Source organism: Pseudomonas sp. ZL2 (assembly GCF_054788455.1).
The window spans coordinates 57672-115342 of the sequence record NZ_JBGOGX010000049.1 but is presented as its reverse complement, the minus strand read 5'-3'; the positions used below and the strand labels follow the sequence as shown (position 1 = coordinate 115342).

50 protein-coding genes and 1 pseudogene (1 of these 51 only partly in view) are annotated in these 57671 nt (G+C 59.9%); 31 read left to right on the top strand and 20 right to left on the bottom strand.

The genetic code is table 11. The annotated features are described in order from the left end of the window. Positions 1-15: 15 nt before the first annotated feature. Positions 16-912 carry a GlxA family transcriptional regulator gene (locus ABM562_RS22970; protein WP_233674232.1) on the top strand — a complete coding sequence of 299 codons (897 nt, stop codon included), beginning with the start codon at positions 16-18 and terminating at the stop codon, positions 910-912. Positions 913-1038: 126 nt separating this feature from the next. Here the strand turns inward: ABM562_RS22970 and zapE are convergent, their stop codons facing one another. The 3 genes from zapE to ABM562_RS22955 form a co-directional block, all read right to left on the bottom strand. Next, entirely contained in the window at positions 1039-2133 is a 1095-nt protein-coding gene (zapE, locus tag ABM562_RS22965; RefSeq protein ID WP_115085415.1) for a cell division protein ZapE, read from the bottom strand. Positions 2134-2215: 82 nt separating this feature from the next. Next, entirely contained in the window at positions 2216-3565 is a 1350-nt protein-coding gene (locus ABM562_RS22960; protein ID WP_134061426.1) for a tryptophan--tRNA ligase, read from the bottom strand. A gap of 24 nt (positions 3566-3589) precedes the next feature. Further along, positions 3590-4222: an alpha/beta hydrolase gene (locus tag ABM562_RS22955; RefSeq protein ID WP_115085413.1), complete on the bottom strand. Its 633-nt coding sequence runs from the start codon at positions 4220-4222 to the stop codon at positions 3590-3592. Between the two features lie 138 nt (positions 4223-4360). On the opposite strand from ABM562_RS22955, the gene ABM562_RS22950 reads away from it, so the two are divergent. Beyond that, positions 4361-4795 (top strand): Z-ring associated ZapG family protein, encoded by a 435-nt coding sequence (locus ABM562_RS22950; protein WP_115085412.1) that lies wholly within the window; start codon positions 4361-4363, stop codon positions 4793-4795. A gap of 154 nt (positions 4796-4949) precedes the next feature. Here the strand turns inward: ABM562_RS22950 and mdeB are convergent, their stop codons facing one another. Both mdeB and ABM562_RS22940 read right to left on the bottom strand, forming a co-directional pair. Continuing rightward, entirely contained in the window at positions 4950-7646 is a 2697-nt protein-coding gene (gene mdeB / locus ABM562_RS22945) for an alpha-ketoglutarate dehydrogenase (RefSeq protein WP_460423436.1), read from the bottom strand. Between the two features lie 37 nt (positions 7647-7683). Continuing rightward, positions 7684-8880, bottom strand: coding sequence for a methionine gamma-lyase (locus ABM562_RS22940; RefSeq protein WP_460423435.1), 1197 nt, complete (start codon positions 8878-8880; stop codon positions 7684-7686). A gap of 128 nt (positions 8881-9008) precedes the next feature. Here ABM562_RS22940 and ABM562_RS22935 point away from each other — a divergent pair, with 128 nt between their 5' ends. Next, positions 9009-9488, top strand: a complete 480-nt coding sequence (locus ABM562_RS22935) for an Lrp/AsnC family transcriptional regulator (RefSeq protein ID WP_134061423.1) — start codon at positions 9009-9011, stop codon at positions 9486-9488. Positions 9489-9588: 100 nt separating this feature from the next. Here ABM562_RS22935 and cysN read toward each other — a convergent pair whose 3' ends face one another. The 4 genes from cysN to ABM562_RS22915 form a co-directional block, all read right to left on the bottom strand. Next, positions 9589-11490, bottom strand: a complete 1902-nt coding sequence (gene cysN / locus ABM562_RS22930) for a sulfate adenylyltransferase subunit CysN (protein ID WP_115085408.1) — start codon at positions 11488-11490, stop codon at positions 9589-9591. 53 nt (positions 11491-11543) lie between these two features. Continuing rightward, positions 11544-11885 carry a four helix bundle protein gene (locus ABM562_RS22925; RefSeq protein WP_010220745.1) on the bottom strand — a complete coding sequence of 114 codons (342 nt, stop codon included), beginning with the start codon at positions 11883-11885 and terminating at the stop codon, positions 11544-11546. A gap of 101 nt (positions 11886-11986) precedes the next feature. Next, positions 11987-12904, bottom strand: a complete 918-nt coding sequence (cysD, locus tag ABM562_RS22920; RefSeq protein WP_038998836.1) for a sulfate adenylyltransferase subunit CysD — start codon at positions 12902-12904, stop codon at positions 11987-11989. 136 nt (positions 12905-13040) lie between these two features. Continuing rightward, positions 13041-13799 carry a Nif3-like dinuclear metal center hexameric protein gene (locus ABM562_RS22915; RefSeq protein WP_115085407.1) on the bottom strand — a complete coding sequence of 253 codons (759 nt, stop codon included), beginning with the start codon at positions 13797-13799 and terminating at the stop codon, positions 13041-13043. A gap of 229 nt (positions 13800-14028) precedes the next feature. Between ABM562_RS22915 and algW the strand changes: the two genes are divergently transcribed. Further along, entirely contained in the window at positions 14029-15186 is a 1158-nt protein-coding gene (gene algW / locus ABM562_RS22910; protein WP_100782540.1) for a Do family serine endopeptidase AlgW, read from the top strand. A 116-nt stretch (positions 15187-15302) separates the two neighbouring features. Here the strand turns inward: algW and ABM562_RS22905 are convergent, their stop codons facing one another. From ABM562_RS22905 to ABM562_RS22890, 4 genes are all read right to left on the bottom strand, one after another. Next, positions 15303-16067: an amino acid ABC transporter ATP-binding protein gene (locus tag ABM562_RS22905; protein ID WP_010220739.1), complete on the bottom strand. Its 765-nt coding sequence runs from the start codon at positions 16065-16067 to the stop codon at positions 15303-15305. A 10-nt stretch (positions 16068-16077) separates the two neighbouring features. Further along, positions 16078-17175, bottom strand: a complete 1098-nt coding sequence (locus ABM562_RS22900) for an amino acid ABC transporter permease (protein WP_115085405.1) — start codon at positions 17173-17175, stop codon at positions 16078-16080. A gap of 10 nt (positions 17176-17185) precedes the next feature. Next, positions 17186-18364, bottom strand: a complete 1179-nt coding sequence (locus ABM562_RS22895) for an amino acid ABC transporter permease (protein ID WP_115085404.1) — start codon at positions 18362-18364, stop codon at positions 17186-17188. A 67-nt stretch (positions 18365-18431) separates the two neighbouring features. Further along, on the bottom strand, positions 18432-19460 hold the full coding sequence (locus tag ABM562_RS22890) for an amino acid ABC transporter substrate-binding protein (RefSeq protein WP_115085403.1): 1029 nt from the start codon (positions 19458-19460) through the stop codon (positions 18432-18434). A gap of 335 nt (positions 19461-19795) precedes the next feature. On the opposite strand from ABM562_RS22890, the gene ABM562_RS22885 reads away from it, so the two are divergent. The 5 genes from ABM562_RS22885 (at position 19796) to ABM562_RS22865 (ending at position 24932) form a co-directional block, all read left to right on the top strand. Then, positions 19796-20452 (top strand): alpha/beta hydrolase, encoded by a 657-nt coding sequence (locus ABM562_RS22885; RefSeq protein WP_460423429.1) that lies wholly within the window; start codon positions 19796-19798, stop codon positions 20450-20452. A 102-nt stretch (positions 20453-20554) separates the two neighbouring features. Next, entirely contained in the window at positions 20555-21994 is a 1440-nt protein-coding gene (gene rhlB, locus ABM562_RS22880; RefSeq protein ID WP_415842520.1) for an ATP-dependent RNA helicase RhlB, read from the top strand. A 145-nt stretch (positions 21995-22139) separates the two neighbouring features. After that, positions 22140-23090, top strand: a complete 951-nt coding sequence (locus tag ABM562_RS22875) for an ornithine cyclodeaminase family protein (protein ID WP_115085400.1) — start codon at positions 22140-22142, stop codon at positions 23088-23090. 10 nt (positions 23091-23100) lie between these two features. Then, positions 23101-24231, top strand: a complete 1131-nt coding sequence (locus ABM562_RS22870) for an NAD(P)/FAD-dependent oxidoreductase (RefSeq protein ID WP_258578352.1) — start codon at positions 23101-23103, stop codon at positions 24229-24231. 74 nt (positions 24232-24305) lie between these two features. Beyond that, complete coding sequence (locus tag ABM562_RS22865; RefSeq protein WP_038998828.1) at positions 24306-24932, top strand: helix-turn-helix transcriptional regulator; 627 nt, start codon at positions 24306-24308, stop codon at positions 24930-24932. Between the two features lie 29 nt (positions 24933-24961). Here the strand turns inward: ABM562_RS22865 and ABM562_RS22860 are convergent, their stop codons facing one another. The 4 genes from ABM562_RS22860 to moaC form a co-directional block, all read right to left on the bottom strand. After that, positions 24962-25738: an ABC transporter substrate-binding protein gene (locus ABM562_RS22860; RefSeq protein ID WP_115085398.1), complete on the bottom strand. Its 777-nt coding sequence runs from the start codon at positions 25736-25738 to the stop codon at positions 24962-24964. Between the two features lie 227 nt (positions 25739-25965). Further along, positions 25966-26412: a molybdopterin synthase catalytic subunit MoaE gene (gene moaE, locus ABM562_RS22855; protein WP_115085397.1), complete on the bottom strand. Its 447-nt coding sequence runs from the start codon at positions 26410-26412 to the stop codon at positions 25966-25968. A gap of 2 nt (positions 26413-26414) precedes the next feature. Then, positions 26415-26660, bottom strand: a complete 246-nt coding sequence (moaD, locus tag ABM562_RS22850; protein WP_038998825.1) for a molybdopterin converting factor subunit 1 — start codon at positions 26658-26660, stop codon at positions 26415-26417. After that, the gene (moaC, locus tag ABM562_RS22845; protein WP_010220726.1) at positions 26657-27133 is read right to left on the bottom strand and encodes a cyclic pyranopterin monophosphate synthase MoaC; all 477 of its coding nucleotides are present in this window, start codon (positions 27131-27133) and stop codon (positions 26657-26659) included. Before moaC ends, moaD begins: the two co-directional genes overlap by 4 nt. Positions 27134-27630: 497 nt before the next feature. Here moaC and ABM562_RS22840 point away from each other — a divergent pair, with 497 nt between their 5' ends. Genes ABM562_RS22840 through ABM562_RS22825 form a run of 4 tightly spaced genes read left to right on the top strand, consistent with a single transcriptional unit; the run spans position 27631 to position 33310 of the window. Beyond that, the gene (locus ABM562_RS22840; protein WP_460423425.1) at positions 27631-28719 is read left to right on the top strand and encodes a SagB/ThcOx family dehydrogenase; all 1089 of its coding nucleotides are present in this window, start codon (positions 27631-27633) and stop codon (positions 28717-28719) included. 14 nt (positions 28720-28733) lie between these two features. Continuing rightward, a complete protein-coding gene (locus ABM562_RS22835; RefSeq protein ID WP_460423423.1) occupies positions 28734-30539 on the top strand; it encodes a methyltransferase domain-containing protein in 1806 nt (601 codons plus the stop codon). Beyond that, positions 30526-32079 carry a carbamoyltransferase C-terminal domain-containing protein gene (locus tag ABM562_RS22830; RefSeq protein ID WP_460423421.1) on the top strand — a complete coding sequence of 518 codons (1554 nt, stop codon included), beginning with the start codon at positions 30526-30528 and terminating at the stop codon, positions 32077-32079. The genes ABM562_RS22835 and ABM562_RS22830 overlap by 14 nt, the downstream gene beginning before the upstream one ends. A gap of 1 nt (position 32080) precedes the next feature. Next, positions 32081-33310 (top strand): MFS transporter, encoded by a 1230-nt coding sequence (locus ABM562_RS22825; protein ID WP_460423419.1) that lies wholly within the window; start codon positions 32081-32083, stop codon positions 33308-33310. 41 nt (positions 33311-33351) lie between these two features. On the opposite strand, the gene ABM562_RS22820 is transcribed toward ABM562_RS22825, so the two are convergent. After that, on the bottom strand, positions 33352-34746 hold the full coding sequence (locus ABM562_RS22820) for a PhoH family protein (RefSeq protein ID WP_038998824.1): 1395 nt from the start codon (positions 34744-34746) through the stop codon (positions 33352-33354). 340 nt (positions 34747-35086) lie between these two features. Then, positions 35087-36214 carry a polysaccharide deacetylase family protein gene (locus ABM562_RS22815; RefSeq protein ID WP_460423417.1) on the bottom strand — a complete coding sequence of 376 codons (1128 nt, stop codon included), beginning with the start codon at positions 36212-36214 and terminating at the stop codon, positions 35087-35089. Positions 36215-36348: 134 nt separating this feature from the next. Between ABM562_RS22815 and yaaA the strand changes: the two genes are divergently transcribed. The 3 genes from yaaA (at position 36349) to ABM562_RS22800 (ending at position 38584) form a co-directional block, all read left to right on the top strand. After that, positions 36349-37128 carry a peroxide stress protein YaaA gene (gene yaaA, locus ABM562_RS22810; protein WP_134061412.1) on the top strand — a complete coding sequence of 260 codons (780 nt, stop codon included), beginning with the start codon at positions 36349-36351 and terminating at the stop codon, positions 37126-37128. Positions 37129-37385: 257 nt separating this feature from the next. Then, the gene (locus tag ABM562_RS22805; protein ID WP_460423415.1) at positions 37386-37691 is read left to right on the top strand and encodes an NUDIX hydrolase; all 306 of its coding nucleotides are present in this window, start codon (positions 37386-37388) and stop codon (positions 37689-37691) included. Between the two features lie 326 nt (positions 37692-38017). Next, positions 38018-38584, top strand: a complete 567-nt coding sequence (locus tag ABM562_RS22800; protein WP_460423413.1) for a GSCFA domain-containing protein — start codon at positions 38018-38020, stop codon at positions 38582-38584. A 9-nt stretch (positions 38585-38593) separates the two neighbouring features. Here the strand turns inward: ABM562_RS22800 and ABM562_RS22795 are convergent. Beyond that, positions 38594-39342, bottom strand: a pseudogene (locus ABM562_RS22795) (IS5 family transposase); the annotation flags it as partial. A gap of 859 nt (positions 39343-40201) precedes the next feature. Here ABM562_RS22795 and ABM562_RS22790 point away from each other — a divergent pair. From ABM562_RS22790 to ABM562_RS22720, 15 genes are all read left to right on the top strand, one after another. Then, positions 40202-41518 (top strand): nucleotide sugar dehydrogenase, encoded by a 1317-nt coding sequence (locus ABM562_RS22790; RefSeq protein WP_233674218.1) that lies wholly within the window; start codon positions 40202-40204, stop codon positions 41516-41518. 63 nt (positions 41519-41581) lie between these two features. After that, the gene (gene alg8 / locus ABM562_RS22785) at positions 41582-43072 is read left to right on the top strand and encodes a mannuronan synthase (RefSeq protein WP_460423411.1); all 1491 of its coding nucleotides are present in this window, start codon (positions 41582-41584) and stop codon (positions 43070-43072) included. Positions 43073-43109: 37 nt separating this feature from the next. Beyond that, positions 43110-44276, top strand: a complete 1167-nt coding sequence (locus ABM562_RS22780) for an alginate biosynthesis protein Alg44 (protein ID WP_134061405.1) — start codon at positions 43110-43112, stop codon at positions 44274-44276. A gap of 7 nt (positions 44277-44283) precedes the next feature. Further along, positions 44284-45810: an alginate biosynthesis TPR repeat lipoprotein AlgK gene (algK, locus tag ABM562_RS22775; RefSeq protein WP_460423409.1), complete on the top strand. Its 1527-nt coding sequence runs from the start codon at positions 44284-44286 to the stop codon at positions 45808-45810. Then, positions 45807-47288 carry an alginate export family protein gene (locus ABM562_RS22770; RefSeq protein WP_115085392.1) on the top strand — a complete coding sequence of 494 codons (1482 nt, stop codon included), beginning with the start codon at positions 45807-45809 and terminating at the stop codon, positions 47286-47288. Before algK ends, ABM562_RS22770 begins: the two co-directional genes overlap by 4 nt. Positions 47289-47306: 18 nt before the next feature. Then, complete coding sequence (gene algG, locus ABM562_RS22765; protein WP_115085391.1) at positions 47307-48872, top strand: mannuronan 5-epimerase AlgG; 1566 nt, start codon at positions 47307-47309, stop codon at positions 48870-48872. A gap of 13 nt (positions 48873-48885) precedes the next feature. After that, positions 48886-50295, top strand: coding sequence for an alginate O-acetyltransferase (locus tag ABM562_RS22760; RefSeq protein WP_115085390.1), 1410 nt, complete (start codon positions 48886-48888; stop codon positions 50293-50295). A gap of 7 nt (positions 50296-50302) precedes the next feature. Beyond that, the gene (locus ABM562_RS22755) at positions 50303-51427 is read left to right on the top strand and encodes a mannuronate-specific alginate lyase (protein WP_460423407.1); all 1125 of its coding nucleotides are present in this window, start codon (positions 50303-50305) and stop codon (positions 51425-51427) included. A gap of 196 nt (positions 51428-51623) precedes the next feature. Next, complete coding sequence (locus ABM562_RS22750; RefSeq protein ID WP_460423405.1) at positions 51624-53081, top strand: MBOAT family O-acyltransferase; 1458 nt, start codon at positions 51624-51626, stop codon at positions 53079-53081. 11 nt (positions 53082-53092) lie between these two features. Next, on the top strand, positions 53093-54250 hold the full coding sequence (locus tag ABM562_RS22745; protein WP_460423403.1) for an alginate O-acetyltransferase: 1158 nt from the start codon (positions 53093-53095) through the stop codon (positions 54248-54250). Between the two features lie 13 nt (positions 54251-54263). After that, a complete protein-coding gene (locus tag ABM562_RS22740; RefSeq protein WP_233674215.1) occupies positions 54264-54920 on the top strand; it encodes an alginate O-acetyltransferase AlgF in 657 nt (218 codons plus the stop codon). Positions 54921-54953: 33 nt separating this feature from the next. Then, positions 54954-56405: a mannose-1-phosphate guanylyltransferase/mannose-6-phosphate isomerase gene (locus ABM562_RS22735; RefSeq protein WP_134061403.1), complete on the top strand. Its 1452-nt coding sequence runs from the start codon at positions 54954-54956 to the stop codon at positions 56403-56405. 106 nt (positions 56406-56511) lie between these two features. Beyond that, positions 56512-56976 (top strand): multidrug transporter, encoded by a 465-nt coding sequence (locus tag ABM562_RS22730; protein WP_115085384.1) that lies wholly within the window; start codon positions 56512-56514, stop codon positions 56974-56976. A gap of 85 nt (positions 56977-57061) precedes the next feature. Continuing rightward, positions 57062-57412 carry a thioredoxin domain-containing protein gene (locus tag ABM562_RS22725; RefSeq protein ID WP_233674214.1) on the top strand — a complete coding sequence of 117 codons (351 nt, stop codon included), beginning with the start codon at positions 57062-57064 and terminating at the stop codon, positions 57410-57412. Positions 57413-57445: 33 nt separating this feature from the next. Next, on the top strand, positions 57446-57671 hold the 5' portion of the coding sequence (locus tag ABM562_RS22720) for an SDR family oxidoreductase (protein WP_460423400.1). It continues 599 nt past the right edge of the window; only the first 226 of its 825 coding nucleotides appear in the window; the start codon lies at positions 57446-57448; the stop codon falls past the right edge of the window.

Sequence of the window (57671 nt, the reverse complement as noted above, 5' to 3'; positions counted from 1 at the left end):
AAGGATTTCTTCCACCTGGCCAGCCTGCGCTACGGCAAGCAGTTGGGCCTGGGCCTGCAACCGATGTTCGAAACCCGCCTGGTGAGCCCTGACGGCCAGCCTGTGCGTAGTTTCAGCGATGTGATGCTGCCGGTCGACAGCGGCCTGGAACAGGCCGACATCATCATCCTGCCGGCCTTCTGGGACGACTTCGGTGCCCTCTGCCAGCGCTACCCGCAAGTACTGCCCTGGCTACGTGAGCAGCACGCCCGCGGCGCCGTGCTCTGTGGCGAAGCCAGCGGCGTGTTCTGGCTGGCCGAGGCCGGGCTGCTCGATGGCAAGGAGGCGACCACCTACTGGCGTTTCTTCAACCAGTTCGAAGAGCGCTTCCCCAAGGTCAGCCTCAACCAGGACAAGCACCTGACCGACGCCGACAACCTCTACTGCGCCGGCGGCACTACTTCTGCCTGCGACCTGTACATCTACCTGATCGAGCGATTCTGCGGCGCCAACGTGGCGCAAGCGGTGGCCCGCGACATCCTCTACGAAGTGCAGCGCAACTACACCCCGGGGCGCATGGGCTTTGGCGGGCAGAAACTGCACCAGGACCTGATCATCCTGCAGATCCAGCACTGGCTCGAAGAGCATTTCGCCGACAAGTTCCGCTTCGAGGACGTGGCCCGCAACCACGGCATGAGCATCCGCAACTTCATGCGTCGCTTCCAGAGCGCCACCGGCGACAAGCCGCTGCACTACCTGCAACGGCTGCGGATCGAAACGGCCAAGGGCTTGCTGTCGGGCACGCGCAAGAGCATCAAGACCATCAGCTATGAAGTTGGCTATGACGATGCGAGTTTCTTTGCCCGGTTGTTCAGGCAGCACACGGAGTTGTCGCCGAATCAGTATCGGCAGCAGTTTATGCAGGAGGCCTGAAAGGCCTCCTCAGCTTCAAGCCTCAAGCTTCAAGCGGCAAGCGGCAAGCAAGAGCAGGATCAAGAGCAGCGCGCGGTCGGCTCTTGATCCTGCTTGCAGCTTGAAGCTTGAAACTTGCAGCTGCTTTTAAGGCTTATGCGCCCGCGACAGGAATTCGTGGGACTGCATTTCCAGCAAGCGGCTCAGGGTCCGCTGGAATTCGAAGGTCAGGCGACCACCGGTGTACAGGTCCTTGAGCTCAACCTCGGCCGAGATGATCAGCTTGACGTTGCGGTCATAGAATTCGTCGACCATGTTGATGAAGCGCCGGGCGATGTCATCGGTCGCCACGCTCATCTGCTCGACGTCGCTCAGCAGCACGGCATGGAAGATCTTGCCCAGTTCGATGTAGTCGTTCTGGCTGCGCGGGCCGTCGCACAGTTCGCGGAATTCGAACCAGGCCACGTCGTCACAGGTGCGCAGGGCACGGATCTCGCGGTTCTCGATCACCAGTACATCGTTCTCGACCGCCTGGGTGCATTCCGGCGTCAGCGCGCGGAAGCTCTTGCGCAGGCTTTCGTGGGCCGCTTCGTCGAGCGGGAAGTGGAACAGCTCGGCCTGCTCCAGGTGGCGCAAGCGGTAGTCGACGCCGCTGTCGACGTTGACGATCTCGGTGTTCTGCTTGATCAGGGCAATCGCCGGCAGGAAGCGCGCACGCTGCAGGCCGTCCTTGTACAAGCCGTCCGGGACGATGTTGGAGGTGGCCACCAGGGTCACGCCGTTCTTGAACAGCTCCTCCATCAGGGTGCCGAGGATCATCGCGTCGGTAATGTCGGAGACGAAGAATTCGTCGAAACAGATCACCCGGGCCTCATCGGAAAAACGCTTGGCGATGATGGTCAGCGGGTTCTTCTCGCCCTTGAGGGTTTTCATTTCCTCGTGGACGCGCTTCATGAAGCGGTGGAAGTGCGTACGCACCTTCTGCTTGAACGGCAGCGCCTCGAAGAAGGTATCGACCAGGTAGGTCTTGCCGCGGCCTACCCCACCCCAGAAGTACAAGCCCTTGACCGGTGCCTGGTCCTTCTTGCCGAACAATTTGCCGAACACGCCCGGCTTGTTGTTCTGCGCCGCGATCAGATCGTCGTACAGGCGCTGCAGATGACGCACTGCAGTTTCCTGCGCCGCGTCATGGAAGAATTCGGGACGTTTCAGATCTGCTTGATATCGTTCTAGGGGCGTCATAATTCGTTAGCAAGGTAACAAAAACGGGCCGTCACTGTAGCGACGGCCCGGGATAATGGCAATCAGACTTGCGATAAGCCGTTCAGTCCTGCTGGGGCACCAGGGCCGCGCGCAGGGTTTCGATCGCGCTGTCGCGGGCAGCGGCATCGGCGAACTGCGGGCCGTCGCCGACGCACTCGCCTTCCAGCCACAGGCTGAAGCCCAGGCCTTCGTGGCGCACGTCGAGCTCGCCGCCCTGTTGCAGTTGCTTGCTCACCGCACCCGCAGTCTTGCCATCGGCGAAGTTGCGCGACAGCAGCAGTTGCTCGCCATCGGCAGCCAGCAGACGGAAGCGGAAACTGCCGTCGTCTTCGCGGAAGCTGACAAAGCGCGCGGTCTTGGCGGCCTTCTTCTTGACCTGGGCAGTGGCCTGCTCGATGTTGCGGAATGAGCGCAGGCCCACCGCTTCGCGCAGTTGCTCAAGGAACGGCGTGGCCACCTTGCGGGCTTTCTGCGCACCGGCCAGGAGGATGTCCTCAAGGTCGGCCGGGCGACTGATCAGTTGGTGATAACGTTCGCGCGGCTCGCTCAGCTGACCGTCGAGCAGCTGGAACAGACGCTGCTTGGCTTCGCCCCAGCCCAGGCCCTGGAGCAGTTCGCTGCGGAACTCGTCGGCTTGCGAAGCCGTGGCGAAGGCCTGGAACAGGGTGAACAGGTGCGAGTTGTCCGGGTCCTTGGCTTCGCCCGGGGCGCGGGAGTCGGTGACGATGCGCGAGATGGCATCCTTCATGTCCTTGGCACTGGTGAACAACGGGATGGTGTTGTCATAGCTCTTGGACATCTTGCGTCCGTCCAGGCCCGGAAGGGTGGCGACGCTTTCTTCGATCAGCGCCTCGGGCATGGCGAAGAACTCCTTGCCCTGGCCGAACAGGTGGTTGAAGCGCTGGCCGATATCACGGGCCATCTCCACGTGCTGGATCTGGTCGCGACCGACCGGCACCTTGTTGGCGTTGAACATCAGGATGTCGGCGGCCATCAGCACCGGGTAGCTGTACAGGCCCATGCTGATACCGGCATCCGGGTCTTCACCGCTTTCGACGTTCTTGTCTACCGAAGCCTTGTAGGCGTGCGCGCGGTTGAGCAGGCCCTTGGCCGCGACGCAGGTCAGCAGCCAGGTCAGCTCGGGGATTTCCGGGATGTCGGACTGGCGATAGAAGGTCACTCGCTCCGGGTCCAGGCCACCGGCCAGCCAGGTCGCGGCGATTTCCAGGCGCGAGCGCTGGATGCGCTGCGGGTCATCGCACTTGATCAGGGCGTGGTAGTCGGCCAGAAAATAGAACGAGTCGACACCCGGTTCACGGCTGGCGAGGATCGCCGGGCGGATGGCACCGGCATAGTTGCCCAGGTGAGGCGTGCCCGTGGTGGTGATACCGGTAAGGATGCGCGTAGTCATGGGTAATCGCTTATCAGGCTTGTATCAGTTCGAAAGGCGCGGCAGCACCAGTTCCTTGAGGTCGGTGAGCTTGCCATGGAAAAAGTGTCCGCATTCTGCCACTTTCAGCAGCTCATGGGGGCGTGGCAGTGCGTCGGACCAATCGTAGACGATCTGCGGATCGATCACTTCGTCGGTTTCCGGCTGGATCACGCTGAGTTCGCCCTGCTGCGCCAAGGGGTTATCGCCCAGGCGCATCACCGCCGGGGCGACCATGAACAGGTGCTTGAGGGCAACGCCCTGGGCTTCCAGGCGACCACCGAGGCTGGCTGCGACGAAGCCGCCGAAGGAGAAGCCCATCAGGGTCAGTGGCAGCTCAGGGTGCTGTTCCCGCAGCCAGCTCACCGCCGCCTCGGCGTCGTCCACCTCGCCGCTGCCCATGTCATGGCTGCCGGCACTCTGGCCAACGCCGCGGTAGTTGAAACGCAGGGTAATGTAGCCGGCATCGCGGGCGGTGCGCTGCAGCATCGACACCACCTTGTTCATCATGGTGCCACCTTGCACCGGGTTGGGGTGGCACAGCAGCACAACGCCGCGGGCGTCGGCGACATCGAGGTACAAGGCTTCCAGTTGGCCGACCGGGCCATCGATGAATACGGGGGTTTCGCGGATAAGCAAGGATAAACTCCGTGACCTCGGAAAGGGTCGACTCGTCTAGCTGAATGATTCTGTCTGAGATATTTGCGATGGTTCGCGGTATACAGCGCAGGTCCGAGCCGTTAACGTAAAGCAAAGCCGTTTATAGAGGAAGGACTCGTGGAACTCTCGCTCTTAGTTTGGTTGTTGCCGACCCTGGCCCTCGTCGTGGGTGTCGTCGTTGGTTTCCTGGTCGCCCGCCTGTTGCCTAATGCTGCACCGAGCAGCACCCAGCGTCAGCTGGATGATATCCAGGAACGTTTCGACAGCTACCAGAATGAGGTGGTTACTCACTTCAACAGTACGGCTGCGCTGGTCAAGAAACTGACCCAAAGTTACCAGGACGTCCAGGATCACCTGGCCGAAGGCGCCAACCGCCTGGCCCTGGACGAACTCACCCGTCAGCGCCTGCTGGCCGCCCTGCACTCCGAAGCCGTGCAGCCTGCGCGTGATCGCCTGACCCCGCCGAAGGACACCGAGGTGCCGCGCGACTACGCACCGAAAGCGCCCAACTCGCCGGGCATGCTCGATGAGCATTACGGGCTCAAGCGCTGAGCAAAATAAAAGGCCCCTGTGAGGGGCCTTTTTTATAAGCGTCGCCTGCGTTGCGAGCGCTATGCGCTCGATCGCTGGCAAGGCCAGCTCCCACAGGGTCACTTGTGGGAGCCGGCCTTGCCGGCGATGGGCTACGCTGTAGCCCCTGCCAGCCTCAGCAATACCAAGGCGCCTCCCCCTCCCGATAGCCGTACCTCTCCCGCGCCGCATCCAGCACCCGCCGCTCCACCCCACCCTGGCGCACCAGGCTGTGCAAGCTCGCCAGCACGATACTGAAGCGATCGACCTCGAAGAAGCGCCGCAACTGCTGGCGGGTGTCACTACGGCCAAAACCGTCAGTCCCAAGCGTCACATAAGGCGCCTGTACATATTCAGCAATCAATTGCGGCCAGGCACGCACATAGTCGGTTGCGGCAATCACCGGCGCATCACCGTCCAGGCAGCGCTGCACATGACTGACATCACCACTGCCCTGGCCCAGCCGGCTGGCGCGATCAACATCCCGTGCCTCCCGCGCCAGCTCGCTGAAGCTGGTGACACTGAACACTTCACTGGCAATTTGCCATTCGCTGGCCAGCAACTCACTGGCGGCAATGACCTCCCGCAGGATCGCCCCGGAGCCCAGCAGGCGCACCTGCCCCCGGGCATCCGCCACCTGCTGTTCGACATAACGGTACATGCCGCGCAAGACCTCTTCATGCACCTGCGCTGGCAGGGACGGCTGTGGATAGTTTTCGTTCATCACCGCAACGTAGTGAAACTCGTCGCGCTGTTCGGTGAGCATGCGCCGCGCCGCGTACTCGAGGATCACCGCCAGCTCACCGGCAAAGCAGGGTTCCCAGGCGCGGCAGTTGGGCACCATCGAGGCCATTACCAGGCTAGAGCCGTCCTGGTGCTGCAACCCCTCACCCCCCAGCGTGGTACGCCCGGCCGTTGCCCCCAGCAGCAGGCCACGGGCACGCTGGTCGGCGGCGGCCCAGATCAGGTCTCCGACGCGCTGGAAGCCGAACATCGAGTAATAGATGTACACCGGCAGCATCGGCTCGCCATGCACGGCGTAAGACGTTGCCGCTGCCACCCAGGAAGAAATCGCCCCGGCCTCGGTGATACCTTCCTCCAGCAGTTGGCCATCACGCGCTTCCTTGTAGGACAGCAGCGAACCTGCGTCTTCCGGCTCGTAGCACTGCCCTTGAGGCGAGTAGATTCCGATCTGGCGGAACAGACTGGCCATGCCGAAGGTGCGCGCCTCGTCGGCCACTATCGGCACCACCCGCGGCCCCAACTGCGGCGCCTTGAGCCAGGCGCTGAGCATGCGCACGGCGGCCATGGTGGTGGACATTTCCTTGCCCTCGGCCTGCAGGGCGAAGCCGCCCATGGTCTCCAGGGCGGGCACCGGCACCGGGCGCACGTCACTGCGCCGGGCAGGCAGCGGGCCACCCAGGGCGGAGCGACGCTCGCGCAGGTAACGCATTTCCGCGCTGCCTTCGGCCGGCCGATAGAACTGCAACTGCTCGACCTGCGCATCCGACAGCGGCAAATGAAAACGATCACGGAACGCCAGCAAGGCCTGCACGTCGAGTTTCTTGGCCTGGTGCGCGGTCATCCGCGACTCACCGGCGGCACTCATGCCGTAGCCTTTCTTGGTCTTGGCCAGAATGACCGTCGGCCGGCCCTTGCAGGCCTTGGCGGCGGTGAAGGCGGCATACAGCTTGCGAAAGTCGTGGCCACCGCGCTTGAGCGCGTTGATCTCGGCCGAACTCATGTGCTCGACCAGTTTCTGCAAGGCCGGCTGCTGATTGAAAAAGTGCTCGAGGTTGTAGGCGCCATCCTTGGCCCCGAGGTTCTGGAACTGCCCGTCGGGTGTTGCCGCCAACTGACGCAACAGTACGTGCTCGGTGTCACGGGCGAACAGTGCATCCCACTCCGAACCCCAGAGCACCTTGATCACGTTCCAGCCAGCGCCACTGAACAGCGCTTCCAGTTCCTGGATGATCTGGCCGTTGCCACGCACCGGGCCGTCCAGGCGCTGCAAGTTGCAGTTGACCACGAACGTCAGGTTATCCAGTTGCTCGCGGGCGGCCAGGGTCAGGCCGGCAATGGACTCCGGCTCGTCCATCTCGCCATCGCCGAACACGCCCCAAACATGCCGGGCGCTGGTGTCGAGCAACTGGCGGTTATGCAGATAACGCATGAACCGCGCCTGGTAGATGGCGTTGATCGGCCCGATGCCCATGGAGCCGGTAGGGAACTGCCAGAAGTCGGGCATCAGCCATGGGTGTGGATAAGAACACAGGCCGTTGCCTGCCACTTCCTGGCGGTAGCTGGCCAGTTGCTCTTCGCTCAGGCGGCCTTCGAGAAAGGCCCGGGCATAAATGCCCGGTGCCGAATGCGGCTGGAAAAACACCAGGTCAGCCGTGCGCTGTTCAGTGCCCGCTTCGCCGCGAAAGAAATGCTGGAAGCCGACTTCGAAGATCTCCGCTGCCGAAGCGTAACTGGCGATATGCCCCCCCAGGTCGCCATAGGCGTGGTTGGCCCGCATTACCATGGCCAGGGCATTCCAGCGCAGGATGCTGGTGATGCGTTCATCGAGTTCGAGGTCGCCCGGGTAGACGCCCTGCTGCTCCACCGACAAGGTGTTGCGATAGGCCGAAAAGGCCTGGGCGCCGCGTTCCAGGCCCAGCTCACGAGCGTGGGCTTCCAGCTGTTCGAGCAAAAACCGCGCACGCTCCGGGCCGCAGTGCAGCAGGGTCGAATCCAGCGCCTCCAGCCACTCGGCGGTTTCCCCCGGGTCGCTGTCCAACTGTGGATCACCCAGGCGCCGCGGCACACCTTCGCCAGGCACAAGGTTCATCATTGCCACCATTGCATTGACCTCGTCCGTGAAGGGTTCAGGCGCAGGCCTTGAGCGCCTGTTGGATATCCGCCAGCAGGTCGTCGATGTCCTCAAGGCCCACCGACAGCCTTACCAGCCCCTCGGAAATGCCGTACTGGGCAAGCTCCTCTGGGGTATAGCTGGAATGGGTCATGCTTGCCGGGTGCTGAGCCAGGGACTCGGCGTCACCGAGGCTGACGGCACGGCTGAACAATTGCAGGGCGTTCATGAAACGCCGACCGGCAGTGACGCCACCTTTGAGTTCGAAAGCGATCATGCCGCCGGGCAAGCGCATCTGCCGCTGTGCCAGTTCGTACTGGGCAAAACCGGGCAAGCCGGGGTAACTGATCAGTTCAACTTCTGGCTGTTGCTCCAGGTATTCAGCGATGGTTTGAGCATTACTGCAATGGCGTTCCATACGCAGGGTCAAGGTTTTCATCCCGCGCATCAGCAAGGCGGCGTCATGGGGCGACAGCACTGCGCCGGTCATGTCCTTCAAGCCTTCCAGACGAATCCGATCAACCAGCGCCTTGCGTCCCACCACCAGACCGGCGGTGATATCGCCATGGCCGCTGAGGTACTTGGTCGCCGAATGCACCACCAGGTCGGCCCCCAGTTCCAACGGCCGCTGCAGGTACGGGGTGCAATAGGTATTGTCGACCACGACGCTGATATCGTGCTGGCGCGCAAGCTTGGCCACCGCGGCGATATCGGTCATGTGCATGTTGGGGTTGGCCGGGGTTTCGAAGTAGATCACCCGGGTCCTATCGCTGATCGCAGCGGCCACCGCCTGCAGATCGCTCATGTCGACATGCCGGACCTTGACCCCGAACTCGCCGATGCCATGGTGCAAAAAGGCGAAGGTGCAGCCGTACAGGGTCCGCCCCACCAATACTTCATCACCGGGACGCAGCAACGTCCAAAGGGTGGCAGTGATCGCGCCCATCCCCGAGGCCAGCGCCAGCCCCGCCTCCCCGCCCTCCAGCGAAGCCATGCGTTGCTCCAGCAGGGCCAGGGTCGGGTTGGAAATGCGGCTATAGAAGTGCCCGGCCTCTTCCCCGGCGAAGCAGGCAGCACCATATTCGACCGTGGGGAAAGCAAAGGTGGCCGTCTGATAGATCGGCGGTACCAGGGCACCATTGTGGTCCAGCGGGTTGTAACCGTGGTGAATGGCGCGGGTGGCAAAACCTGATTTGTTGTTGGTGCCGCTCATGGCAAACAGCCTCTAGTGGTTTGTTATAAGCTTATGCCACTGAGGTGCTGATTTTTTTCCAAATGTAGCCACCCCTTCGGATGGTTATTGACATAAAAACAACGATTTCAGACCACGGAGGGTAAAACATGCCTACGACCATTGATCGCACCGACCGCGCATTGCTCGCGGCCCTGCAGGACAACGCACGGTTGACTGTTTCCGAACTGGCCGACCAGGTCTCGCTGACCACCTCGCCGTGCTGGCGGCGAGTCAAGTTGCTGGAAGAGTCCGGCTACATCACCGGCTACCAGGCCATCCTCTCACCCAAGGCCCTGGGCTTTGGCGTGACTGCTTTCGTCAGCATCATGATGGACTCGCACACCAAGGAAATGGCCCGCGCCTTCGAGCAGCGGCTGATGGAAATCCCCGAAATCGTCGCCTGCCACAACATCTCCGGGCGCTATGACTTCCTGCTGGAAATCCTTGCGCGGGACCTGGAGTCATTCGGTGAGTTTGCGCGGGAAGTGCTGCAGACCTTGCCGGGGGTGAAGGAGATTTACTCAAGCTTCTCGTTCAAGGCGGTGAAGGAGAAACGGGTGATTCCGGTGTCGGAAAAACACATCTAAGTTCGAGCCGTCATATGCGCGGGACAAGCCCGCTCCCACCCTGTCGGCACGCAACAAAAAACCCCACCGGGGTGGGGTTTCCTGTTCAGCGCGCTAACGCTTAGATCGCGCCACGCTTGCGCAGCAGATCCAGCACCTGCTTGACGCCGTCTTCCAAACTGACGTTCTGGGTGTCGATCACCAGATCCGCATCCAGCGGTACGTCATACGGGAAGCTTTCGCCCGGGATGTTGTCGCCGCCGGCGGCATACAGGCCCTGCGGGTCGCGCTCGCGGCAAGCCAGAGGCGAAGCCTGGACGTAGACGGTGAGCAAGCGTTCCTTGCCGATCAGCGCCTTGGCCTGTTCGCGGCCTTCGGCATCCGGGGCGACGAAGGCGGCCAGGGTCAGCAGGCCGGCCTCGTTGAACTGACGCGCGACATGTGCGGCGCGGCGCCAGTTCTCGGTACGCCCGGCGCGGTCCTGCGGCAGGCCCTTGTTCAGGTCGTGACGCAGGTTCTGGCCATCGAGCACGTACACCGCACGGCCCATGTCGAACAGCTTGCGCTCCACGGCGTAGGCCAGGGTGCTCTTGCCCGCGCCCGAGAGGCCGCTGAACAGCACGGTGGCTGGCTGCTGGCCAAAGCGCAGGGCACGCTCCGCAGTGTCCACGTGGGCCAGCTTGCCGTGCTGGCCGACGGTGCCATGAGGCACAACCGGTGGCGCGATGATCATGCCGGCGCCAACGGTGCCGTTGGTCAGGCGGTCGATGACAATGAAGGCACCGGTGGTGCGGTTGCTGTCATAGCCGTCCAGCGCGATCGGGGCGTCGAGGCTGACCTTGACCTTGCCGATCTCGTTGAGCTGCAGGGCACTGGCAGCGCCCTGCTCCAGGGTATTCACATCGACCTTGTGGGCGATGCTGGCAATCGAGCCCGGCACGTAGCTGGTGGCGCGTTTGATGTCGTATTTCTTGCCCGGCAGCATCGGCTCTTCAGCCATCCACACCAGCATGGCGTCGAACTGGTCGGTCACTGGCGGAACGTTGTCGGCGTGCACCAGCAGGTCGCCGCGGGAGATGTCGATCTCGTCTTCCATGGTCAGGGTCACGGCCTGGCCGGGGCCGGCGTTTTCCAGCTCACCCTCGAAGGTGACGATGGACTTGACCCGGCTGCTCTTGCCCGACGGCAGCACGACGATTTCATCGCCCTTGTGCACCACGCCGCTGGCCAGGGTGCCGGCAAAGCCACGGAAGTTCAGGTTCGGGCGGTTGACGTACTGCACCGGGAAGCGTAGGTCGGTGAAGTTGCGGTCGGCCGCGACTTCGACGGTTTCGAGGATTTCCATCAGCGCCGGCCCCGTGTACCACGGCGAACGCTCGCTGCGGTTGACCACGTTGTCGCCCTTGAGCGCCGACATCGGCACGAAGTGCAGGCTGCTCGGGTTCATGTTGATGGCTTCGGCGAACTTCAGGTAGTCGGCCTTGATGCTCTCGAACACGCCCTCGTCGAAGCCTTTGAGGTCCATCTTGTTGACCGCGACGACGATGTGCTTGATGCCCAGCAACGAGGCAATGTAGCTGTGCCGGCGGGTCTGGGTCTGCACGCCGTAGCGGGCATCGACGAGGATGATCGCCAGGTCGCAGGTCGACGCACCGGTGGCCATGTTGCGGGTGTATTGCTCGTGGCCCGGGGTGTCGGCAATGATGAACTTGCGCTTGGCGGTAGAGAAGTAGCGGTAGGCCACATCGATGGTGATGCCCTGCTCGCGCTCGGCCTGCAGGCCGTCGACCAGCAGCGCCAGGTCGATGTCGTCACCGGTGGTGCCGACTTTCTTCGAATCGCGGGTGATGGCTTCCAGATGATCTTCGTAGATCATCTTCGAGTCGTGCAGCAGGCGCCCGATCAGGGTGCTCTTGCCGTCATCGACGTTACCGCAGGTAAGGAAGCGCAGCAGCTCTTTACGTTCGTGCTGGGCCAGGTAAGCGAGGATGTCCTCGCTGATCAGATCAGATTGGTGGCTCATTACATTCAAGCTCCAAGCTGTAAGCTTCAAGCGGCAAGCTTGTCGGCATACAACTAGTCAGAAATTTTGTTGATCAACCCGCTCAGCATTCTTGAAAGCTCACGAGTCTCTGTAATCCACTCATTCGACAAAGGCTTTGGCAGATAGCCTACCTCTCCCCCGATGATGATCTGCGTACGCAACTCACCGCAGGAAGCCTTGGCAATACACAGATAACGAACCTTTTCTTTTGCCGTTCTCCGTTCCATGCCTTCAGCGATATTCGACGGGATGGAAAGTGCCGCCCGCGTGATCTGATCCTTGAATCCAAGATCCCGGCACACCCTCTGCTGCCTGTAAATCGCTACCGTCAAATCTTTGCTTCTCTGCCAAACAGCAAGCTTCTCAAAGTCCATTGTGAGCACTCTCACGCGCCCACAATGGGGCGGCAGCCGACAAAATCCAGAAGCTACGCATCTTGCTTCTAACTTGCAGCTTGCCGCTTGTAACTTGAAGCTTAGAAGTACCCTTGCCGTTTTTTGTCTTCCATTGAGCCGGCGCCATCGTGGTCGATGACCCGGCCCTGGCGCTCGGAAGTGCGCGTCAGGAGCATTTCCTGAATGATGTCGGTGAGGCTTTCGGCCTCCGACTCCACCGCGCCCGTCAACGGGTAGCAGCCAAGGGTACGGAAACGCACCTTCTTCTTGACGATACGGGCCTTTTCTTCCTCCGAGAGGTGCTCGAGGATGCGCGCATCGTCGATCATGATCAGGGTACCGTTCTTCTCGATCACTTCGCGTTCGGCTGCGAAGTACAGCGGCACGATCGGGATGCCTTCGAGGTAGATGTACTGCCAGATGTCCAGCTCGGTCCAGTTCGACAGCGGGAACACGCGAATCGATTCGCCCTTGTTGACCTTGCCGTTGTACACGTTCCACAGCTCGGGGCGCTGGTTCTTCGGGTCCCAGCGGTGCTTGCTGTCACGGAACGAATAGACGCGCTCCTTGGCCCGCGACTTCTCTTCATCGCGGCGCGCGCCACCGAAGGCAGCATCGAAGCCGTACTTGTCGAGCGCCTGCTTGAGGCCCTCGGTCTTCATGATGTCGGTGTGCTTGGCACTGCCGTGGGTGAACGGGTTGATGCCCTGGGCGACGCCGTCCGGGTTGACGTGAGTGATCAGCTCCAGGCCCATTTCCTCGACCATCTTGTCGCGGAAGCTGTACATCTCCTGGAATTTCCACTGGGTGTCGACGTGCATCACCGGAAATGGCAGCTTGCCCGGGAAGAAGGCCTTGCGCGCCAGGTGCAGCATCACGGCCGAGTCCTTGCCAATCGAGTACAGCATCACCGGGTTATCGAACTCGGCGGCCACCTCACGAATGATGTGGATGCTTTCCGCCTCCAACTGTTTCAAATGCGTCAGTTTGTCGACCATGGTTACTCACGGAAATACGATCTTATGGACGGCCAGCGGGCCGTGTTCGAGCGAGCCACTTTATCACAGCACCCGATTCTATTTAGGCGGCCAACTAGAACGAAACAGTATAAGAATATGCCCTGCCGTTTTAGCTTCAGATCGGGTTCGGGCAGTCGATGAACAGGTGCTCCAGGGCAAAGCGCCGGGCCAGGTAATCGCCCAGCGCCTGCACGCCGTAACGCTCGGTGGCATGGTGGCCGGCGGCGATGAAACTGATGCCGTTCTCGCGGGCGCTGTGGAAGGTCTGCTCGGAGGCTTCGCCACTCAGGTACAGGTCGACTCCGGCGGCAATCGCCTGGTCGATGTAGCCCTGGCCGCCGCCGGTGCACCAGCCGACCCGGCGGATGATCTGCTCGCCTTCGATCAGCAGCGGCTCGCGGCCCATCACGTCCTGCACCTTGCGGGCAAAATCCCGTGCCGACATCGGTTCGGCCAGCGACCCGACCAGGCCGACGACCCGCGGGTTCTCGGGGTCCAGCGGGCCTTCGACGGTGATGTCGAGCTGCCGCGCCAGCTGCACGTTGTTGCCCACTTCCGGGTGCAGGTCCAGCGGCAGGTGGTAGGACAGCAGGCTCAGGTCGTTCTTCAGCAGGGTTTTCAGCCGGCGCTGCTTCATGCCGGTGATGCACGGGTTCTCGCCCTTCCAGAAGTAGCCGTGGTGCACCAGCACCAGGTCGGCATCGGCCTCGACCGCGGCGTCGAGCAATGCCTGGCTGGCAGTGACGCCGCTGACGATGCGGGTCACCTGCGGACGGCCCTCGACCTGCAGGCCGTTGGGGCAGTAGTCCTGGATTTTCGCGCTGCCGAGGTAGCGTTCGGCTTCCTCGACCAGGGTACTCAGGGCAACAGCCATGGAAAGACTCCTCAATTTCGCAGTTCAGCGCGGCCCAAGGCCCCGTATAATGACCGCCATTATGGGCCGTCGCCGGGTTTGGGGAAACCGACGGCAGTTGCCTGGGGGCCGGCATTGTTGGCTTTCGTGACGATTTAGCAGTTCCTGCCCGAGCCCGGGCACAGTATGATCGCGCGCGTTCACGCTCCCAGCTGTCATCGGCCCTCTGCCAACTCCCAGGATTCCTTCAATGTTCAAGGCTTTGCGTTACTTTGGCTGGCCGCTGCTGGTCGGCGTGCTGATCGCCCTGTTGGTCATCCAGCGCTTTCCGCAATGGGTCGGCCTGCCCAGCCAGGACGTCAACCTGCAACAGGCGCCGCAGACCACGCGGATCATGCAGGGGCCGGTGTCCTACGCCGACGCCGTGAGCATCGCCGCCCCGGCGGTGGCCAACCTGTACACCACCAAAGTGGTCAACAAGACCGCCCACCCACTGTTCGAAGACCCGCAGTTCCGCCGCTTCTTCGGTGACAACCTGCCCAAGCAGCGCCGTTGGGAATCGAGCCTGGGTTCGGCAGTGATCATGAGCCCGGAAGGCTACCTGCTGACCAACAACCACGTGACCTCCGGTGCCGACCAGATCGTGGTGGCGCTCAAGGACGGCCGCGAAACCCTGGCTCGGGTGATCGGCAGCGACCCGGAAACCGACCTCGCGGTACTGAAGATCGACCTGAAGAACCTGCCGTCGATCACCATCGGCCGCTCCGACAACATCCATATCGGCGACGTCGCCCTGGCCATCGGCAACCCCTTCGGTGTCGGCCAGACCGTGACCATGGGCATCATCAGCGCCACCGGGCGCAACCAGCTGGGCCTGAACAACTACGAAGACTTCATCCAGACCGACGCCGCGATCAACCCGGGCAACTCCGGTGGCGCGCTGGTCGATGCCAACGGCAACCTTACCGGCATCAACACGGCAATCTTCTCCAAGTCCGGCGGTTCGCAAGGCATCGGCTTTGCCATCCCGACCAAACTGGCGCTGGAGGTAATGAAGTCGATCATCGAGCACGGCCAGGTGATCCGTGGCTGGCTGGGTATCGAGGTGCAGCCGCTGAGCCAGGAACTGGCAGAGTCGTTCGGCATGCAGGGGCGCCCGGGGATCGTCGTGGCGGGGATTTTCCGTGATGGCCCGGCGCAGAAAGCCGGCCTGGAGCTGGGTGACGTGATCCTGAGCATCAACGGCGAGCCGGCTGGCGATGGCCGTCGCTCGATGAACCAGGTGGCGCGGATCAAGCCTAACGACAAGGTGGCGATCCAGGTCATGCGCAACGGCAAGGAGCTCAAGCTGACCGCCGAGATTGGCTTGCGTCCACCGCCGGCACTTGCTGCCAAAGAAGAAAACTGACCTTCTACCAAGAAGCGGGGCTGTTTCACAGCCCATCGCCGGCAAGGCCGGCTCCCACCGCCGAACCTGTGGGAGCCGGCCTTGCCGGCGATGGGCTGCAAAGCAGCCCCAAAGGGTCAGTGCAGAATCTGGCTCAAGAACAACTTGGTCCGCTCATTCTGCGGCCGGTCGAAGAAGTCGTCCGGTGCTGCCTGCTCGACAATCTCACCCTTGTCCATGAAGATCACCCGGTTCGCCACGGTGCGGGCAAAGCCCATCTCGTGGGTCACGCAGAGCATGGTCATGCCGTCTTCCGCCAGGCCAACCATGGTATCGAGCACTTCCTTGACCATCTCCGGGTCCAGCGCCGAAGTCGGTTCGTCGAACAGCATGATCTTCGGCTTCATGCACAGCGCCCGGGCAATCGCGACCCGTTGCTGCTGACCACCGGAAAGCTGCCCCGGAAACTTGTTGGCCTGCTCCGGAATACGCACCCGCTCAAGATAGTGCATGGCGATTTCCTCGGCCTTGCGCTTGGGCATCTTGCGCACCCACATTGGCGCCAGGGTGCAGTTCTGCAGGATGGTCAGGTGCGGGAACAGGTTGAAATGCTGGAACACCATGCCGACTTCGCGGCGGATCGCTTCGATCTGCTTGAGGTCGTTGGTCAGTTCCACGCCATCGACGACGATGCGCCCCTGCTGGTGCTCTTCCAGGCGGTTGAGGCAACGGATGGTGGTCGACTTGCCCGAGCCCGACGGCCCGCACAGCACGATACGCTCGCCCTGACGGACATTCAGGTTGATGTCCTTGAGCACGTGGAACTGGCCGTACCACTTGTTCACGCCCTGCATCTGAATAATGCCTTCAGGGCTCACAGGCTGTTTGATCGCTTCACTCATGGGAACACTCCTAACGCTTGTGGCCTGTGTCCAGCTTGTGCTCCAGATGCATGGAGTAGCGGGACATACCGAAACAGAAAATCCAGAAAACCAGGGCGGCGAATACATAGCCCTCGGTCGCCATGCCCAGCCAGGTCGGGTCGGCAGCGGCCTGCTTGACGCTGTTGAGCAGGTCGAAGAGGCCGATGATGATCACCAGGCTCGTGTCCTTGAACAGGGCAATGAAGGTGTTGACGATGCCGGGGATCACCAGCTTCAGGGCTTGCGGCAGAATCACCAGGCCCATCGAACGCCAGTAGCCCAGGCCCATGGCCGCAGCAGCTTCGTACTGGCCCTTGGGAATGGCCTGCAAGCCGCCGCGCACCACCTCGGCGATGTACGCCGACTGGAACAGGATCACCCCGATCATGGCCCGCAGCAGCTTGTCGAAGCTCATGCCTTCGGGCAGGAACAACGGCAGCATCACCGAGGACATGAACAGCACGGTAATCAGCGGCACGCCGCGCCAGAACTCGATGAAGGTCACGCAAACCACCTTCACCGCCGGCATGTTCGAACGCCGCCCCAGCGCCAGCAAGATCCCCAGCGGCAAGGCACCGACGATGCCCACGGTGGCGATCACCAGGGTCAGCATCAACCCGCCCCACTGGTTGGTCGGTACCGTGGCCAGGCCCAGGTAGCCGCCGTGCAGCAGGGTGTAGGCGACGATCGGGTACAGCACCAGAAAGCCCAGGCCGTAAACCGCCTTGCGCGGGAAGCGCGAGATGAACAACGGCGCAGCGCCGATGACCGCTAGCCAGACAGTCAGATCGACACGCCAGCGCAGCTCGCTCGGGTAGTAGCCGTACATGAACTGACCGAAGCGCTGCTGGATGAACACCCAGCAGGCGCCCTCCTTGGTGCAGTCGGCGCGGGTAGTGCCGACCCAGTTGGCGTCGAAGATCGACCACTGCAGCAACGGCGGTACGATCAGCCACACCAGGTACACGGCCAACAGCGTCAGCAGGGTGTTGAGCCAGCTGGAGAACAGGTTGGCGCGCATCCAGGCCATCACGCCGACGGCTTTGACCGGTGGCGGCATATCAGGTTTGAAAACATGGGTACTCATGCGCTTGTCCTCACCGCTCGATCAGCGCAATGCGCTTGTTGTACCAGTTCATCAGCAGGGAAATGCTGATGCTGATGGCCAGATAGACGCTCATGGTGATGGCGATCACCTCGATGGCCTGACCGGTCTGGTTGAGCACGGTACCGGCGAACAGCGAGACCATTTCCGGGTAGCCGATACCGGCCGCCAGCGACGAGTTCTTCGCCAGGTTCAGGTACTGGCTGGTCAGCGGCGGGATGATCACCCGCAGGGCCTGGGGAATGATCACCTTGCGCAGCGTCGGCCCTTCGCGCAGGCCCAGGGAACGGGCCGCTTCGGTCTGGCCGTAGCTCACCGAACGGATGCCCGAACGCACGATCTCGGCGATAAAGGCTGCGGTGTAGATGGTCAGCGCCAGGGTCAGGGCCAGCAGTTCCGGGATCAGCACCCAGCCGCCGACGAAGTTGAAGCCCTTGAGCTGCGGCATTTCCCAGTGCACCGGCGCGCCGAACAGCAGCACGCACAGCGCCGGAATACCGAAGAACAGGAACAGGCCGACCCAGAATTTGTGGAACGGCTCGCCGGTGGCCTCAAAGCGCCGGTTGGCCAGGCGCACCATCACCACAATGGCAATGATGGCCAGCCCCACGGCGACGACGAATGGCCAGAATCCTTCGGCCATGGAAGCACCGGGCATGTTCAGGCCCCGGTTGCTGATAAAGAAGGTGTCGTTGAGATTGATGCTACCCCGCGGTCCCGGCAGGGTCAGGAACACCGCGAAGTACCAGAACAGGATCTGCAGCAGCGGTGGAATGTTACGGAAAGTCTCGACATACACCGTGGCCAGCTTGCTGATCATCCAGTTCGGTGACAGTCGCGCCACACCGATGATGAAGCCCAGCAGGGTCGCGAGGATGATGCCGATGAAGGTTACCAGCAGGGTGTTGAGCAGGCCGATGACGAAGACCCGCGCATAACTGTCCTGTTCGGTATAGGGAATCAGGTGCTGGGCGATGCCAAAGCCGGCACTGCGTTCAAGGAAGTCGAAGCCCGAAGTGATCCCGCGGTGTTGCAGGTTGGTCTGGGTATTGTGAAACAGGTACCAGCCCAGACCGACCACCGCGACCACGGTGAGGATCTGGAACAGCCACGCACGCACACGTGGATCGCTCAGGGATAGTCCCTTGGGTGCGCCGATATTATTTTGCATGTAATGCCCCGAAAGGAAGGGAACCGAACAGCCTGCGGCGGCCGAATGCCGCCGCAGGCTGCAAGCGTCAGCGCACCGGTGGCGCGTACTGGATGCCGCCGTTGTTCCACAGGGCGTTCAGACCGCGGTCGATTTGCAGTGGGGTTTCCTTGCCCAGGTTTTTCTCGAAGACTTCACCGTAGTTGCCGACCTGCTTGACGATCTGTACTACCCAGTCCTTCGGCAGTTTCAGGTCTTTGCCGTACTCGCCATCGGCGCCGAGCATACGGGCCACGTCAGGGTTCTTGGTGGCCTTGGCTTCGGCTTCGACGTTTTTCGAGCTGATGCCCATCTCTTCGGCGTTGAGCATGGCGAACAGGGTCCACTTGACGATACTGAACCACTCTTCATCGCCTTTGCGCACTACCGGGCCCAGCGGCTCCTTGGAGATGGTCTCTGGCAGTACCACGTAGTCAGCCGGGGCGGCCAGCTTGGAGCGCTGTGCGTAGAGCTGCGACTTGTCGGAGGTCAGCACGTCGCAACGGCCGGATTCCAGCGACTTGGCGCTCTCGTCGGAAGTGTCGAAGGTGATCGGGGTGTACTTCAGGCCATTGGCGCGGAAGTAGTCGGAGACGTTGAGCTCGGTGGTGGTACCGGCCTGGATGCAGATGGTTGCCCCGTCCAGTTCCTTGGCGCTGGAAACACCCAGCTTCTTGTTGACCAGGAAACCGATGCCGTCGTAGTAGGTAACACCGGCGAACACCAGGCCCATGCCGGCGTCGCGGGAGCTGGTCCAGGTGGTGTTGCGCGACAGCACGTCGACTTCACCGGACTGCAGCGCAGTGAAGCGCTCCTTGGCGTTGAGCTGGCTGAACTTGACCTTCTTGGCGTCGCCGAACACTGCAGCAGCCACCGCGCGGCAGACGTCAGCGTCGATACCGACGATGTTGCCCTTGGCATCCGGAACCGAGAAGCCCGGCAAACCGTCACTGACACCACATTGAACGAATCCCTTCTTCTGTACTGCGTCCAGGGTCGCACCTGCCTGTGCGAAACCGCTGATACTCAACGCGGTAGCAGCGGTAACCACTGCCAGTGTGGATTTCAACATCTTCATTCAAACCTCCAGTTTTGCTCTTGTTGTGTGAGCCGGGATTGCACCGCACCCTTATGAGGCGCATCCGACCCGTGTTGGCTTGTTTTTGGGTCAATTGGCGCAATGCGCTGTTCTGTGACAGCCTTGGGGACCGCTAACGGGTGTTACCGTCCAAAACGTGTAACCTCGCATCAGGAGTTTCATAGCAAAGCGCGTACCACACTGAGGGGCTAAAGCGTTTCAGTTCACGTCAAGAGGGAAACTTGCAGCGTTGCGACAGGTTTTTCCCGGATTTACCCGACGCGCCTTCATTTCATGCACGCAAACAAGAGCGCGCGCACACTTTCGGAGCAGTCATGACCCACCCGCTGATTCTCGAACCACAAAAAAACGCTGATGCCTGTGTGATCTGGTTGCACGGCCTGGGGGCCGATCGTTACGACTTCATGCCGGTCGCCGAGGCCTTGCAGGAAGTGCTGCTGACCACCCGCTTCGTCATGCCCCAGGCGCCCACCCGGCCAGTGACCATCAACGGCGGCTATGCAATGCCCAGCTGGTATGACATCAAGGCCATGAGCCCGGCGCGGGCCATTGATGAAGAGCAGCTGCAGGAATCGGCCGAGCAGGTGATCGAACTGATCAAGGCCGAACAGGCAAAAGGCGTGGCCCTGTCGCGCATCATCCTCGCCGGCTTCTCCCAGGGCGGCGCGGTGGTACTGCACACGGCCTATATAAAGTGGCAAGAAGCCCTGGGCGGTGTACTGGCGCTTTCGACCTATGCCCCGACCTTCGCCCAGGAACGCGAACTGAGCGCCTGTCAGCAAAGGACCCCGGCCCTGTGCCTGCACGGTGTACACGACCCGGTAGTGCTACCGGCCATGGGGCGCAGCGCCTACGAACACCTGAAGAACTGGGGCGTCAGCGCCAAGTGGGCCGAATACCCGATGGAGCACGAAGTGCTGCAGGAAGAAATTCGCGATATCGCCGTCTGGCTGGCCGAACGCCTGCGCTAAAAGAAGCGTTCCCTGTAGTTGTCAGTGCAATCCACTACGCCGCGCCCGATTCTTGCATTACACTGCCCGGCGTACATTCCTTAACCAATTGATGAGATGACCGTGCTCAAAGCACTCAAGAAGATGTTCGGCAAGAGCGAGGTTGAGCAACTCGCCACCGAAACCGCTGCCCCCGTGATGCAGCCGCCCGCAGCACTCCAGGCCCCTGCCCCGTCGGCTCCGCTCAAGACCGAGGCCGCAGCCCCTGCACCGGCCCCGGCCCGCGCCGAGAAACCGGCCGAGGCCAAGCCGCGCCGTGAGCGCAAGCCAAAACCCGCAGCCTCCACCTGGAAGCTGGAAGACTTCGCCGTCGAGCCGCAGGAAGGCAAGACCCGTTTCCATGACTTCAAGCTCTCGCCCGAGCTGATGCATGCGATCCACGACCTCGGCTTCCCTTACTGCACGCCGATCCAGGCCCAGGTCCTGGGCTACACCCTGCGCGGCAAAGACGCCATCGGCCGGGCCCAGACCGGTACCGGCAAGACCGCGGCCTTCCTGATCTCGATCATCACCCAGCTGCAGCAGACCCCGCCGCCGAAAGAGCGCTACATGGGCGAACCACGGGCACTGATCATCGCCCCGACCCGCGAGCTGGTGGTACAGATCGCCAAGGACGCCGCGGCGCTGACCAAATACACCGGCCTCAACGTCATGACCTTCGTCGGCGGCATGGACTTCGACAAGCAGCTCAAGGCCCTCGAAGCCCGCCACTGCGACATCCTGGTGGCCACCCCGGGCCGCTTGCTGGACTTCAACCAGCGCGGCGAAGCACACCTGGACATGGTCGAGGTGCTGGTACTGGACGAGGCCGACCGCATGCTCGACATGGGCTTCATCCCCCAGGTGCGGCAGATCATCCGCCAGACCCCACCCAAGAGCGAACGCCAGACCCTGCTGTTCTCGGCAACCTTCACCGAAGACGTGATGAACCTGGCCAAGCAGTGGACCACCGACCCTGCCATCGTCGAGATCGAGCCGGAGAACGTTGCCAGCGAAACCGTCGAGCAGCACGTCTATGCCGTGGCCGGCAGCGACAAGTACAAGCTGCTGTACAACCTGGTGACCGAGAACAAGTGGGAACGGGTGATGGTCTTTGCCAACCGCAAGGACGAAGTACGGCGCATCGAAGAACGCCTGGTGCGCGACGGTGTCAACGCCGCCCAGCTGTCGGGCGACGTACCGCAGCACAAGCGCATCAAGACCCTCGAGAGCTTCCGCGAAGGGCGCATCACCGTGCTGGTGGCCACCGACGTGGCTGGCCGCGGGATCCACATCGACGGTATCAGCCATGTGATCAACTTCACCCTGCCGGAAGACCCGGACGACTACGTGCACCGCATCGGCCGTACCGGTCGTGCCGGCACCAGCGGCGTGTCGATCAGCTTTGCCGGTGAAGATGACTCCTACCAGCTGCCGGCCATCGAGGAGCTGCTGGGACGCAAGATCAGCTGCGAGATGCCGCCGACCGAGCTGCTCAAGCCGGTACCGCGCAAGCATCACTGATTGCGTTGAGCCTATCGCGGGGCACGCCCGCTCCTACCCCATCCGGTAGGAGCGGGCGTGCCCCGCGATGCTTTTTACACCGCCCTATATTGCCCAAATAAACTAAAAGTCCATAATAGACAAAATAGTTCATTTGGAGCTTCGCATGTCTGCGCCTCTCGTCATCGATCAACAGCACGCTCGCCAACTGCTCGCCCAGGTGGATGTCCCGCAGATCCTGCGCAACCTGTTCCGTGACCTGGCGGCCGGGCAGGCAGTGCAACCGCCCCAGCAACTGGTGGAGTTCCCGGCCGGCAAGGGCGACTTCATCAACTACGGCGGCGTACTGGCCGAAGAGCGCGTGTACGGCGTCAAGACCTCGCCCTACATCGTCCGCGAACAGGGTCCGCTGGTCACCGCCTGGACCCTGCTGATGTCCATGGACAGCGGCCAACCGCTGATGCTCTGCGATGCCGGCGAATTGACCAGCGCCCGCACCGCCGCCACCACCGCCGTGGCCGTCGATGCCCTGGCCGCAACTGACGCCCGGCGCCTGACCCTGATCGGCAGCGGCCCGATCGCCCGCGCGCACCTGCATTACGCCCGCGGCCTGCGCGAGTGGCAGGACATCCGCCTGTATTCGCCAAGCCTGGGCGAACAGACGGCCGAGCAGCGCCAGGCCCTGACCGATCTCGATCCACGCCTGGTGCTGAGTGAGAGCCTGGAGCAGGCAGTGATGGATGCCGACGTGATCCTGCTGTGCACCTCCTCGGCCAGCCCGGTGCTCGACCCGCGCCAGCTGAGCAAGCCTGCGCTGATCACCTCGATCAGCACCAACGCCGTGCGCGCTCATGAAGTGCCGCCAGCGACCCTGAACGAGATGGACGTCTACTGCGACTACCGGGTAACCACCCCAGGCAGCGCCGGTGAGATGCGCATCGCCGCCGAGCAACATGGCTGGCAAGCCGAAGCGATCGTCGGCGACCTGGCGCAATTGATCAGTGGTACCGCGAAAAAACCGGACTACCAGCGCCATGCCTTCTTCCGCTCCATCGGCCTGGGCCTGGAAGACATCGCCCTGGCCAACGCCCTGTACCGCCTGCAACGCGCCGACTGAGGAAACCTCCATGCAACACGCTGATTTCATCATCATCGGCGCCGGTATTGCCGGTGCCTCCACAGGTTACTGGCTGGCCGGCCACGGGCGGGTGCTGCTGCTTGAGCGCGAGTCGCAGCCGGGTTACCACTCCACCGGCCGCTCGGCCGCGCTGTACACCGCAGCCTATGGCACACCGCAGGTCCGCGCGCTGACCCTGGCCAGCCGTGAGTTTTTCGACCATCCGCCTGCGGGCTTCGCCGAGCACCCGTTGCTCAGCCCTCGCGGGGAAATGACCGTCGACCTCAACGGCGACCCTGAAGAGCTGCAGCGCCAGTACCAGAACGCCAAGGCCTGCGTGCCTGAAGTCGAGCTGCTCAGCGCCGAGCAGGCCTGCGCGCGCCTGCCAGTGTTGCGCCGCGACAAGGTTCATGGCGCCCTGTACGACCCGAGCGCCAGTGACATCGACACCGACGCCCTGCACCAGGGCTACCTGCGTGGTATTCGCCGTCAGCAAGGTGAAGTGCACAGCGACTGCGAAGTGCAGCAACTGAGCCGCGATGCCGACGGCCTCTGGCAGGTGCAGACCAGCCGTGGCACCTTCAGCGCCCCTGTGCTGATCAATGCCGCCGGTGCCTGGGCCGACAAGCTTGGGGAACTGGCCGGTGCCCAGCCGCTGGGCTTGCAGCCAAAGCGTCGCGCGGCGTTCATCTTCGCCGGCCCCGAAGGCATCGACAGCCATGCCTGGCCAATGCTGGTGAGCCTCGATGAGTCGTTCTACATGAAGCCCGACGCCGGCATGCTGCTCGGTTCACCGGCCAATGCCGACCCGGTCGAGCCTCATGACGTGCAGGCCGAAGAGCTGGACATCGCCATGGGCATCTACCAGATCGAAGAAGCCACCACCCTGAGCATTCGTCGCCCGACCCGCACCTGGGCCGGGTTGCGCAGCTTCGTTGCCGACGGCGACCTGGTCGCCGGATTCGATCCGCAGGTTCCCGGCCTGTTCTGGGTCGCCGCGCAAGGTGGCTATGGTATCCAGACCTCGCCGGCCATGGGCCAGGCCAGCGCGGCCCTGGTGCGTGGCGAGGACTTGCCCGAAGCACTCAAGGGCTTTGGCTTGAACGCCGCAATGCTGTCGCCGCACCGCCTGCAAGGGTGACGCCCGGCCGCGATTGCGGCACACTCCCAGCGCCCTTTTGCCAAGGGCGCTGACACCGCCTGGAGCCTGCCCGAATGCCCACACCCCGCCCCGATCCAGCCCTGCACAACTACCGGGCCATCGCCGACGCCATCGCCACCCTGTTCTTCCCCCACGCCGAAGTGGTGCTGCACGATTTGCGCAGCCAGAAGATCGACTACATCGCCAACAACCTGTCCAAGCGCGAGGTAGGCGACGATGCGGCCCTGGAGGACATGTTCGAGGAAGGTACCGACGAAACCAATATCGGCCCGTACGAAAAGCTCAACTGGGACGGCCAGAAGATCCGCTCGCTGAGCACCGTGCTGCGCGACCCGGCCGGCAAGCCGCTGGCGGTGCTGTGCATCAACCTGAACATTTCCCTGTTCGAGAACGCCAAGGCGGCGCTCGACCTGTTCCTTTCGCCGAGCAAGCTGATCCCGCAGCCCGATGCACTGTTCCGCGATGACTGGCAGGAGCGCATCAACACCTTCCTCAACAGCTGGCTGCGCCAGCGGCAACTGAGCCTCAACCTGCTCAGCCGCGACCACAAGCGCGAGTTGGTGCTGGCCCTGCATGCCGAAGGCGCGTTCAAGGGCAAGAGTGCGGCCAACTATGTGGCCAATGTGCTGGGGATGGGACGGGCGACGGTGTACAAGCACCTGAAGGAACTCAAGGCCTGACTACCTTCAGGCCTTGAGTGAGGCGGCGATCAGTCGCCGTAGATATCGGATTTGAAGTACCTGGCCTGGATCTTCTGGTATTCGCCGCTGGCGCGAATATCGTCGATGGCCTTGTTGAGCCTGCTGACCAGCTCGCCGTTGCCTTTGCGCACGGCAATCCCGGCACCTTCACCGACGTATTTCGGATCTTTCAGCTCAGGGCCGGTAAAGGCATAGTCCGCGCCGCGTGGCATCGACAGGAAGTCTTCCAGCGGGATGGTGTCGGCAAAAATCGCATCGACCCGTCCGGATGCCAGGTCCATGTAGATTTCTTCGTTGTTGCCGTAACGCTGGACCTTGATGCCCTTGGGTTCGAACACTTCGGTGGCGTAGCGATCAGTGGTGGTCGCGCGCTGCACGCCAACCGTCTTGCCCTTGAGGCTCGCGTACTGATCATCGACCACCGCACCTTTCTTCATCACCAGCCGCGATGAAGTGAAATAGTACTTGTGGGTGAAGTCCACGGATTTCTTGCGTTCTTCGCTGATGGTCATCGACGACAGGGCGGCGTCGATTTTCTTCACTTTCAGCGAAGGGATCAGACCGTCGAACTCGACCTCTTTCCACTCACACTTGACCTGCATCTGGGCGCACAGGGCATTGCCGATGTCGTAGTCGAAACCGACGATCTGGCCCTTGTCATTCTTCGAGGCAAAGGGTGGGTAGGCGGCTTCGATGCCGAGGCGCAGGGTATCCCCAGCGGCGAACAGACTGCTGCTGGCCACCAGGCTCAAGGCCAGACCGCTGATCAGGGTGAACTTGTTCATGACGGGTCTCTCTCGCTCGTTGTTGGAGGTGTGTTGCAAGACAGAGGAATAGGGGCAGGCAAGGGTCGGCCTGGAATTATTTTGTACTTATAATTCCATACTGGACTTTTTGGTATGAAAACTCAACAAGCAAAAGCATTGTGGGAGCTAGTGCAATCAGCACATCAGGTGTTGCCTGCATTGCGACCGCTACGCGCTCGATCGCTGGCAAGCCAGCTCCCACAGGGTTACCAGCGCCCGGCAGCCTCTTCATCACTCTGCTTGCCTTCGACCCAGCGCGGGCCGTCCCCGGTCTGTTCCTTCTTCCAGAACGGCGCGCGGGTCTTGAGGTAGTCCATGATGAAGTTGCAGGCGTCGAACGCGGCCTGGCGATGGGCACTGGCAACACCGACAAAAACGATCGGCTCACCCGGTTCAAGACCGCCGATGCGGTGCAGCACCTCGACCTTGAGCAGTGGCCAGCGCGCCTCGGCTTCAACCACGATCTTGGCCAGGGCCTTTTCGGTCATGCCCGGGTAGTGTTCGAGGAACATCCCCGCCACTTCCTGGCCATCATTGAAGTCGCGCACATAGCCAACAAAGCCGACCACCGCACCAACGCCGACATTCGCCGCGTGCATGGCATTGACTTCGACACCCGGATCAAAGGGTTCGCTCTGGACTCGAACGCTCATGCTCAGCCTCCGGTCACGGGCGGGAAGAACGCCACTTCGTCACCGTCTTCGAGCGGCTCATCCAGCTTGCACAGCTCTTCGTTACGCGCGCACATCAGGTTCTGTTCGCTCAGCACATCATGCTTGCCGCCCTTTGCGACCAGTGCCTTGCGTACGTCATCCAGGGTAGCGAACGAACCCTCGAGCTTCTCGGCATCAACACCCAGAGCTTCCCGATAACGGGCGAAATACATCACCTTAATGCTCATTTCACTTCATCCGCCTGGTAATGGCCGCTCTTGCCGCCCAGTTTCTCCAGCACGCGCACGCCGTCGATGATCATGCCGCGGTCGACCGCCTTGCACATGTCGTAGATGGTCAGGGCCGCGACGCTGGCAGCGGTCAGGGCTTCCATTTCCACGCCGGTCTGCCCGGCCAGCTTGCAGCGGGCGACGATGTAAACGGTGTCGTTGCCTTCAGCGCTGAGTTCGACCTTGACGCTGGTCAGCAGCAACGGGTGGCACAACGGGATCAGGTCGCTGGTTTTCTTTGCCGCCTGGATGCCGGCAATGCGCGCCACGGCAAACACGTCGCCCTTGGGGTGCTCGCCTTCGACGATCATCTGCAGGGTTTGCGGGAGCATGCGCACCCGCGCTTCGGCCACGGCCTCACGCGAAGTCACGGCTTTATCGGTGACGTCGACCATATTGGCGCGACCTTGGGAATCGAGATGAGTGAGCACAGCTTTCCTCCTGTTCAGGAGCAAAGAGTGTAAACCCTGGGGTCAGGTCTTCGAAGCGAAAAATAGCCTGGGCCAGCGTCAAGGCGCTTCATTGGGGCGTACGGCTGAATATAGATCTTGCGTTGAGAGCACTAAAGGTCGCCATACCCAGAATTAACTTCAACGGATCACCCTGCACATGAAATAGAAAACCCTCTAACTTACTGATACTTAAAACACATAAAAACCACGAATAATCTTACAACCTTATAAGATTCTCCTGACCACATCTAATATTGACATTGACCAGAGCAAAATTATCCTCACACATGAGGCCATCAAGCCTCACCAACAACAACGAGGGATTCACATGAAAAAAATCATCATGCAGAGCCATCTTAGTTCACTGTCGAACGACGCCTACCACATCTTGGTCACAAGACTGAATGATAAGCAGGCACTTGTAAGTTAATCTTGATATTGGGCAGGTCATACCTGCCCAATCCGGAGACAATTACATGAATGAATACAACATCAATGAGAATATAATTTTCACCGTCAGCAAAGGTAGATTTGTCGCTTGGAATTTGCAAACAGGACATCAATATGATTTTTTTGATCGCCGATTCCTAGATAGATTTTACGAACTAAGCACATCACGACTACTACCCTACAACCCAGCCGCCGAGGACGATACTCTAATTGAGGCTGGATTTTTAGAAACCAGCGTAAATGCTTCACTACCCGACGCATACACTCAGAGCAACTGGGGCTGGGATGATATAGCCAGAATTTTTCACTTGGGTAGCAAGCACAATTTTCCGTCAGATTTATCTAATGAAACTGAAAACCCAGAGACGGGCTATGTAGCATTTTGTGAAAGTATAGCTGAGCGAATGCCAACTGTTGACACAGAGCGCGAAGGGAAAACCTTTCCTCTACCACCTGACTCTCTATCTAAGCTAAGTGCTTCTTTGGTGAGAACTCTGAAACAAAGGAGAACAAGCCGTCACTTCAAAAATAGTAAAATTGACCTCGAAATCGTCTCCAACCTATTGTTCGCAACATTTGGAAAAATTCACGGAGACTCTCATCAGCTCGATCTAGCCGCACGTGGAGTTAAAACAGTTGGCTATCGACGCTCCTCGCCCAGCGCTGGCTGCCTTCAGGCAACCGAAGCCTACCTAATAGCATTGAATGTAAATAGCCTCGAAAGAGGTATCTACCATTACCGTTCACATCAACACGCGCTAACTTTGGTAAGTAATAAAATAGAACACTTAAATATAGCGCTTTGCCACCAGGCATTTGCAAGCGATGCATCCTTTCTAATCGTTATGACATCTAGATTTGACAAGCTTTGGTGGAAGTATCCCCACTCTAGGGCCTATCGCTCCGCTCTCTTGGACGTAGGCCATCTATCTCAAACCTTTAACTTAGTCGCTACCGCTTATGAATTGAACACTTGGGTCACTGGCTATTTCATTGATGACATGCTGAACGATATGGTCTGCATCGATGGAGTGAAAGAACATTCTATCTTCGTGGCAGCGGCAGGTTCTGGATACTCCGACCCTCTATCACCGGCAATACAAAAGCTCTTGTAGAGGATAAGCATGACATGGACAAATCTGAAACTCTACTTGCAGCCTCCGAGTGCGAAAGAGTCGCGGGAGATAGTTTTATCAAACACGATAACCTCATCGCCTGCGAAGAGTCATATAACAGAAGCTTAGATCTGTATAGCGACAATTTCAAAACCTTAAACAACCTAGGTGTATTACACGAAAAATTAGGAAACCTAGAGCACTCAACGGCCTATTACAGAAAAGCATGCTCACTAGTCCATAAAACTGCAAAAGGACGTTCAACCTACTTCACAAACCTTGGCCGGATTTGCGAGAAGACCTGCGACACTACTTTAGCACTTTGGGCCTATGAAAAAGCAATAGAAGCTCAGGACACTGCTGAATATTCAACTGCAGTTCGGTATCTAGAAGTAATCAGGAAGTCGAACTGTGCCGGAGTAGATCGACAATCAGCCAGAACACTAGAGAAAGTTGCAACGATCTCCAACGTAGACCTTCAGGCAGTATCTGACGCATACCTCGACATTATCGCTTGCGAAGACTATTTTGACTCCTCTCATCCGGCCAACTACTTACACCTATTATCTGCATTTGAACACTACCCACTTTTTGCTTCGCTTTTGAATACACAATCAGTCGCCAATCCGACTATAGAGCATGGCCTGAGTCTTTTAAACAAAGCGCTACACGAACTATCTAGCCATGGAGAACTTACATCCCACCAAGCTTATATTTTTGAAACCTTGAGAATTCAAAATCTCCTTTCCAACGGAATACACGTCACCCACGACAACTCCCCCACTACAAGACAAGGTTCCACGACAACCGCAGAAACCTCGATCACAGCCCCATCAAATCCAAGAACAACAGACATTGAAATTAAAACAGAGAATGATAAATTCACATACACCCCTAGGACAAAGCCACACCCAAAGTTATTACACAGTATTAATCGTGACAAACTTAGGCTGTTCTATGAATCAAACCCCTACCCTCACTGGAAACAGCTTCCCCTGCACACCCCAAGTACCCTAGATGATTATTTTTCCAATACAGGGCTGAACCCAAGCACCCAATCATGGACCAATAAGCGCATTTTGGTAGCCGGCTGTGGAACCGGCCGCCATGCCATACAGCTTGCATTAAACTATCCGGACACCGAGGTAATCGGCGTAGATGTGAGCCTGCCAAGCCTTCGACATGCAAACAAACAAAAAAACCTATACTCAATTAAGAACGTAAAATTCATTCACTGCAGCATCTCCGACACACCTAGCCTTGGTATAAAATTTAAGATCATCGAGTGCATCGGCGTATTACATCATCTCAAACAACCAGCGCGAACCCTCAAGGTATTACTTTCAGTACTTGCTCCTGACGGAATTATAAAACTTGGCCTCTACAGCAAGTATGCGAGAGCAACTTTAGAAATCCTAAAATCAAAATGCAAAGAGCACGAAATCCCTTACACACCTGACAACATCCCTTCTATTAGAAATTTAGCAATTACACTCTACCCTAAACAATTGGAAAACCTTATCTACTCTAAAGATTTTTACTCGATCCAAGGCTGTATGGATCTCCTTTTCAACCCCTGTGAAATCCCTTTCACCACTCGCAAGATTTACAATCTTATACGCTTATACAATTTGGATTTCGCAGGCTTTGAACTAAATAATTCAGCATCAAAAGGACCGTCATTTTCGAAGTTCAATACAATTCGCGACATCAAATCTCTACTCAATCGATGGCACGAATTTGAAGTAGCAAACCCTAGCACCTTTAGCAACATGTACCTTTTTTGGCTTCGACCAAGGATGACACATGAAAATAGTTAGTTTTAACACTGGACACGATGGCCACATCTGCTTTGTCAACAATGACGAGCTTGTATTTAGCTATGAGGCCGAAAAGGATAACAACCCCAGATATTCCTATAACACTCCTACCAACCTCGCGAGGGGATTTTCCGCTTCGTCCAGTAGCGTTGATGTAATAGCCGTAAGTGGATGGGCGCGGGAGAATGACCCACGGAGTGCCCCCACCGACGGAGGCTATCTCGGGCTCAATTACAAGCTTGAACAACGGGACAACATCCCCTGGTTATATTGCAGCCATGAACTTTCACATATCATATGTTCCTATGCTTTATCCCCATACGCCGATTCAACAGATTGCTATGTACTGCTCCTCGAAGGTTTCATAGGAAAACTCTATTTAATTCGAAAGGATCTGAGCATCGAGTTATTGGAGGATATAATTCAAAGCCCTGGATTGAGATACTCATTTGCATTCGGCGTCGCAGACCCTAATTTCGACCTACCTAAAGGATACTGTCGATTGGGAGATGCCGGAAAAATGATGGCTCTCGCAGCTTTTGGCAGAAATGCTGAGATCACCGATGATGAGCGACTACTACTTAGTTACATCCTTGACACCCCTTCCCCCATTGATAGCTTTTCTAAATCAGACCTAAAAGCCAGCAAATATTACAATATTGGTGTTCAAAGTCAGGACTTTTGCGACCTTGCAAGAAAGATATCCAACTCGCTATTCGAACTCATTTCAAGACGACTTAGAAAACACATCCAAAAAAAAAGACCATTATTAATAGCAGGCGGCTGTGGACTAAACTGTGACTGGAATAAAAAATGGAAGTCTTCCGAGTTGTTCACAGATATTTTTGTCCCACCCTGCACAAATGATACTGGGGTCGCCATAGGGGCCGCAGCCTTGGCGAACAAGACCTTTTCTGCAAGGTCAAAATTGAATTGGAGTGTTTACTCTGGCCAGGAATTTTCTAATACCCGTACTATTGACAGTCCTTCCAAATACGAGGCTTCTAAGCTTTCATTATCCCTAGTCAGTCAAAAACTAGCTAGAGGAGAGATAATATGCTGGGTTCAAGGGAAATGTGAAATAGGTCCACGAGCATTAGGTAATCGCTCTATTTTTGCAGCTCCTTTTCTAAAAACTACGACGACCAAGCTAAACCAAATAAAAAGCAGAGAACACTATCGCCCCATCGCCCCAATTTGCCTTGAGGAAGACGCAGCACTACATTTCGAAGAGTGTACATCAAGCAAATTTATGCTGACTTTTTACACTGTAATTGACCCGCGCCTCAAAGCGATAACCCACGTTGATGGAACTGCTCGCGTGCAGACAATCACTTACAGAGACAGCCCAGCCACATACGAGCTACTTAAAAATTTCAAGGAGGCCACCGACGTCGGAGTACTGTGTAACACATCACTCAACTTCAGCGGCTCTGGTTTTATCAACAACCGAACAGACCTCGAAAGATTCTGCATTAAACATAATATAATGACATTTGTGATAAATGACACAATGTACATCAAGCCAGGAGACCTTTGAAGTGCAACAGATCAGCACCAAGAACTACTTCTCTCTGTGTGGAATCCGGTTCTGCAGCTCTATTGTACTATGGCTCGACTTCATACTCATTTTTTCGACGCTAACTTTCATTTTCGATGCCTCGGCACAAACGCTAGCATTAGCAGCTTCCTTGTATGGGATTCCGGCACTTCTCTTTGGCCCTTATCTAGGATCATTGGCAGACCGATTCAACCCCTGCATAATAATCTCGGTCAGTTTCTGTATTCGTTTCATTGCATCTTGCGCTCTGTTTGTAGCCCCTTCCGTCGAGTTGTTTTTGGCATTTACAATGCTAAAAGGTTTATCTAACCTTGGCTCAACAGCGGCCGAAGTCGTTCTCACAAGAAACTTGCTGACCGCACCGCAGATTATCCGTAACACTTCATTAATTATGATAATAGATCAAACCGTAAAAATCGTATCCCCCCTTGCAGCTGGGATTCTCACAGGATTGAGTTTTAAGTCAGCCGGTTTTTTACTTTCCGCTTTTGTGTGCTTGTGCGGTTTACTATTCGTAACTTTACTATCTGCAAGGATCATGAGAAGCGAGGCCACATGTCCTTTAATTCCAAAAACCAGCAACCGACAAATCTATAATTTTTTCAAAAAACAATTGACCGCACGTATTTTTTTAATGTGCATACTTTCCCAGTCAGCCGCCCTGGGCCTATACGACTCCCTATTGAGCTTGCTGTTGAAGGGGAATGGACAAAGTGCAACGTCTTTCGGCGTTATCGTCAGTGCAACTGCACTGGGCGGAATTTTTGCAGGCTTCTTGTTTCCACGCCTTTATCGTAGTGGTTCGCGTATCTGCTCCACAATAGCGTCGATGTGTTTTGGTCTCGCAGTACTCGCAGTCGGATCTCTCAGCTTTTTTCCTGCGTATTTCGAGCTTAATCTCTTGTCGCTACTTTTTCTTCTCGCCGGATTCGCCTATGGCCTGACAACTCAGGGCCTCACAACCACTTTGCAACTCACTTGTCCCCCTAACAAATTGGGTACGACATTTGCGACTGTGCGCACTCTATCCATCGCTCTGTTCATCAGTTTCCCCATACTGGGTGGTTGGCTAGCGGAATTGGCCAACATCGCTAGCGTTCTCTTAGCGGCAGGCATCTCCACCACCTTGATCGCTTGCACGCTACATATTACCCATCGGACGAATCATTCAGAAAGTACCAGCCAACGAGACAGTGCAACCATAGACTGAAACACTGCAAGCCTGCGAAAGCGCAGGCTTGCAGTTAAAGGTTACAGATGCGATTCGGCGTATTCGGCCAGGATCGAGCGCGGCACGCCCTGCAGGGTGATGTGTACGCCGTTGGGGAAGTCCTTGAAGCGCTCGGTCAGGTAGGTCAGGCCCGAGCTGGTGGCGGACAGGTAAGGGGTGTCGATCTGCGCCAGGTTACCCAGGCAGATCACCTTGGAACCGGTACCGGCACGGGTGATGATGGTTTTCATCTGGTGCGGGGTTAGGTTCTGGCATTCGTCGATCAGGATCAGGCTTTGCTGGAAGCTGCGACCGCGAATGTAGTTCAGCGACTTGAACTGTAGCGGCACCCGCTCAAGGATGTACTCGACACTGCCATGGGTGTTTTCATCATCCATGTGCAGGGCTTCGAGGTTGTCGGTGATTGCCCCGAGCCAGGGCTCCATTTTTTCTGCTTCAGTGCCCGGCAGGAAACCGATCTCCTGGTCCAGCCCCTGCACGCTGCGGGTGGCGATGATGCGCCGGTAGCGCTTGCTGACCATGGTCTGCTCGATGGCGGCAGCCAGGGCCAGGATGGTCTTGCCGGAGCCGGCAGCGCCGGTCAGGTTGACCAGGTGGATATCCGGGTCGAGCAAGGCGAACAGCGCCAGGCTCTGGTGAATGTCGCGAGGCTTGAGGCCCCAGGCTTCCTGGTGCAGCAGCGGCTCCTGGTGCAGGTCGAGCAGCACCAGCTCGCCATCCTTGATGCCTTTGATCCAGCCAACGAAGCCCTGTTCGTCGATGATGAACTCGTTGATGTGCACGGCCGGCAGGTTGTCGATCATCTGTACCCGGTGCCAGGTGCGGCCATGATCCTGACGGGTCTCGACCTTGCTGACGCGGTCCCAGAATGACCCGGTGACACTGTGATACCCCTTGGACAGCAAGGAAACGTCGTCGACCAGTTGGTCGGTGCTGTAGTCCTCGGCCGCGATCCCGCAGGCGCGGGCCTTGAGGCGCATGTTGATGTCTTTGGTCACCAGCACCACGTCCAGTTCCTGGCGCCGGCTGCGCAGCTCCAGCAACTGGTTGATGATGATGTTGTCGTTGAGGTTTTCCGGCAGCAGGCGGTTGGGCTCGTTGCGCGGGCTCATGAGAATCGACAGGAAGCCTTTGGGGCCGCTCTTGCCACGCTGGATCGGCACGCCCTGCTCGACATCGGTCGGCGAGGCATCACCCAGGGTCTGGTCGATCAGACGGATCGCCTGGCGACATTCGGCGGCAATCGTCTGTTTGCCAGTCTTGAGTTTGTCGAGCTCCTCCAGCACCGTCATCGGGATGGCGACGTGGTGCTCCTCGAAGTTGAGCAAGGCGTTTGGATCGTGAATCAGTACATTGGTATCGAGCACATAAAGGATTGGCTGGTTGGAGGAATTGGTGCGTCCTTGATCATCCATACTCGGTCACCTTTGTGGAAGCCAGACGACGCAATACCTGTGCGGTGCTGCGCCGCGAAGTGGCCGCCGGTTCTCCCCAGGCCCGCGTCGTTACGGGTAGGGAGCTGCGAACAAAGAATGGGCCGTAGGACGCCACCTGTGCTGCAGGGTTCGGCGGTCTGTCTTCGTAATACCGCAAAACCCATGACCGAAAAAAGCATTTTTACGTATTTTTGAAGTTTATTTTTCGATCGGCCAATTAGCCCTTGGCGCAGGGGCAAAGCACCGCTACAGTCATAAATCCAGTCAACTGAAATGCGTGCGGCGCTTTATTCCCTGCCGTCCAGAATCCCGGTCAATTTCACGACTTTTCGCCGAAATTCCTGCAATCTTCCCAACCAATTCCACTTTGCGCCGTTTGCTTGAGCAACCAGGCAACCACCTCCTGCGCCTTGGGTTGGGCATCGTGAAACTGGATCAGTCCCTTGCGCCACAGCAGCATCAAAGTCAGTACCCGCTGGGCCGACTGCTCACTGCTCAATGGCCCTTGATCCTGGGCGTCGATATCCCACAACACCACCTGCAGATGCTGACTGGCGAAGAACGCCTGGCTGTCGGCGCGGCGCTGGCCGTAAGGCGGTCTGAACAAGGGCACATACTGCTCTGGCAAGTCGCCCTGCACCCGCGCCTGGCTGCGCAGCACCGAATCCTGCCAGCCCTGCCACTGCCCATGGGAGCGGTACTGCCAGCCTTGCAGGCCGACGCACTGGCCTTTGTAGAGTGCGCGAAGCTCAGCCAGCGACGTCTTGTCGCGGCGGTTCTGCAGGCTGTTGCCAAGCACGAAAAAGGTAGCGCCAAGCCTTTGCCGGCGCAGGAACTCGGTCAGGCCGTCGGTGCTGCCGCCCGCCAGCGACGGGCCGCCGTCGAAGGTCAGCAGGAACAGCCGGTCATTGAGTTCGTCACCATTACGCTCAAGGTCGGAAAAGCGTTCGATCTCGCTGGCAGTCTGGGGGAACAGCGCGGCCTTGCGTAGCAGCTCATTCAGGTAGTGCTCATGAAAAGCCCGGCCCGGCTCGGCCCAACCGGCGTAGAACGAATCGGCGGCGACTTCGAAGGACGCGGTCTGCTTGCGAAAATCAGCCAGTTCGTCGATGGCATAACAGAACGAGGCATCCTGCTCGCAGCTCTTCTGGGCCAGGTCGTAGTTACGCCACAAGCGCTGCCACAGGCGCTGGCGCACGCTGTTGATCGACAGCAGGTTGACCTGACGCAGGTTCAGCCGCGCCGCCAGGGCGCCCTGGTCGAGCTTTTCACTTTCGCCCAGCACCCGGGCAAAACCGAGGATCTCGGCACGCGAGGCGACATCGAACAGCGCCGGGCTGTCGAGCTGCTCCGGCCAGTGGCTGCGGTCGAAGGTGGCGACCGGGGCTGGTGCGGCCTGGGCCGTGAGGCTGAACAGGCCAGCCAGTAAGAGAAGGGCAATGCGCACGATCGGGCTCTCCGTTTTCCTCGCCGCGCACTATAACGCCAAGTGTCGGGATGGTCTGTGGCTATTGCCTTGATAGCTGGAGATCGCCGCCCCCGCCCCGTAGAATCGGCGCCACGAATAAAGGAGCCGACCTGATGCTGACGGTGATTTCCCCCGCCAAGACCCTCGACTACGACACCCCTCCGGTGACCCAGCGCTACACCCAGCCGCAGTACCTGGACGATTCCCAGGAGCTGATCGTACAGCTGCGTGAATTGTCGCCGGCACAGATCAGCGAGCTGATGCACCTCTCCGACAAGCTTTCGGGGCTCAACGCCGCGCGTTTCGGCAGCTGGACCCCGGCCTTCACCCCGGACAACGCCAAGCAGGCGCTGCTGGCGTTCAAGGGTGACGTGTACACCGGCCTGGATGCCCAGACCCTCAGCGAAGACGACTTCAGCTATGCCCAGGACCACTTGCGCATGCTCTCCGGCCTGTACGGCCTGCTGCGCCCGCTGGACCTGATGCAGCCCTACCGCCTGGAAATGGGCACCAAGCTGGCCAACGCCCGTGGCAAGGACCTGTATGCCTTCTGGGGCACGCGCATCAGCGAGTGGCTGAACCAGGCCCTGGCCGAGCAAGGCGACGACCTGCTGCTGAACCTGGCCAGCAACGAGTACTTCAGCGCGGTCAAGCGCAGCGCCCTCAAGGCGCGGGTGATCAACACCGAGTTCCGCGACTTCAAGAACGGCCAGTACAAGATCATCAGCTTCTACGCCAAAAAGGCCCGCGGCATGATGAGCCGCTTCGTGATCCAGGAGCGCATCAACGACCCCGAGCAACTCAAGCAGTTCGATGTGCAGGGCTACTACTACAGTGCCGAGCTGTCGAAGGCGGATAACCTGGTGTTCCTGCGCGATCACGCGGACGAGTAAGCTACTTCGATTGAACGGAAGGCTAACCTCCATGACCAACTTGGAGGTTGGCGCAGCTGACACCTGAGACACAAATGTTCACAACATCCGTCTTGCCGATCGACCTTAGCAAACTATCCTTTCCAAGCCATACGTCTCACATCACTAAGGTTAAAATTGATGGCCTTCAACGACACGTTCCGGCTGAGCTCACATGCAGTAATTTTCAATCAGTCCAATGAGGTACTGATGCTCAAAGCGACTTACGGGGATTGCTCGTGGGGTCTTCCGGGGGGGCATTGGAACCTGGAGAAACCATACATGAAGCCTTAAAGAGAGAATGTATCGAAGAGCTAGGTATCGAAATCTCTTCCCCATTGTTAACCGGCGTTTACTTTCACAAACACTACAACTCACACGCCTTTATCTTTCACTGCACTATTGAAGACACGAAAAAAATAAAACTAAGCGAAGAGCATTCCGAATGGCGCTATTTCTCAATCAGTCATCTGAGCACTGTACAGTCCACTAGAATTAATGACTGCCTGAACTATATCAATAGCGTTGTAAGTCGAAAGTTTTGACACCATAAAGCCCAAGCAACCTGTCAACCGACAGCACAAGACACCGCATACCATCGAAGATACGATGCTGCCGCCTTATGCTTACGACATCAAAGCATAGCATTCACGCAACCTAAAACCATGATTGACACCCACTAGTCATCGCCGTGAATAATCGCAACGTATAACCCCACCCCCACACTATAAAGAGCTTCCTACATTAGGACCGGAGTAGAACTACGTCCATTTTCCGTCCATTCCATTACCTTGAGCGCTAAAATCAAAAAGGTCATCTGCCGTCGCTGAAAATCAAGGTAATTCACAACCCATCAATGGACGACACCAACATGAGCCAATATAAAAACATAGCTTTTCAAGGCAATCTGTGGACCCGTTCAACAACAAGCTCATACGAAACAAGAAACAGCTTCAGATGGCTAAATAAAGAATCAAAAATACTGACCATCGGCAGTTGCTTCGCAACCAACTTCGGGCGGTGGATATCTAAACATGGCATCAGCACTACAACACCACCTTGGGGCCTACACTACAACAGCAAAACCATATTAAACGAACTCGAAAATTGCCTGGGCATTCCAACACAGCAAATCACCTGGCAAGTGACTGACAATGAAAACGTCACCCATTTTTTCGATGCTAAACGTCACCCGATTTTCGCAAACACCGCTGACGAGTTGGCTACCATACGAGCGAGCCTAACGGAAGCAGGGAGTAAAGCAATATCTGATGCTACTGCTTTTCTCATCACTGTGGGGTTAACAGAGATTTGGGAGCAATACGAAGCCGACAACTGGCATTGCGTCAACCGATCACCTATGAAAGGAATATCTGATCAAGCACCGCCTGTATTTCGCAACCGTTTTCAAACAGTAGCTGAAATAAAAAAGATATAAAATATATCGTTAGGCACTGTACAAAAAGTAATGTCGCAAACACCGCACAGCACAAGCTAATGAGACCATCGCTGCGTAGCTTTTCGCGAGCTTGTCGAAGCGTGTGACAATACGGCGGTTCTCTTTCAGCCAGCCGAACATGCGTTCAATGATGTTGCGTTGCCGGTATTTCGGCCGATCAAACAAGCGAGGCAAGCCGGGCGTGGGTTTGCGTTTCATGGCTCGCAGAGGGATTACCGGCTGCATCCGGTAACGGTCACAGTAGCGTCGCAGGGCTTCGGCATCGTAGCCCTTGTCAGCCAAAAGCCAGCGACAGCGTTTGCGAGGGTGACCGCGCAAACTGGGGACATAGGCTTCTTCGAGCAGGGGCTGGGCGTGCGAGATGTCACTGGCCTGTCCGCCCGAAAGCAGAAAGCAGAAAGCGCAGCGGTACGCCATTGGCGTCGCAAAGCATATGAATCTTTGTCGTCAGGCCTCCGCGCCCAGGGCGTGGTCTGAGGGTTCATCAGGCTCCCTTTTTTCCCATCGCCAGATGAGGCTCGGGTTGCTCATACAGCAGTGGAGTCGATCATCCTGGTTTCCAGGTCGATCAATCCTTGCTCGTTCAGCTTGATGTGCAGCCGTTTGAATATCCAGTCGAACGTTCCTTCGTTGCGGTAATCTCGAAACCGCTGGTAGACCGTTGACCAGGGCCGAAAGCGCTCGGGCATGTCGCGCCAGGCGGCGCCTGAGCAAAGCACCCATAGCACCCCATTGAGCCTACTACAGTGCCGAGCTGTCGAAGGCGGATAACCTGGTGTTCCTGCGCGATCACGCGGACGAGTAAACACCAATCGCGGTGCAAGCCCGCTCCCACAGGTCCAGTGGACACAGGTTTTTTGTGGGAGCTGGCTTGCCAGCGATGACGCCCGAATAATCGACGCAATCCTGACGTCAAAAAACCACCCTTCTAGCTTTATCGCAAAACGCCATAAGACCGTTCGTAATTTTTTGACGAATTTCGAAAAATAATTTCCGGTACTGGCACAAAAACATCCCCCCTCGAGTTCGTCCTTTATAAACAGGGACGAAACTGCCAAGTGCTATCAAAGTGAAAGTATGGCCATCAGCTAAAATATTAAAAAATCTTTCACCACCGCTGAACTCACCCCGGAACTTATCCCTTCAGCCGTCGCTCATACCACCCGTAACGATTCTCGAGCGTTATGTGAGAGATGACCTACATCATTGACTGGAGCGCACAGCCATTGTGCATCCAGACAACTTTGACTTGAGTGTCGGTCGCCCGACCTACAGTTGAACCCAGGAGAAACGCGCCCCTACAAATCGTCCTTGTGGTTGATTTCAAAGGATTTTATTCACTTGAAAGAACAAGCACTGCAGTTCCGGGTAACCGATCTGCAATAAAGACGGCTGCATAACAGGGCACGTCCATAATTATTGGCCTTTGGCTGCCAACTTTAAGTGCAGACACTTTTGCACTTGATACTTATATGCCTGCACACGGTGAAGTGACATCTTTTTGCCACGCCGCCGTGTGCCCAATAACTGCTGGTTAATCAACCCGGTCTGGCTCTTCTAATTGAGCCGGCGTGATAAACACATGAGGTGAATGCGATGCGTATCAGCATCTTTGGTTTGGGTTATGTGGGTGCAGTCTGTGCTGGCTGCCTGTCGGCACGTGGCCATGAAGTGATTGGCGTCGATGTATCCACCACCAAGATCGACCTGATCAACCAAGGCAAATCGCCAATTGTCGAACCGGGCCTCGAGGCCCTGCTGCAACAGGGTATCGACAACGGCCGCCTGCGTGGCACCACCGATTTTGCCGCCGCCATCCGCGACAGCGACCTGTCGATGATCTGTGTCGGCACGCCGAGCAAGAAGAACGGCGACCTGGGCCTGGAATACATCGAGTCGGTGTGCCGCGAAATCGGTTTCGTACTGCGGGAAAAATCCAGCCGCCACACCATCGTGGTGCGCAGCACCGTGCTGCCGGGCACGGTGAAGAACGTGGTCATCCCGATCCTCGAAGACTGCTCGGGGAAAAAGGCCGGCGTCGACTTCGGCGTGGCGGTCAACCCGGAATTCCTGCGCGAAAGCACCGCGATCAAGGACTACGACCAACCGCCCATGACCGTCATCGGCGAGCTGGACAAGATCAGTGGCGACCTTCTGCAATCGCTGTACGAAGAACTCGACGCACCGATCATCCGCAAGGACATCGAAGTGGCCGAGATGATCAAGTACACCTGCAACGTCTGGCACGCCACCAAGGTCACCTTCGCCAACGAGATCGGCAACATCGCCAAGGCAGTCGGCGTCGATGGCCGCGAGGTGATGGACGTGGTCTGCCAGGACAAGGCCCTAAACCTGTCGCAGTACTACATGCGCCCGGGCTTTGCCTTCGGCGGCTCGTGCCTGCCCAAGGACGTGCGCGCCCTGACCTACCGCGCCGGCAGCCTGGACGTCAAAGCACCGCTGCTCAACTCGCTGATGACCAGCAACGAATCGCAGGTGCAGAACGCCTTCGACATCATCGAGAGCCACGACAAGCGCAAGATCGCCCTGCTCGGCCTGAGCTTCAAGGCCGGCACCGACGACCTGCGTGAAAGCCCGCTGGTGGAACTGGCCGAACGCCTGATCGGCAAGGGCTATGACCTGAACATCTACGACAGCAACGTCGAGTATGCGCGGGTCAACGGCGCCAACAAGGACTACATCGAGTCGAAGATCCCCCACGTGTCGTCGCTGCTCAATGCCGACTTCGACCAGGTGATCAAGCACGCCGACGTGATCGTCCTGGGCAACCGCGACGAGAAATTCCGTGCCCTGGCCCAACAGGCTCCGGAAGGCAAACAGGTCATCGACCTGGTCGGTTTCATGAACAAACCATCCTGCCCGGCCAGCCGTACCGAAGGTATCTGCTGGTAACCCGCAGGCTGGGCGGGGCCTTCCGGCCCCGCCCAGCATCAACGCCCTTTCCATTCGATACGGATGCAGAACATGCAAAGGCTCAAGTACGGCCTGCTACAGGTCGCCGGTTGGCTGTTCTACGTGAGCTTGCTCATGTTGATCGCCCTGGCCTTGCCCAACTCCATTTTCGACCCCGACTCGAAGGACTTCATTTTCCTGGTCGGCGCCGTCGGCATCTGGCGCTATTCCATGGGTGCCACGCACTTTGTGCGCGGCATGCTGTTCCTCTACGTGGTCTACCCCTACCTGCGGCGCAAGGTGCGCAAGCTCGGTAGCGCGGCCGACCCGTCCCACGTGTACCTGATGGTCACCAGTTTTCGCATCGATGCCCTGACTACCGCCCAGGTCTACAGCTCGGTGATCCGCGAGGCAATCGACTGCGGCTACCCGACCACTGTGGTCTGTTCGCTGGTGGAAATGTCCGACGAACTGCTGGTGAAAAGCCTGTGGGAAAAATACAACCCGCCGGAGCGCGTGACCCTCGACTTCGTGCGCATTGCCGGTACCGGCAAGCGCGACGGCCTGGCCTATGGCTTTCGTGCCATCTCCCGCCACCTGCCGGATGAAAATGCCGTGGTCGCGGTGATCGACGGTGACACCGTGCTCGGCGAAGGCGTGGTACGCAAGACCGTGCCCTGGTTCAAGCTGTTCGGCAATGTCGGCGGCCTGACCACCAATGAATTCTGTGAAGTGCGTGGCGGCTACATCATGAGCGAGTGGCACAAGCTGCGCTTCGCCCAGCGCCACATCAACATGTGCTCGATGGCCCTGTCCAAGCGCGTGCTGACCATGACCGGGCGCATGTCGGTGTTCCGCGCCGCGGTGGTGACCAACCCCGAGTTCATCGCCGACGTCGAGAACGACTCGCTGCAGCACTGGCGCCTGGGCCGCTTCAAGTTCCTCACCGGCGACGACAAGTCGAGCTGGTTCAGCCTCATGCGCCTGGGCTACGACACCTTCTACGTGCCGGACGCGGCGATCAACACAGTCGAGCACCCGCCGGAAAAGAGCTTCATCAAGGCCAGCCGCAAACTGATGTACCGCTGGTACGGCAACAACCTGCGGCAGAACTCCCGGGCCCTGGGCCTGGGTATCCGCCGCCTGGGCCTGTTCACCAGCGTGGTGCTGTTCGACCAGCGCGTGTCGATGTGGACCAGCCTGCTGGGCCTGACCGTCGCGGTGATCGCCAGCCTCAAGTTCGGCCCGGCGTTCCTGCTGGTGTACCTGCTGTGGATCGGCATCACCCGGTTGATCCTGACGATCATGCTGCTGTGCTCGGGCCACAACATCGGCCCGGCCTACCCGCTGATTCTTTATTACAACCAGATCGTCGGCGCGATCATGAAGATCTACGTGTTCTTCCGCCTCGACAAGCAGTCCTGGACCCGCCAGCCCACTGCCCTCAAACGCGACCTCGCCAGCTTTCAACAATGGTTCAACACCTGGTCCTCCCGGACCATGACCTTCTCGGCGGCCAGCATCTTCATTGCTGTGCTGTTCATGGTCGTGTGAGCCGGAACCCGATTGGATTAAACAGGAACAAATCGCCATGAATACCGCCGTGAACGTCAATGTCGTGCATGAGTCCGAAGCACAGCGCCAGCACGCCCGGGTGCGCATCCCGGCCAAGCTGCGCTACCTGGGTCAGAACCGCGAAACCCTGGAAGTGAAGGTCGATGACCTCTCGGCCGGCGGCCTGAGCTTCCATGCCAAGCACCCGTTGAAAGTCGGCGAAGTGCTGCGCGGGCGCCTGCAGTTCACCGTCGACAAACTCGGCCTGGCCATGGACATCGAGTTCCAGGTGCGCTCTTTCGACCCCTCCAGCGGCCGCACCGGCGTGCAGTTCCAGAACCTTGAACCACGCGACATCGCCACTCTGCGCCACATCATCACCTCGCACCTGTCGGGTGAGCTGATCACCATGGGCGATGTACTCAGCACCCTGCAGCGCGACAACTTCACCAAGGCGCGCAAACAAAAAGACGCCAACGGCGGCATGAGCGCTTTTGGCCGCCTGCGGGCAGTGACCTTCAGCCTCGGCGTGTTCGTGGTCGGCGTGGCGGCGTTCGGTTTCATCGCCAAGTCGGTGTATGGCCTGTACTTCGTCAGCCATGCCCAGGCCGGGGTGGTCAGCGTGCCGACCAGCAACGTCACCATGCCGCGCGACGGCACCGTGCAGGGCCTGGTGGAAAACGGCGGCCAGGTGGTCAAGGGCGCGCCATTGGCCTCGTTCAGCACCAGCATGCTGGACATGCTCAAGGGCCACCTGGATGACCAGCAACTGGAGCCGGCCAAGGTCGAGGAGCTGTTCGGCAAACAGATGAGCGGCACCCTGACCAGCCCCTGCGATTGCGTGGTCGCCCGCCAGCTGGTGGATAACGGCCAGTACGCCAGCAAGGGCCAGGTGATCTTCCAGCTGGTCCCGCGCACCACCATCCCCACCGTCGAAGCACGCTTCAGCTATCGCCAGTTTGATGACGTCCAACCGGGCTCGCGCGTGCACTTCACCGTCGCCGGCGAAGACCAGACCCGCACCGGGCAGATCGTCAACAGCACCAGCCTGAACAGCGAAGACCTGTCGTCGGACATCCGCGTGCAGATCAAGCCGGATGAGTCGCTGCCCAGCGAACTGGCCGGCCGCCCGGTAGCGGTGGACAGCAACCGTGGCCCGTCGCTGGACTGGCTGATCGATAAAGCCATGGCCCGTGGGCTCTAAGGGAGACATGCCGGTGAACACCAAGATTGCCACCCTCTCCGTGGGAGCCGGCCTTGCCGGCGATGGGCTGCGCAGCAGCCCCAATGGGCAAGGCTGCGCCTTGCTTCGCCGGCAAGGCCGGCTCCCACAGGGGTCGAACTATATCCTCAGTCTGTGCAGCCTGGCCCTGGCCATCAGCCTCGCCGGTTGCGCCGGCCTGCCCGACCAGCGCCTGGCCAACGAAGCACTCAAGCGCGGTGACACCGCCCTCGCTGAACAGAATTACCGCCAGCTCGCCGACCTCGGTTACAGCGAAGCCCAGGTCGGCCTGGCCGATATCCAGATGGAAACCCGCGACCCGGCCAAGCTCAAGGAAGCCGAAGCCACCTACCGCGCCGCCGCCGATATCTCGCCACGCGCCCAGGCCCGCCTCGGCCGCCTGCTGGCAGCCAAGCCGGACGCCACCGAGGCCGAGCGCCAGGAAGCCGAAACCCTGCTGAAAAAAGCCTTCGCCAATGGCGAGGGCAACACCCTGATCCCACTGGCGATGCTCTACCTGCAATACCCGCAGAGCTTCTCCGGCACCAACGCCCAGCAGCAGATCGACCAATGGCGTACCGCCGGCTACCCGGAAGCCGGCCTGGCCCAGATTCTGCTGTACCGCACCCAGGGCACCTACGACCAGCACCTGGACGAAGTCGAGCGCATCTGCAAGGCAGCCCTGAACAGCACCGACATCTGCTACGTGGAGCTGGCCACCGTCTACCAGAAACGCGCCCAGCCCGAGCAACAGGCAGCGCTGCTCGAACAGGTGAAAAGCGCCTACCAGCGCGGCGCGATCCCGGCCACCCGGGTCGACAGCGTTGCCCGGGTACTGGCCGACCGCAGCCTCGGCCAGACCGACGAGAAAACCGCCCAGGCCCTGCTCGAACAGGTGGCACCGGTCAACCCCGGCTCCTGGGTCAGCCTGGCGCAATTGCTCTATGACTTCCCCGAGCTTGGCGACACCGACAAGCTGATGGAGTACATCGACAAGGGCCGCGCCGCCGAACAGCCGCGTGCCGAACTGCTGCTGGGCCGCCTGTACTACGAAGGCAAGACCGTACCGGCCGACGCGCAGAAGGCCGAGAGCCACCTGCTCAGCGCCGCCAACGCCGGCGAAGTCAGCGCCCATTACTACCTGGGCCAACTGTACCGTCGTGGCTACCTGGGCAGCGTCGACCCGCAAAAGGCCGTCGATCATCTGCTCCGCGCCGCCCGCGGCGGCCAGCTCAGCGCCGACTATGCCCTGGCCCAGCTGTTCAGCGAAGGCCACGGCATTCGCCAGGACCTGGTCAACGCCTGGGTGTTCAGCCAGCTGGCGCAAGCCAACCCCAGCGAGCAGTCACGCCAGCTGGCTGCCCAGCTCGACCAGCAACTCCCCCCGGCGCAGAAGGCCCAGGCTGAACGCCTGTTGCAACAAGAACGCCAGGCCCGTGGTGCCATGGGCCCAGGCCCTGGTGCCCTGCCCCTGCAGGCCGTAGCGCAACCCGAACAAGGCGAGGACTCCCTATGACACTCAATCCGTGGATGAAAGCAGGCGTAGGTCTGGGCTTTGCCCTGCTCTGGTCGTGCCCGACCCTGGCGGCGATGACTGCTGAAAAGAACTTCGGCCTGGACGTGAAAATCACCGGCCAATCCGAAGACGACCGTGACCTGGGCACCCGCTCCGGCGGTGACGTCAACGGCCTGGGCCTGGACCTGCGCCCCTGGGTGTACGGCGAGCGCGGCAACTGGAGCGCCTTCGCCATGGGCCAGGCGGTGGCGGCCACCGACATCATCGAGACCGACACCCTGCGCCAGTCCGGCGACGAAGCCGAGTCCGACAGCGGTCGTGCCAATGGCCGCGAAGCGGACAAAAGCTACCTGGCGATGCGCGAATTCTGGGTCGGCTACAGCGGCCTGACCGCTTACCCCGGCGAGCAGCTGCGCTTCGGTCGCCAACGCCTGCGCAACGACGATGGCATGTGGCGCGACACCAACATCGAAGCGCTGAACTGGACCTTCGACACCACCCTGCTGCGCGCCAACCTGGGCGTGGCCGAGCGCTTCAGCGAGTACCGCACCGACCTTACCGAGCTGGCCCCGGAAGACAAGGACCGCCTGCACCTCTACGGCGACGTCGCCACGCAGTGGACCCCCGGCCACTGGGTCGGCCTGCGCGCCCACCACACCCACGACGACGGCAACCTGAAAAACCCTGGCGAAACCGTCGACGCCCTGGACAAGACCCGCACCGGCGACCTCACCTGGCTGGGCCTGGAAGCCAACAGCGACGCCTATAACTGGCGCAACCAGAACCGCGTCAATTACTGGGGCAGCATGACCTGGCTGACCGGCGATCGCGACAGCCTCAGCAGCACCACGGTCAATGGCGAGCAAGTGGCCAGCGGCAAGCACAGCGGCGACGTCAATGCCTGGGCCACCGACCTCGGCATCCGCCTGCGCCTCGACCCCAACTGGCAGGTCGGCGCCGCCTATGCCCGTGGCAGTGGCGGCGGTGGCAGCGACGGCTCGGGCAACTACGAGCAGACCGGCCTTGAGAGCAACCGCTCCAACTTCACCGGCACCCGCTCGCGCGTGCACCGCTTCGGCGAGGCCTTCCGTGGCGAACTGGGCAATTTGCAGGCGGCGACCCTGTTCACCTCCTGGCAACTGCGCGACGACTATGACGCCAGCCTGATCTACCACAAGTTCTGGCGCGTCGATGGCGACCAGAACATCGGCAGCAGCGGCATCAACGCCGTGGTCGAGGACAACGGCATCAACCGGCCGCTGATCCAGGGCGAGAAAGACCTCGGCCAGGAGATGGACCTGGTGGTCACCAAGTACTTCAAGCAGGGCCTGTTGCCGGCGGCACTGAGCCAGTCGATCGACGAGCCGTCGGCGCTGGTGCGTTTCCGTGGCGGCGTGTTCAAGCCCGGTGATGCCTATGGCAAGGAAGCGGACTCCTACATGCACCGCGCTTTCGTCGACGTGATCTGGCGCTTCTGACGCCTGGGGTGCAATGAAATGAGCCATCAACCGAACAAGCTCCACGCCCTATTGGCCGGCACCCTGCTGCTGGCCAGCAGCATCGCCCTGGCCAACGGCCAGGCGCCGACGCCGGTGGCCAAGGAGCTGCAGCAGGCCAAGACCTACACGGTCAGCAGCGCGCCGATCGAGCCGCTGCAGATCCCGGCGCCGACCCTGCCGGACCTGTCTGGCTACACCTACGATGCCGTGCAGAACAAGATCGACCGTAAGCGCAAGGGCAAGGTCTCGGTCCGGCGCATGCTCCAGGAAAACAGCCTCAAGGAGTTCATCGGCGGTGACAACAAGATGGCCGAATGGGTGGCGCGCCAGCATGGCATTCCCCAGGCGATCTTCATCGACGACGGCCATGTCGACTTCACCGAGCTGAGCAAGCAGGTGCCCAGCCAGTACCTGCGCGAAACCGCACCGGGCGTGTACCTGGCGCGCCTGCCGATCGTGGTCGGGCAAAAAGGCGTGCTGGAGATCGACGCCAAGGTTAAGGAACTGCGCCTGTCCCAGGAAGGCGGCGCGTTCCTGGTCAATGACGGCAAGCTGTTCGTCAGCGACACCCGAGTGACCGGCTGGCGCGAGAAGGACAACGGCCCGGCGACCTTCCGCTCGCCCAAGGAGTTTCGCCCGTTCCTGCTGTCGTGGGGTGGCACCGAGACCTACATCGTCAACAGCAAGATGGCCAGCTTCGGCTACGCCAAGAGCAAGTCCTACGGCGTGAGCATCTCGCAGTACACGCCGAACATGGCCAAGCAGATGGGCCGCCCGGAACCCACCGGCTGGATCATCGGCTCCGAGTTCAGCGACATGTGGTACGGCTTCTACTGCTACGAGACCAGCGACTTCGTGGTCAAGGACAGTACCTACCGCGACAACATCGTCTATGGCATCGACCCCCACGACCGTTCGCACCGGCTGATCATCGCCGGCAACACCGTGTACGGGACCAAGAAGAAGCACGGCATCATCGTCTCGCGCGAAGTCAACGACAGCTGGATCATCAACAACAAGAGCTATGACAACAAGCTTTCGGGCGTGGTGATCGACCGTAACAGCGTCAACAACCTGATCGCCTACAACGAGATCTACCGCAACCACACCGACGGCATCACCCTGTACGAGAGCGGCGACAACCTGATCTGGGGCAACAAGCTGATCAGCAACCGCCGCCACGGCATCCGTGTGCGCAACAGCGTGAACATCCGCCTGTACGAGAACATCGCCATGGCCAACGGCCTGGTCGGGGTCTACGGGCACATCAAGGACCTGTCCGAAACCGACCGCGACATCGCCCTCGACCCGTTCGACACCAAGGTCTCGCTGATCGTCGTCGGCGGTGAGCTGGCAGCCAACGGCAGCGGCCCGCTGTCGATCGACTCGCCGCTGAGCGTGGAGCTGTACCGGGTCTCGATGCTGGCCCCGAGCAAGGCCAGCGGCATCAGTTTCTCCGGGGTACTGGGCGAGCGTCAGGACGAGATTCTCGACCTGATGGTGCGCCAGGGCAAAGCCGTGCTGATCGATCCGGTCGAGCGCCAGACCGAAATGCTGGACTGAGGAAGCCAATTCTATGCAACCACAACTGACCAAGCTGCTGAGCCTTTCCGGACTTGCCGCTGCCCTGCTCGCCATCAGTGCCCAGGCGTCGGCCGAGCAGGTCCAGGCGCCAAGCTTCAGCGCCGAGCCGTGCTGCCAGCTGTGCCCGGAGGCCCACGACGCCAGCCGCTACACCACCCGCTACCAGCAGAACTTCACCACCCTGGTGCAAGCCCAGGGCGACTGGCTGTTCCGTACCCGCGAAGACCTGCGCACCGAGTTCGACACCACGCCAGCCGGCTACCGCCGCCTGCAGCAGTTGCACGATGCGTTCAAGGCCAAGGGCGTGGAACTGGTGGTGGTCTACCAGCCAACCCGCGGCCTGGTGAACCGCAACATGCTCAAGCCCGCCGACAAGGCCGCGTTCAACTACGCCAAGGCGCTGCAGAACTACCAGGCCATGCTCGGGCGCTTCAGCAAGATGGGCTACACCGTGCCCGACCTGTCGCCGCTGACCAACGAACAGTTGGCCGCCGCCGACCAGGGCAAGGATTTCTACTTCCGCGGCGACCAGCACTGGACGCCGTACGGCGCCGAGCGCGCGGCAAAGATCGTCGCCGACAGCGTGCACAAGATGGCGGCCTTCGCCGACGTGCCCAAGCGCGAGTTCGAAAGCCACAAGTCCGGGCGCATGGGCAAGACCGGCACCCTGCACAACGTCGCCGGGCAACTGTGCGGCACCAGCTACGCGGTGCAGTACATGGACCAGTTCGTCACCGAGCCCAAGGGCGAGAGTGGCAGCGGCGATCTGTTCGGCGACTCCGGTAACCCGCAGATCACCCTGGTCGGCACCAGCCACAGCGGCAAGAACTACAACTTCTCGGGCTTCCTCGAGCAATACATCGGCGCCGACGTGCTCAACGTCGCCTTCCCTGGCGGCGGCCTGGAAGGCTCGATGATCCAGTACCTGGGCAGCGAAGACTTCCAGAAAAACCCGCCGAAGATCCTCATCTGGGAATTCTCGCCGCTGTACCGCCTGGACCAGGAAACCATCTGGCGGCAGATGCTCGCCCTGATCGACAACGGTTGTGAAGGCAAGCCTGCGCAGTTGAGCGCCAACACCGCACTCAAGCCGGGCAAGAACGAACTGATGGTCAACGGCCGCAATGGCGTGATCAAGGACCTGACCAATGGCCGTCATCAACTGGATATCCAGTTCGAAGACAAGTCGGTCAAGACCCTGCAAGCCACCCTCTGGTACCTGAACGGTCGTCACGAAGACCTGAAGATCGAGAAGCCGGAAACCGCCGACACCGATGGCCGCTTCGCCTTCGAGCTGCGCGAGGATGAGGACTGGGCTGCCCAGACCCTGCTCGCTGTCGAAGTCCAGGGGCCGGAAAGCGGCAGCCAGAAAGTCGCAGCCACGCTGTGCAAACGAAACTGAGGTGCTTATGAACACATTCAGCACATCCCCTGCAGGAGCGGGCTGCTTCAAGGTGCTCGTACTGGCTCTGGCCCTGTTCGGCTCGGCCGCGCAGGCCGCCGGGCTGGTCCCCCCCCAGGGCTATTACGCCGGGATCGAGAAACTCAAGACCGGCGACAGCGACTTCAAGTGCGAAGCCATCCCCCGGCCCTACACCGGCAAGCTGCAGTTTCGCAGCAAGTACGAAGGTTCGGACAAGTCCCGCGCGACCCTGAACAAAGCCTCGGAAAAAGCCTTCCGCGACTCCACCGCGAGCATCACCACCCTTGAGCGCGGGGTCAGCAAGCAGGTCATGCAGTACATGCGCGACGGCCGCCCACAGCAGCTCGACTGCACCCTCGAGTGGCTGAGCAGCTGGGCCAGCGCCGATGCGCTGATGTCCACCGACTACAACCACACCGGCAAGTCGATGCGCAAATGGGCGCTGGGCAGCCTGAGCTCGGCCTGGCTGCGCCTGAAGTTCTCCAACTCGCAGCCCCTGGCGGCGCACCAGCAGCAGGCCGAGCTGATCGAGAAATGGTTCGGGCGCCTGGCCGATCAGGTGGTCAAGGACTGGAGCGACCTGCCGCTGGAGAAGATCAACAACCACTCGTACTGGGCGGCCTGGTCGGTGATGGCTACCGCCGTCGCCACTGACCGCCGCGACCTGTTCGACTGGTCGCTGAAGGAATACCGGGTAGCCGCCAACCAGGTCGACGCCCAGGGCTTCCTGCCCAACGAGCTCAAGCGCAAGCAGCGCGCCCTGGCCTACCACAACTATGCCCTGCCGCCGCTGGCGATGATCGCCAGCTTCGCCCAGGCCAACGGCGTCGATGTGCGCCCGGAGAACAACGGCGCGCTCAAGCGCCTGGGTGATCGGGTGCTGGCCGGCGCCAAAGACCCGAGCCCGTTCAAAGCCAAAAACGGCGAGAAACAGGACATGGACGACCTGAAGATCGACAGCAAATACGCCTGGCTCGAACCCTGGTGCAGCCTCTACCGCTGCAACAGCGACGTGCTCGGGCGCAAGCACGACATGCAGCCGTTCAAGAGCTTCCGCCTGGGCGGCGACCTGACCCGGGTCTACGACCCGCAGGCCGAACAGAAAAAGTAAGGATCTGCATTGTCCCTGTGGGAGCTGGCTTGCCAGCGATCGGAACACCGCGGTGTGTCAGATACGACGCCTCGCTGGCAAGCCAGCTCCCACAGGGTTGGTGCAAGGCAAAGATTTGATCTGGTTTCTCCCGGGAGGTTTCACGGGGGGTTTGGGGGGCTGTTGCCCCGGTTGATAACGACAAGGAGAGATCGGGATGGTGTTTTCATCCAACGTGTTCCTGTTCCTGTTCCTGCCGATCTTTCTCGGCTTGTACTACCTGAGCGGGCAACGCTATCGCAACGCCCTGTTGCTGCTGGCCAGTTATGTGTTCTATGCCTGGTGGCGGGTGGACTTCCTGGCGCTGTTCGCCGGGGTCACCCTGTGGAACTACTGGATCGGCCTGAAAGTCGGCGCCGCCGGCGTGCGCACCAAACCGGCCCAGCGCTGGCTGCTGCTGGGCGTGGCCGTCGACCTGTGCATCCTCGGCTACTTCAAGTACGCCAACTTCGGTGTCGACAGCATCAACGCGATCATGACCTCGTTCGGCCTTGAGCCGTTCATCCTCACCCATGTGCTGCTGCCGATCGGTATCTCGTTCTATATCTTCGAGTCGATCAGCTACATCATCGACGTGTACCGCGGCGACACCCCGGCGACCCGCAACCTGATCGACTTCGCCGCCTTCGTGGCGATCTTCCCGCACCTGATCGCCGGCCCCGTGCTGCGCTTCAAGGACCTGGCCGACCAGTTCAACCACCGCACCCACACCCTCGACAAGTTCTCCGAAGGCTGCACGCGTTTCATGCAGGGCTTCATCAAGAAGGTGTTCATCGCCGACACCCTGGCAGTGGTCGCCGACCATTGCTTCGCCCTGCAGAACCCGAGCACCGGCGACGCCTGGCTCGGCGCCCTGGCCTACACCGCGCAGCTGTACTTCGACTTTTCCGGCTACAGCGACATGGCCATCGGCCTGGGCCTGATGATGGGTTTCCGCTTCATGGAAAACTTCAAGCAGCCGTACATCAGCCAGTCGATCACCGAGTTCTGGCGGCGCTGGCATATCAGCCTGTCGACCTGGCTGCGCGACTACCTGTACATCACCCTGGGCGGTAACCGCGGCGGTACCTTCGCCACCTACCGCAACCTGTTCCTGACCATGCTCCTGGGCGGCCTGTGGCACGGCGCCAACTTCACCTACATTGTCTGGGGCGCCTGGCATGGCATGTGGCTGGCGATCGAGCGGGCCCTGGGCATCAACGCCGCGCCGCAACGCTTCAACCTGGTGCGCTGGGCCTTCACCTTCCTGCTGGTGGTGATGGGCTGGGTAATCTTCCGCGCCGAGAACCTGCACGTCGCCGCACGCATGTACGGCGCCATGTTCAGCTTCGGTGACTGGCAGCTGTCGGAACTCAACCGCGCCAACCTCACCGGCCTGCAAGTGGCGACCCTGGTACTGGCCTACGTGACCCTGGCGTACTTCGGCCTGCGCGACTTCTATCGCAACGCCAGGCCCGAGCCCAAGGCCAGCCCGGTGGCCGTCCATGCCGACGGCAGCCTGAGCCTGGACTGGGGCCTGTACGCCACCCGTGCGCTGGTGCTGCTGCTGTTCGTGGCCTCGATCCTCAAGCTCTCGGCGCAAAGCTACTCGCCGTTCCTCTACTTCCAGTTCTGAGCGAGCCGACCATGACCCGATCATTACGCAAACTCTACGCCCTGCTGTTCCTCGCCCTGTTGCTGGGCCTGGGCCTGCGGTCGCTGGGCGGCCTGGGCAGCTTCCAGCGCAGCGCGCAGATGACCGCCCTCGACGGCAAGCTGGCCAAGGCCGCCGAGACCCACTACGACGAGCAGTTCCCGCTCAAGCGCATCGGCACCAACCTGTGGGCGGCGCTGGATTTCAAGCTGTTCAACGAAGGCCGCCCGGGCGTGGTGCTGGGCCGCGAGCACTGGCTGTTCAGTGACGAGGAGTTCAAGCCGGTGGCCAACAGCGACCAGTTCGAACAGGAAAACCTCGCGCTGATCCGCGGTGTGCGCGACACCCTGCAGCAACGTGGCGTACAGCTGGTACTGGCAATCGTGCCGGCCAAGGCGCGGCTGTATCCGGAGTACGTCGGCGAACAGACCCCGGCCAGCCTGCACACCGACCTGTACAACGAGTTCCACGCCCAGGCCCGCCAGGCCGGCGTGTTCGCCCCCGACCTGCTGGCGCCGCTGCAGGAGGCCAAGGCCCGTGGCCAGGTGTTCCTGCGTACCGACACCCACTGGACGCCCATGGGTGCCGAAGTGGTCGCCCAGCACCTGGCCGCCGCCGTCGCGCGCCAGACTCTGCTCAACGGCGAGCCGCAGCAGTTCGTCACCGAACAGCGCCAGAGCGCGCCGTACAAAGGCGACCTGACCAACTTCCTGCCGCTCGACCCACTGTTCAGCAACCTGCTGCCGCCGCCGGACACCCTGCAACAACGCAGCACCCGCCCGGCCCAGGCTGAAGGTGAAAACGGCGACGCACTGTTCGCCGACAACGAAATCCCGGTGGCACTGATCGGCACCAGCTACAGCGCCAACCCCAGCTGGAACTTCCTCGGTGCCCTGCAGCAAGCGCTGCGCAGCGACGTGGTCAATTACGCCGAAGACGGTCATGGCCCGCTGCTGCCGATGCTCAAGTACCTGCAAACCGACGCCTTCAAGAACAGCGCGCCGCAAGTGCTGATCTGGGAGTTCCCGGAACGTTATCTGCCAATGAAAAACGACCTCAGCGCATTCGATCCGCAGTGGATCGCGCAGCTGAAAAAAACCCGCAATGCCAATCAAGACCTGGCCCTGTCGTCCCATCGGACGGAAAACTGAAGAGGAAACGCACATGACCTTGCATACCCAAAAGCTCCGCATCGCCAAAGCCTGCGCCCTGGCCGCCGGTCTGAGCCTGCTCTCGCTGCAAGCCCTGGCCGGCGCCGACGCCGCGCTGTATGGCCCGACCGCGCCGAAAGGCTCGACCTTCGTGCGCATCTACAACGCCGGTGCCCAGCCGGTCAGCGCCAGCGTCGGCAATACCCAGATCAACGAAGTGGCCGCCCAGGGCAGCAGTGATTTCAGCTTCATGCCCCAGGGCGATTACAGCGCCAAGGTCGGCAGCCAGAGCCTGCCGGTCAAGCTCGCCGCCGATCACTACTACACCCTGGTCAACAACGCCTCGGGCCAGCCGCAGCTGGTCGAGGAGCCGCCGTTCAAGAACAAGCAGAAATCCCTGGTGCGGGTACAGAACCTCAGTAACCAGGCTTTGACCCTGAAGACCGCCGACGGCAAGACCGAAGTGGTCAAGCCGGTGGCCGCCAAGGCCCGTGGCGAGCGTGAGATCAACCCGGTCAAGGTCAGCCTGGCGCTGTATGAAGGCGATAAGAAAGTCAGCGATCTGAAGCCTGTGGCTCTGGAGCGCGGCGAAGCGGCGGTGCTGTATGTCACCGGCTCCGGCAGCAACCTGTCGCCGGTCTGGGTCAAGCGCCCGGTATCCACCCGTTAACCACCTGCCTATTTCTATTTTTGGAGAACACCCATGATTCCAGTCATTCTGTCCGGTGGTAGCGGCTCGCGTCTGTGGCCCCTGTCGCGCAAGCAATTCCCCAAGCAGTTCCTGGCCCTGACCGGCGAACACACCCTGTTCCAGCAGACCCTCTCGCGCCTGGTGTTCGACGGCATGGACGCCCCCATCGTGGTCTGCAACAAGGACCACAAGTTCATCGTCAGCGAGCAGCTGCAAAGCCTGAAACTCGAAACCCAGGGCATCCTCATGGAGCCCTTCGGCCGCAACACCGCGCCAGCAGTGGCGCTGACCGCGATGAAACTGGTCAACGAAGGCCGTGACGAGCTGATGCTGGTGCTCCCGGCCGACCATGTGATCAACGACCAGAAAGCCCTGCAGCGGGCCCTGGCCCTGGCCACCGTGGCCGCCGAGCGCGGCGAGATGGTGCTGTTCGGAGTCCCGGCGACCAAGCCGGAAACCGGCTACGGCTACATCAAGTCGAGCCAGGACGTACTGCTGCCCGAAGGCGTCAGCCGGGTGGCGCAGTTTGTCGAGAAACCGGACGAAAAACGCGCGACCGAGTTCGTGCGGGCGGGTGGCTACTTCTGGAACAGCGGCATGTTCCTGTTCCGCGCCAGCCGCTTCCTCGAAGAGCTGAAAAAGCACGATGCCGACATCTACGACACCTGCCTGCTGACCCTGGAGCGCAGCGAGGAAGACGGCGACAACCTGAGCATCGACGAAGCCACCTTCGCCTGCTGCCCGGACAATTCCATCGACTACGCCGTAATGGAAAAGACCCAGCGCGCCTGCGTGGTACCGCTGTCGGCGGGCTGGAGCGATGTCGGTTGCTGGTCGTCGCTGTGGGACGTGCATGAAAAAGACCACAACGGCAACGTGACCAAGGGTGATGTGGTGGTCCAGGACAGCCACAACTGCATGATCCACGGCAACGGCAAGCTGGTGTCGGTGATCGGCCTGGAGAACATCGTCGTGGTCGAGACCAAGGACGCCATGATGATTGCCCACAAGGACAAGGTTCAGGGCGTCAAGCAACTGGTCAACACCCTTAACGAACAGGGCCGCAGCGAAACCCAGACCCACTGCGAGGTGTACCGGCCGTGGGGCTCGTACGACTCGGTGGACATGGGCGGGCGTTTCCAGGTCAAGCACATCACCGTCAAGCCCGGCGCCAGCCTGTCGCTGCAGATGCACCACCACCGCGCCGAGCACTGGATCGTGGTGTCCGGCACCGCCGAGGTGACCTGCGACGAGAACGTGTTCCTGCTCACCGAGAACCAGTCCACCTACATCCCGATCGCCTCGGTGCACCGCCTGCGCAACCCGGGCAAGATCCCGCTGGAGATCATCGAGGTGCAGTCCGGCAGCTACCTGGGCGAAGACGATATCGAGCGCTTTGAAGATGTCTACGGGCGCTCGACACCGATCGAGCGCGGGATTTCGATCAAGACCATCGCGCAGTAAAACCCCAATCGCGGGGCAAGCCCGCTCCTACACATTGTGGGAGCGGGCTTGCCCCGTGATGCTTTTTGGTTAGGATGAAAGAATACCCGCACACAAGGTTCGCTCCATGTTCATCGGCGCCCTGCTCATCCTTACCTGGCTGGTCCTGCTGCTGCGCTACCCGGCCAAGGCCCTGCCGATTTCCCTGGCGGCGCTGTTCGGCCTGGGGCTGGTGGCGTTGTGGGTGGTGTGGCTGGACAATCGCGAAGCCAACCAGCTGGCCCGCCTGGAACTGCGCCTGACCTACGCCCCCGAGCAATGCCCGGCCGATCGCCCGCTGCAAGTCCACATCAACAACGGCAACTCGGTGCCATTAGTGGAGCTGCGCTGGCGAGTAGCAGCCTATGCCCCCGGCGATACCGTCAACCTTGCCGAAAACACCTATGCCGCCCCGCGCTACCGCGGCCCGGGCGAGCTGCAACCCGGCGCCAGCTGGCAGGAGTGCCTGCCATTGCCGCCGCTGCGTTCCGGCTACCGGCCACAGAGTGTCGACTACCGCGCCGAGCACCTGCAAGGCAGTTTCGCCGACTGAGCACCTGATATTTTTGCCAGGTTACCCAAGCGACAAAAACCTGTTGAATACCGCTGCAGACTTCACTGCCTAGCGGGGTAAGGTCATGGTTGATTCATCGCCAGCGGTACAGGACGAGTTCAAGCAATTGTTCGAATGCATCAGTCACCATCAGCGATTGACCAAGCCAGTGGTGATCCTGGTGTATTCGGAGACCTGTCCGGCGTGCGCCGACGCCAAACGCAACATGGCAACCCTGGCCGATAATGGCTATCGGGAACGCGTTCAGTTTTATCAGCTGACATTCGCCGCCTTTCAGGCGTTGTCCTGCGACCTCCAGGTCACCCATGTGCCCACTCAACTGCTGTACGACACGGAAAGCCAGCGCCAGTTGTGGACCGGCATCTACACCGAACAGCTGGAAAATGCGCTGAAAACCCTGTTCGCTGAAGTATGATCCAGTACCCCCACTGCTTAAGGACAGCAGCTCATGCCCAGCGTGTTGATCACCGGTTGCTCCAGCGGTATCGGTCTGGCTTTGGCCGAGGCCTTCAAGAATGCCGGCTTCGAGGTCTGGGCCACGGCGCGCAAGGCTTCTGACGTCCAGCGCCTGGCCGCCAACGGCTTCAATGCCCGCCAGCTGGACGTCAATGACCCAGCGGCATTGAGCCAATTGGTAAGCGAACTGGAACAACGCGGCCAGGGCCTCGATGTGC

Bases quoted from the DNA above. Each gene is read 5' to 3' on its own strand.
- zapE (WP_115085415.1), bottom strand. From the start codon at position 2,133: ATGACGCCCCTAGAACGATATCAAGCAGATCTGAAACGTCCCGAATTC.
- ABM562_RS22960 (WP_134061426.1), bottom strand. From the start codon at position 3,565: ATGACTACGCGCATCCTTACCGGTATCACCACCACGGGCACGCCTCAC.
- mdeB (WP_460423436.1), bottom strand. From the start codon at position 7,646: ATGAACCTTGTGCCTGGCGAAGGTGTGCCGCGGCGCCTGGGTGATCCA.
- ABM562_RS22940 (WP_460423435.1), bottom strand. From the start codon at position 8,880: ATGAGCGGCACCAACAACAAATCAGGTTTTGCCACCCGCGCCATTCAC.
- ABM562_RS22935 (WP_134061423.1), top strand. From the start codon at position 9,009: ATGCCTACGACCATTGATCGCACCGACCGCGCATTGCTCGCGGCCCTG.
- cysN (WP_115085408.1), bottom strand. From the start codon at position 11,490: ATGAGCCACCAATCTGATCTGATCAGCGAGGACATCCTCGCTTACCTG.
- ABM562_RS22925 (WP_010220745.1), bottom strand. From the start codon at position 11,885: ATGGACTTTGAGAAGCTTGCTGTTTGGCAGAGAAGCAAAGATTTGACG.
- cysD (WP_038998836.1), bottom strand. From the start codon at position 12,904: ATGGTCGACAAACTGACGCATTTGAAACAGTTGGAGGCGGAAAGCATC.
- ABM562_RS22915 (WP_115085407.1), bottom strand. From the start codon at position 13,799: ATGGCTGTTGCCCTGAGTACCCTGGTCGAGGAAGCCGAACGCTACCTC.
- algW (WP_100782540.1), top strand. From the start codon at position 14,029: ATGTTCAAGGCTTTGCGTTACTTTGGCTGGCCGCTGCTGGTCGGCGTG.
- ABM562_RS22905 (WP_010220739.1), bottom strand. From the start codon at position 16,067: ATGAGTGAAGCGATCAAACAGCCTGTGAGCCCTGAAGGCATTATTCAG.
- ABM562_RS22900 (WP_115085405.1), bottom strand. From the start codon at position 17,175: ATGAGTACCCATGTTTTCAAACCTGATATGCCGCCACCGGTCAAAGCC.
- ABM562_RS22895 (WP_115085404.1), bottom strand. From the start codon at position 18,364: ATGCAAAATAATATCGGCGCACCCAAGGGACTATCCCTGAGCGATCCA.
- ABM562_RS22890 (WP_115085403.1), bottom strand. From the start codon at position 19,460: ATGAAGATGTTGAAATCCACACTGGCAGTGGTTACCGCTGCTACCGCG.
- ABM562_RS22885 (WP_460423429.1), top strand. From the start codon at position 19,796: ATGACCCACCCGCTGATTCTCGAACCACAAAAAAACGCTGATGCCTGT.
- ABM562_RS22875 (WP_115085400.1), top strand. From the start codon at position 22,140: ATGTCTGCGCCTCTCGTCATCGATCAACAGCACGCTCGCCAACTGCTC.
- ABM562_RS22870 (WP_258578352.1), top strand. From the start codon at position 23,101: ATGCAACACGCTGATTTCATCATCATCGGCGCCGGTATTGCCGGTGCC.
- ABM562_RS22865 (WP_038998828.1), top strand. From the start codon at position 24,306: ATGCCCACACCCCGCCCCGATCCAGCCCTGCACAACTACCGGGCCATC.
- ABM562_RS22860 (WP_115085398.1), bottom strand. From the start codon at position 25,738: ATGAACAAGTTCACCCTGATCAGCGGTCTGGCCTTGAGCCTGGTGGCC.
- moaE (WP_115085397.1), bottom strand. From the start codon at position 26,412: ATGAGCGTTCGAGTCCAGAGCGAACCCTTTGATCCGGGTGTCGAAGTC.
- moaD (WP_038998825.1), bottom strand. From the start codon at position 26,660: ATGAGCATTAAGGTGATGTATTTCGCCCGTTATCGGGAAGCTCTGGGT.
- ABM562_RS22840 (WP_460423425.1), top strand. From the start codon at position 27,631: ATGAATGAATACAACATCAATGAGAATATAATTTTCACCGTCAGCAAA.
- ABM562_RS22835 (WP_460423423.1), top strand. From the start codon at position 28,734: ATGGACAAATCTGAAACTCTACTTGCAGCCTCCGAGTGCGAAAGAGTC.
- ABM562_RS22830 (WP_460423421.1), top strand. From the start codon at position 30,526: ATGAAAATAGTTAGTTTTAACACTGGACACGATGGCCACATCTGCTTT.
- ABM562_RS22820 (WP_038998824.1), bottom strand. From the start codon at position 34,746: ATGGATGATCAAGGACGCACCAATTCCTCCAACCAGCCAATCCTTTAT.
- yaaA (WP_134061412.1), top strand. From the start codon at position 36,349: ATGCTGACGGTGATTTCCCCCGCCAAGACCCTCGACTACGACACCCCT.
- ABM562_RS22800 (WP_460423413.1), top strand. From the start codon at position 38,018: ATGAGCCAATATAAAAACATAGCTTTTCAAGGCAATCTGTGGACCCGT.
- ABM562_RS22790 (WP_233674218.1), top strand. From the start codon at position 40,202: ATGCGTATCAGCATCTTTGGTTTGGGTTATGTGGGTGCAGTCTGTGCT.
- alg8 (WP_460423411.1), top strand. From the start codon at position 41,582: ATGCAGAACATGCAAAGGCTCAAGTACGGCCTGCTACAGGTCGCCGGT.
- ABM562_RS22780 (WP_134061405.1), top strand. From the start codon at position 43,110: ATGAATACCGCCGTGAACGTCAATGTCGTGCATGAGTCCGAAGCACAG.
- algK (WP_460423409.1), top strand. From the start codon at position 44,284: ATGCCGGTGAACACCAAGATTGCCACCCTCTCCGTGGGAGCCGGCCTT.
- ABM562_RS22770 (WP_115085392.1), top strand. From the start codon at position 45,807: ATGACACTCAATCCGTGGATGAAAGCAGGCGTAGGTCTGGGCTTTGCC.
- algG (WP_115085391.1), top strand. From the start codon at position 47,307: ATGAGCCATCAACCGAACAAGCTCCACGCCCTATTGGCCGGCACCCTG.
- ABM562_RS22760 (WP_115085390.1), top strand. From the start codon at position 48,886: ATGCAACCACAACTGACCAAGCTGCTGAGCCTTTCCGGACTTGCCGCT.
- ABM562_RS22755 (WP_460423407.1), top strand. From the start codon at position 50,303: ATGAACACATTCAGCACATCCCCTGCAGGAGCGGGCTGCTTCAAGGTG.
- ABM562_RS22750 (WP_460423405.1), top strand. From the start codon at position 51,624: ATGGTGTTTTCATCCAACGTGTTCCTGTTCCTGTTCCTGCCGATCTTT.
- ABM562_RS22745 (WP_460423403.1), top strand. From the start codon at position 53,093: ATGACCCGATCATTACGCAAACTCTACGCCCTGCTGTTCCTCGCCCTG.
- ABM562_RS22740 (WP_233674215.1), top strand. From the start codon at position 54,264: ATGACCTTGCATACCCAAAAGCTCCGCATCGCCAAAGCCTGCGCCCTG.
- ABM562_RS22735 (WP_134061403.1), top strand. From the start codon at position 54,954: ATGATTCCAGTCATTCTGTCCGGTGGTAGCGGCTCGCGTCTGTGGCCC.
- ABM562_RS22730 (WP_115085384.1), top strand. From the start codon at position 56,512: ATGTTCATCGGCGCCCTGCTCATCCTTACCTGGCTGGTCCTGCTGCTG.
- ABM562_RS22725 (WP_233674214.1), top strand. From the start codon at position 57,062: ATGGTTGATTCATCGCCAGCGGTACAGGACGAGTTCAAGCAATTGTTC.